This window comes from Gemmatimonadaceae bacterium, from assembly GCA_020851035.1.
Classification (GTDB): Bacteria; Gemmatimonadota; Gemmatimonadetes; order Gemmatimonadales; family Gemmatimonadaceae; genus JACMLX01.
This window is the reverse complement of record JADZDM010000002.1, coordinates 1-57,671: the sequence shown is the minus strand read 5'-3', so window position 1 is coordinate 57,671 and position 57,671 is coordinate 1. Positions and strand designations below refer to the sequence as shown.

Below are 57,671 nucleotides of genomic sequence, written 5' to 3'. Positions count from 1 at the left end.
GATCCTGGTCGGCGAGGCCGGCGCGCTCGGTGGCGCGTGTCTTGATCCAGTCGGCGCCGCGGTCGATGTCGATGTTCACCAGCGCGGCCAGCTGCGCCGGCGTCGTCACGCCGCCGGCGAATGAGGCCAGCCGCGGGTCGGCGAGGATGGTCTCCCCCAGGTCCGGGGTGACGAACACCCCGGCCGCCAGCATCTCCGGCCCGGCGATCGCGCCCTGCCGCACCAGGGCGCGCAGCCCCACGTCCTCGAAGTGCGGGGTGTTCGCGCTCCGCACGGTGGTGACGCCCGATTCGAGCGCGCGCTTCATCCCGGCGGTGGTCGCGATGTGCGTGTGCGCATCGATGAGCCCGGGCACGACCCAGCGCCCGCCGATGTCGATCGTGTCGGCGGCGCCCGCGACACTGACGGGCGCACTCCCGATGCTGGCGATGCGACCGCCCGAGATCACGATCGTGGCATCGCGCAGGGGTGCCGTGCCCGTGCCGTCGATGACGTTCGCGTGGAGCAGGACGAGGCGGCGCGCGGGAGCCGACTGGGCGCCGGCGGTGGCGGCGACAGTGGCCACGCCGCTGGCGAGTGCCGCAACGACGAGGGTGATGCGGGCGGATCGAGACGGCATGCATGGCTCCGGGGAGGGTCGCGCCGGCGGCACGGTGCACCAGCAGCAGGAACTTCCACCACGCACCGGCCTGCGCCAAGTCCCGGCCACCGCGCTTTACGTGCCCCCGCTGGGCGGATACTGTGCGCCGCACCACTTCGCTCCCGTCCCCTCACTCGCCCATCATGCGACTCATCCGATGGGGCGCGCCCGGCGCCGAACGGCCCGGCGTGCTCGTCGACGGCGTCCGCCGCGATTGCTCGGCGCTCATCGCCGACTTCACGCCGCAGTTCTTTCGCGAGGACGGGCCCGGCCGGCTGCGTGACGCCATCGCAGCCGGCGCGGCGCTGCCGGAGGTGCCAGCCGACGCGCGCTGGGCGGCGTGCATCCCCCGGCCCGGCAAGGTGGTCTGCATCGGGTTGAACTACCGCGACCACGCGAGCGAGATCGGCGCGAAGGAGCCGCGGGAGCCGATCATCTTCCTGAAGGCGTCGAATTGCGTGGTGGGACCGTACGACGACGTGCTGATCCCGCGCCTGTCGGTGAAGACCGACTACGAGGTGGAACTCGGCATCGTGATCGGGCGTGACGTGCGCTACCTCGCGTCACCCGCCGATGCGCCGGCCCACATCGCCGGCTGGTGCATCGTGCACGACGTGTCGGAGCGGGAGTTCCAGGTGGAGCGCGGCGGGCAGTGGACGAAGGGCAAGTCGTGCGACACCTTCGCCCCGACTGGTCCCTGGCTCGCCACGCCGGACGAGGTTCCCGACGCGCGAGCCCTCGCGTTGACCTGTGACGTGAACGGGGAGCGGCGGCAGTCCGGCACCACGGCGCAGATGATCTTCGATCCGTTCGTGGTGGTGCACTACCTGTCGCAGTTCATGACGCTCGAGGCGGGCGACCTGGTCGCCACCGGCACACCGGCGGGGGTCGGGATGGCCGCGAAGCCGCCCCGGTTTCTCTCGGCCGGCGACGTGGTCGAACTGAGTGTCGAGGGCCTCGGCACCCAGCGGCAGGTGCTGCGGCCCGCCTGACCGCGAATCGGTGACACCCGCAATTCGGTGCGCAATTCGGTGACAGTGCACCTGCAAATCGGTGACAGTGCACGAATTCCACGCTAATCGGTGCGAAAATCGGTGACAGTGCACGCATTCCACGACATGGGAAATGTGTGCACTGTCACCGATTTTCAGTTCAAGATCTCCGTCCCCTTGAACGGCGGCGGCTGACGGCGCCGAGCACCAGGTGGCAAACCGGTGACAGTGCATGAATTCCACGAAAACCGGTGACAGTGCATGAATTCCACGACATGGGAAATGTGTGCACTGTCACCGATTTTCCCTGGGAAATGTGTGCACTGTCACCGATTTTCCAGTGCACGTATTCCATGACGTGGGAAATGTGTGCACTGTCACCGATTTTCAGTTCAAGATCTCCGTCCCCTTGAACGGCGGCGGCTGACGGCGCCGAGCACCAGCAGCCCCGTGCCCATGAGCACGATGCTCGCCGGCTCGGGGGTGACGAGCGTGGCGGCAAACGCCGCGTCGGTGATCCCGGCCACCGACATGAATGCGCCCGGCGACGCCAGCGCGCCGGCATCGTCGCCATTGCCGGCGATCCAGAACGCGCCGCCGCTGTAGTCGTCGGTGTCGTTCGCGCCGACGAGGTTCGCCGCGTCCATCGGCACCGCGCCCTGGTTCGACGTGGTGATCAGGAAGAGGTACGTCCCGCCCGAGCCGAGCTGCAGGTCGCCGGTGTTGAAGGTGCGCGTGTCGAAGTCGAATTCGTTCGCCGAGCCCGCCACATCGAGCTGGCTCCAGAGCGCCGGGCCGGTGATGCTCTGCGTCGCGGTGCTGAAGCCGTAGACGTAGGCGTCGAACGTGAGGGCGCCGCCGTTGAAGAAGCTGGAGAACGAGAGGCTGAACGACGTCAGTCGTGATGCGAACGTCGGCGCCGTGAACGACTGCCCGAACGACTGGAAGCCCGCTGGGTCGCGGGTCAGTGGCCCGACGCTGGTGGTGAGCGCCGCGCCGATGCTGCCCTGCGCGCCGAGTGGCAGCGCGAGGGTGCATGCGGTGGCCGCGAGACCGAGCGTGCGGCGGAGGAGGGAAGGGGCTGCCTGCATCATGGGGTCACCGTCACGGTCTGGGTACGGGTGGCGATGCCGCCATCCTTGTCGGTCACCGTGACGAGCACGGTGTAGGTGCCGGCCTTCGTCCACATCTTGCCGCGCTGCAGCGGGGTGGTGGCAGGCGGCGTGGTGAGGGTCGCGTTGAACGCCGTGCCGTCGCCCCAGTCGTAGCGGACACGCCACGGCCCGTCACGCAGGCCGGCGTCGGTGAAGCGGAGCTGCGAGAGCCAGCCCGCGTTCACGGCCACGGTGGTGCCGGTGGTCGATCCGAAGGTCGCCACCGGGGCGGCATTCGAGATGCTCACTGTCTGCACCGAGGAGGCCTCGTATCCCATCCGGTCGGTCACCGTGAGCCGCGCGGTCACGCTGCCGTTGTCACCGAAGACCTTCGATACGCTGGCACCGGTGGCGGTGGTGCCGTCGCTGAACGTCCAGCGGTAGGTGAGCACGTCGCCGGCATCGGGATCGGTGGAGCTGAGCCCGTTGAACGCCAGCACCTCACCCTCGACGCCGCTGGTCGGCCCGCTGATGTTCGCGACTGGCGGGCGATCTCCGGCCTCGATGGCGGCCTCGAAGTTGTCCGGGAGCGCCGAGAGGAAGTCGTACCCCGTGAGGCGCTCGAGGCTGTCCACCGTCACCTGGTAGTCGCGCCAGTTCGCGGTCCGGATGCCGGCGATGTTCGGCATGTTCACAACGATCACCTGCATTGCGGCGACGTCGTCCCAGTTCCGCACGTCAGCCACGCCCTTCCCGCGGTCCATCGCGACCACGATCTTCCAGGTGAAGTCGGGGATGCGGATCTTGCCCTCGTCCTTGATGTAGCGCGCCGGCCCGGTGAAGGCGGGGCCGGTGATGATGTAGAGCTCCTTGTTGCTGACGCGTGCGAGGTCGGCGATGAAAATTTCCTGCGTCGCCCACACGCCCTGGTTCAGGTCGGCCTGCTGCGGCACGACGTTCGACAGGTAGAACGTGGTCGCGTTCTCGAAGTTGGTGACCGTGCGGTCCGCCGAGCGCATCATGTGGCCACGATCGAAGCCGCCGTTGGTGTAGTCGGAGGTCTTGATCACCGGGAAGCCGGCGGCGATCACGGCCGGGTCGTTGGTGAAGCAGTTGCAGCGGTCCTCGGCACCGAACTGGCCGTTGTCCAGGTTGTACGACACCCAGTTCGGGCCGCCGTTGTTCCGGTTGTAGCTCACCGTGGACTGCGCGCGCCGGATGAGGAAGTCGTCGGCGCCGCTGGCGTCGGTGGGCGTGCCGAACTCGGTGTTGTTGCCGTAGATCGCCGGGTCTGCGACCACCGGTACGTCGATGGTGACCGTGGCCCCGCCGCTGACGCCGTTGGGGGCCGTCGCGATCACGCGTGCGGTGCCGGCCGCGAGGCCGGTGATCACGCCGTTCGCATCGACCGAGAGCCGCGCCGCGTCCGCCGGGTCGACCGACCAGGTGAACGTGGTGAGCACCGTCGCGCCCGTGCCGTCGCGCGCCGTGCCGAACACCTGCGTCTGGAACCCGACGGGGATCGTGGCCGCGCCGACCGTGACCGTCGCGATCTCACCCGCGGCCGCCACGGTGAGCACGCTGGTCCCGCTCACGCCGTTCGCCGCGGTCGCCGTGATCGTCGTCGTGCCGGCGCGGAGCCCCGTCGCCACGCCGCTCGCGGCGTCGATGGAGGCGACCGCGGGATCGCTGCTCGCCCAGGTGAACGTCGTCGTGACGGTCACGCCGGCGGCATCCTTCGCCGTGCCGGTGAAGGCGCGCGTTGCCCCGATGGCGACGGTGGACGGGTTCGGCGTGACCGCGACACTGGCCACCGGACCGCCCGGCACGCCGCCACCGCCGCAGAGATCGACGCCGGTGTAGCCCGACACGTCGTTCGCTGCGTTCGGTGTGCCGCGGTTGCCGGAGGCGTAGACCGTGGTGGCATTTCCCCACGCCCGCGCATCGTTCATCGGGCTGCAGTCGATCACCATCGCACGCTTGGCCCGTGACGCCGCCGCCGGCGGCGCGGCACCCCAGGCCACGCTGTCCACCGTCGCACCGCCGGCATCCCGCACCAGCAGCCAGTCGTTCAGGTTGTTCGCCAGGTTCATCGCGCCGAGTCCGAACACGGCGTTCAGCCCGCCGTTCACCGCGTTGTTCGTGTTCTTGGCGAGCACCACGTACCCGCCCGCGGGGATGCTCACGTCGCCGGTGATCGTCACGACGAGCGGATCGTTGTTCGACACCACCTGGAAGCCGGTGAGACTGACGGCGGTGGCGCCAGGATTGTGCAGCTCGAACCACTCGCCGTTGGCATCCGAGATCGTCGTCGGATCAGCCATGATCTCCGAGATCACGAGCGTGGTCGCGCTGCCGCTGGCCACGGCGGCACTCGGTGACGCCGGCAGCGGGCTCGGGGCGGATGGAGCGTCGGTGGTGGTGCCACCGCACGCCGTCAGCAGCGCGGCGGCGAGCGCGCCGGTCAGCAGCGACCGGCAGCGGGTGGGAAATCGCATGGTGGTGCCTGGGTGAGGGGTGACGGCGCAGGCCGGCGCGCGCCGGCCGGTGATCCGCGTCGCGAAAAGTACGGACTGCGCCGGGCGCGTGCGTGACAATCCTGCAACGAATGGCGCGACACGCTGCGTGCGAGTGTTGCACCCGTGCACGGCCGGCCCTGTCGCGGCGACGCGACAGCTTGCGCGTGTCGTCGGAGCGACGTCACGGCCGCGCCCGGCGGATGCCGCAGGCGGATGCGGCTGGCCAGGTCGGAACCCGTGAGATCCGATCGTCGGCAGGCGTCGTAGCTGCCCCAGACGGCCGTCCGTGCCGATCCGGTCGCCCCACACCGCTGCGGCCGCGCCCACACCCGTCGATCACCCGCTCAGGGAGCAACACATGTCACACAGGTTCCTCGCCCGTCGCCCGCTGCGCGCCGCGCTCGTGCTCGCGGCCGGCGCCGTCGCGCTGACCATCGCCCGCAACGTGCAGGCCTCCGACCACCAGGACACGCCTGAGGTCGAACTGAATCCACGCATGGACATCAACGATGTCTATGCCTTCCCCGGCGCGACGCCGGAGCGCATTGCGCTCGTGCTCACCACCTCGAGCCCGATTGCCGGCACCGATGCGTCATTCGACCCCAACCTCCTCTATCAGTTGAAGGTCGACAACACCGGCGACGCCATCGAGGACCTGGTGTTCCAGGTCACCTTCGACCGCGGCACCGGCGCCAGCCAGCGCTACACCGTGCGCGGCCCCGTCGCCCCGCCGATGGCCGGCACGAAGACGATGCTCGCGACCACCGGGCCCGTCGTCACCGGCACCGTGGGCGGCACGGCCGGCGCATCCACTGGCCTGCAGGCGTTCGCCGGTGTGCGCGCGGATCCCTTCGTGATCGACCTCGAACAGTTCTTCAGCATCATCCCCGATCGCCGGCCGTCCACCGGCCCGCTGTCGGTGCAGAGCGGTCCCCCCGCCACCGCCTTCCGCACGCCCGGCGTGGACTTCCTGAAGCCGTTCAACACCCTCGCCATCGCGATCGAGCTGCCGAAGTCCGCCCTGCAGTCCAGCACCGCCGCCGACGCGAAGTTCGGTCTCTGGGCCACCATCAGCCGCTGATGACCACGCCGCTCGCGACACCACCCCGCACCGGGACCTCCACCATGTCGACTCGCCTTTTCGCACGCCTCTCCGCCGCAGCCCTCCTGCTGCTCACCGTCGCCGCCTGCTCCGACGACAACGACGGTGGGTCCACCTCACCCGACGTCACGCGCACCTACAACCAGGTGGAGCGCCTCGGCAATCCCCTCGTCAGCGAGGTCTTCTTCGCGAAGCGGGATCACGGACTCCACAACAGCACTGCGCCGGCCACCGACGTCGCCAACGGATTCGGCGACAAGATCAAGGGGTTCACCAATGCGTTCAACCGCGGCCCCACGATCGCCAACACCCTCGCTGCGGTGCTGGTCCCGGATGTGCTGCTGGTCTACCCGAACCGTGACGGTGCCACCGCGGGCTGGTTGAGTTGGGCGCTGGCCAGCGGCTATGGTGGCCGCAAGCTCCAGGACGACGTGGTCGATGCGGGCCTCACCGCCGTCTTCGGCAGGCTGCTCGATCCGTCGGCAGCGGTCGTCACCGGCCTCACCTCTGACAACATCAGCACCAGCACGCGCACCTACGGCACGGCCTTCCCCTACCTCGAGGCGGCGCGCTGATGCGGGCCCGCACGCTGCGTCTCGTCATCGTGTCCGTCCTTGCCGCGGCAGGGGGCGGGACGGTGCTCGTGCGCGCAGCACACGCCACGCGCGCAGCGGGCATCGCTGCGCCCGTGGCGGATGCGGGATTCGCCGAACGCTCCAGCCGTGACCGGCAGATCGCGGTCTGGCACCAGGCGCTGGCCGCGGATACCGGCAGCGCGCTGGTGCTCGGCCAGCTCGCCGCGCTCCACCTGCAACGGTCCCGCGAGGGCGGCGGCTGGGACGATATCGTGCGCGCCGAGGCGTTCGCGCGTGCGTCGCTGGCACGCCGCACCTTTCGCAACGCCTCCACGGCCTCGACGCTCACCGGCATCCTGCTCGCGCAGCACCGGTTCACCGAGGCCCGCGAGGTGGCCCGCGACCTGGTGCGCCACGATCCGGAGGTGCCGGAGTACCGTGCGACGCTCGCCGAGGTGGCGATGGAACTCGGCGACGACACGCAGGCCGACACCCTCTTCGGCGCGCTGTGGCCGCACCGTGGCACGCTCACGATCGCCGCGCGCCTGGCACGCTGGCTCGAGCTGCACGGGCATGTCACCCAGGCACGCCAGCTCCTCACCGCGGCCCGTGACGATGCCGTCAGCCGCCGGGACATCTCGCGCGAGACGCAGGCCTGGTTCAACCTCAGGCTCGGTGATCTCGAGCTGCGCAGCGACCGACGGACCGCAGCCGGGGCCGCGTATCGCTCGGGACTCGCCATCGAGCCTGGTGATCCGCGGCTGCTCGGCGCGATGGCCCGGCTGGCGGATGCAGCCGGCGACCCGCGCGGCGTGATCGAGTGGGGCGAGGCGGCGGTGGGATTGCAGCTCGACCCGGGCACGCTCGGCCTCGTGAGCAGCGCGTTCGCCGCGCTCGGTGACAGTGCGCGTGCCGAGGAATACGGGATCGCGCTGGAGACGGCCGTGTCGTCACAGCCTGGTGCGTATCATCGCGCGTGGAGCCTGCATCTGCTGGATCAGGGACGGCAGGTGCCGCTGGTGCTCACGAAGGCCGCCGAAGAGCTGCGCCAGCGCCGCGACATCTACGGCTGGGATGTCTATGCATGGGCGTTGCACAAGGCCGGCCGGTCCGCCGAGGCGAAGGTCGCTATGGGTCATGCGCTGCGGCTGCACACGCGCGATCCCCTCCTGGCGCGCCACGCCGCTGCCATCGGCCTGCGCGCACCGGTCGCGGGGGCAGGGGAGTGATCTCCGAGTGGCTGGCGTTCCTGGAGCTCGGCTTCCGGCACATCGTCGCCTGGGACGCCGCCGATCACATCCTGTTCCTGCTGGTGCTGGCCGCCATCTACCGGGTGCCTGACTGGCGCGCGGCACTGTGGGTGATCAGCGCCTTCACCGTCGGGCACTCGATCTCGCTGCTGCTGGCCGTCACCGGTGCGCTGGTGCTGCCGTCAGGCGTGGTGGAGTTCCTGATCCCGGTCACGATCGTGGCCACGGGCGTCGAGAACCTCATCCTGCGGGAGCGGGCCGCCAGCGGACGGTCGGCGCGCCACCGACCGCTGTTCGCGGGACTGTTCGGCATCGTGCATGGCGCCGGGTTCGCCGGGTACCTGCAGGGCCTCTTCATGGATCACCTTGCGGTTCCGCTCCTCGGATTCAACCTCGGCATCGAGGCAGGGCAGGTGGTGGTGCTCGCGGTGGCTGCCGTGGGCTTTGCGGCGGCCGATCGCCTGCTGGCGCACGTGCCGGCGGCAGGACGGGGACTGCCCGACGCGTTCCAGCTGCGCGTGGTCGGCGTCTCGGCGCTGGTCACGGTGGTCGCGACCGCGTGGGCCGTCGCGCGGTATCCGGCGTGATGCCGCCGCTGCGACGTGGCGTGCTGCTGGCGGCGCTGGCGCTGGTGGCAGCGCAGCCCGCCGGTGCGCATGCCATCCACACCACGCTGACCGAGTGGACCGTCGATGACGGGGGCGTGACCCTTCGCATCCGCGCCTTCGCCGACGACTTCGCGGTGTCGGTGGCGCGCCATGCCGGTCGCGCGGCGCCACGCGACAGCTCGGCACCGGTGCCGGATGTCGTCCGCTACGTACGCGCCCGGTTCTCCGTGACGATGGGCGGCGCGCCCGTGGTGCTGCAGCCGTGCGGCATGCGACGGGCCGCGGAGCTGTACTGGCTCTGCTTCCGAATCGAGCGTCCGGCTGCACTCCCGCTGGTGATCCGGAACCAGATGCTCACGGAGCTGCATGCCGACCAGGTGAACATCGTGCAGGTCGCCAGCGGTCGGTCACGCCGGACGCTGCTGTTCACCGGCAGCAGCCGGCCGGCGCCGTTGCCCTAGCTCCGGAGCGATTCGGTGACAGAATATTCGGTGGGAATATTCGGTGACAGCGCACTGTCGAAAATCCGGTGACACGAAAATCTGGTGACAGTGCACTGAAAATCCACGAAAATCTGGTGACAGTGCACTGAAAATCCGGTGACAGTGCACTGCACCGAATCTCTGAGTGCACTGTCACCGAATTTCCAGAGTGCACTGTCACCGAATTCCTGAGTGCACTGTCACCGAATTTCGTGTCACCGAATCTCTGCAACGGAATTGCGGGGACTGGCAGTCAGGCCTGCGCCACCGCGGCGACCAGCGGGTGGAAGTCGCGGTACCAGAGGTCGGCGCCGTTGCCGAGCGAGCGGTCATTGCAGTTCGCGTGGATCAGGCGTGCCACGAGGCCAGCCTCCAGCGCGTCGGCGTCAGGCCGGCCCGCGATCGCGAAGGCCGCCATCCGCAGCAGCAGGCGCGTCTCGTGCCCTTCGAACCGGTCGAAGAACCAGCCGCAGCTCGTGAACATCCCGTAGCGCGCCCGCCGCTGCGGCGTGAGGGCCGGGTCGTCACCGTCGGCCGCGTCCAGTGCCTCGGCCAGCCAGCGGAGCGCGGCCCGCAACGGCCCGCGCCATTCCTGGGCACGCCCGGTCTCGTGCGTCGCGCCGCAGCCGCAGTTCGAGCGCCAGCGCTCCACCCCGTGCGCGCAGCTCCAGGCACTGGGCGAGACGAGCGCCCCGTCCGCCCAGTCGTCCCGGCTGTCGATGATGGCGGCGAAGTTCGTCACCGTGGCGCGGTGCGTGCGCCGCAGCGAGCCGACCGCGGTGGCGAGCGCCATCTCGCCATGCCGCTTGTGGTGGCCGAACGTCTCGCCGTCGGTGGCGATGCTCGCGATGCCCTGCGCGCTGCTCACGGCGGCCAGCGCATCCGCCAGCCGTTCGCCCTGCTGCGCCAGGTCGCCGAAGCCGATCGAGCCGCTCAGCTCCCCGTGGTACGGCGCCAGGAACAGCGATCGCCCGTTGGCTCCCCGCCAGCGCCGCGGCTGGCCGTCGCTGCCGCCATGGCGGATCTGGTACGGGGCCACGATCACGAACTGCACGCCGGCCTCGGCCAGCGCCTGTGCGGTGTCGTCGTCGATCGCCGTCTCCGGACACCAGAATCCGCGCGCCTCGCGCCCGAACCGGGTGCGGAAGTCGTGCAGCCCCCACGCTATCTCGCGCTGCCGCTCGTGCGGCGACGCCAGCGGCAGGATCACGTGGTTGTAGGCGCTCGCGATCGCGTTGCCCGCGCCGACGCGCTGCGCCGACCGCGCGTCGCCGTGCCGCATCGACTCGAGCACGGCGGGCGCCTCGCGGTCCAGCCAGCTCGCCAGCGTCGGCCCGACGTTGAAGCTGATCCACTCGAACAGGTTCACGCGGTTCCGCGCCGCGATGTCACGGGCGGTGGTGAGCGGGAGGTACGACTCGTCGGTGATGCGCGCGTTCCAGTCGTGGAACGGCGCCGCAGTGCGCTCCACCGGCACGAGGCCCGTGAACGGGTCCTCGCGCGGTGGCTGGTAGCAGTGCGCGTGGAGTACGACGGAACTCACGCCGTCGGTGGATCGTCGGGGAAGTCGCCGCCGATGATGGCCGGTGCGTAGTACTCGGTGGTGTACTGCTGCACCATGCGGGCGGCGGTGAAGAAGCGCCCCGCCTGCCGGATGCTGTGCTTCATCGTCGCCAGCCACTTGGCCGGGATCGCGTCGCGGTGCGTGCGGTCGTAGAACCGCGGCACCACCTCGCGCTCGAGGAGCTCGTACACGTTGTTCGCGGCAGCCGCGTCCTGCGACGGGTCGTTCGGCGCCGTGACCGACCAGCCGTTGGTGCCGTCGCACCCCTCGGCCCACCAGCCGTCGATCGTGCTGAGCTGGGGCACACCGTTGAGCGCCGCCTTCATGCCGCTGGTGCCGGAGGCCTCGAGAGGGGGGCGGGGAAGGTTCATCCACATGTCCACGCCCTGCACCAGCAGGTGGGCCACGTGCATGTCATAGTCCTCGATGAAGGCCACGCGGCCCTCGAACCGCGGGTCGCGCGTGAACTGGTACACGCGCTGCAGCACGGTCTTGCCCGGCCCGTCGGCAGGGTGCGCCTTGCCGGCGAACACCAGCTGCACCGGCGCGACGGGGTTCGTCAGGATCTTGCGGAGCCGCTCCGGATCGTGGAACAGCAGGTCGGCGCGCTTGTAGGTCGCGAACCGGCGCGCGAAGCCGATCATCAGGCTCGACCGGTCGAGCAGCACGCCGGCGCTCACCGTCTGCGTGGCCTCCTTGTGGCCGCGGGCGAAGCTGCGGCGCGCGCGCTCGATCACGCGGTCCATCAGCACGTTCTTCAGCTCGAGGTGGGCCGCCCAGAGATCGGCGTCCGGCACCTTCATGATGCGGTTCCACGTGTCCGGGTTGTCGAGCTGGAAGCCCCAGCCGCGCCCGAGGTGCTTGTCGAGCGTGCTCATGATCGGGCTGGCCATCCAGGTGGCCAGGTGCACGCCGTTCGTCACGTGCCCCACCGGCACCTGGTTCACGCCGCGGTTCGGCCACATGGGGTGGAGCAGCTCGCGCGACACCTCGCCGTGCAGCTTGGCCACGCCGGTCACCTTCGAGGCGAAGCGGACGGCGCATGCCGTCATGTGGAACTGGTCCTTCCCGTAGTGCGGGTGGAACCCGAAGTTCGCGAAAGCGTCGGCGTCGATGCCCAGGTCCGTCCAGACCGGCCCGAGCACCGTCTCGACGGCCGACCGCTGGAAGACGTCGTGGCCGGCGGGCACGGGGGTGTGGGTGGTGAACACCGAGGCGCGCCGCACGGCCGTGACCGCCGCCGCCATCGCCATGCCGGTCGAACGCAGCTCTCGCAGCCGCTCGATGAACATGAAGCTCGCGTGCCCCTCGTTGGCGTGCCACACATCGGGCTCCATGCCGAGCGCGCGCAGGATCCGCACGCCGCCCACGCCGAGCAGCCACTCCTGGCGGAGGCGCAGGTCCACGCCGCCAGCGTACAGCCGGCTCAGCAATTCCCGGTCCTCGGGACGGTTCGCCGGGAGGTCGGTGTCCAGCAGGATCAGCGGCACGCGGCCCACCATCAGCCGCCACGCCCGCACCAGCACCTCGGCACCCGCCACCATCACCGAGACGGTCAGGTCGCTGCCGTCGGCGTTCAGGACCGGGGTGATCGGCGTGCTGGCCAGGTCGAAGGTGTCATCCATGTTCTCCTGCCAGCCATCCACGTTGATGCGCTGGTCGAAGTAGCCGTTCCGGTAGAGCAGGCCGACGCCGACCAGCGGCACGCCCAGGTCCGAGGCGGTCTTGCAGTGGTCACCCGCCAGGACGCCGAGGCCGCCCGAGTAGATCGGGACCGAGGAATGGAGCCCGAACTCGGCGCAGAAATAGGCGATCTTCGACTTCGTCAGCTCTGGGTAGGTCTTCGCGAACCAGGTCGAGTCCGACTGGGCCTCGGTGCGGGACCAGTGCATGGCCTCGTCGTACATCGCCCGGAAGGCCGGGTTGTCGGCGCAGGCCTGCAGGCGCTCCGGCGCGACCCGCTGGAGGAAGGTGACAGGGTTGTGGCGCGTGGACAGCCAGAGGCGGTCGTCGATGGCGGCGAACAGGGCGCGCGCCTCGCGGTTCCAGCTCCACGAGAGATTACTCGCGAGCTCTTGCAGGCCGGCGATCCGGCTCGGAATGATGTTGGTCACGGTCAGCAAACTAGGGACATCTGGTGGAGTCGGGCAGTTGTCTGCAGACGCGCGGGCCGGAGAACCGTCCCGAACCGGGCGGCGCCTACTGGAAATACGGCTCCGGGCTGCGCACCTTGCGAGTGTCGGTCGGCGGCGCCTGCCAGCGGCGTGCCGCGGCCAGTGGACCGGCGCGTCACCCCTCGCGCCTGCCGAACTCACCAGTACATCCTGCGATGCTCGGCGGGGTGTCGTCTGCCCCTCTCGCAGGAAGCCCTTCATGGCTCCACGGACTCCCCGGCAGGCAGCGAAGCCCGCGGCGAAGCCCGCCGCTGCGCCCGCGCCGAAGCGGACCCCCAAGCGGACCCCCAAGCCCAAGACCGCACCGGCGGTGCGCGGTGCTGATGGCCGCTTCCTCAAGCGGAAGCCCGCCACCCCGCTCGCCGCCAGCGACCAGCGACCGGTCTCGGTGGTCCACTTGTCGGTCGAGCTCGCTCCGATCGCCCGAACCGGGGGCCTCGGCGAGGTCGTCAGCAGCCTGGCCGCGTACCAGGCCGCCGCGGGCATGGATGTGTCGATCGTCATTCCGCTCTACCGACAGGTCCGCGACCAGTTCCCCGACCTGGAGCCGGTGGACGCGCCGTTCATCACCGACGTCGCCTTTCGCGGATACGGCACCCAGCTCTACCGCCTTCCCGCGGACCGGACGGCCGAGGTCGTCGGCATGCGCGGCGCCACCGCACTCCCGACCGTCTGGTTCATCGACAACCGCGAGCTGTTCGACCGCCCGGGGATCTACGGCGACGCCAGCGGCTCCTATGGCGACAGTGCCCGTCGCTACGCCTTCTTCTGCGCCGCCGCCCTCCGCATCCTCCCCCGGATCACGTCGGCCCCGGCCATCCTCCACGCCCACGACTGGCACACCGGCCTGGCCCTCGCCTACCTGCGCACCTGGTACGCCGACAGCCCCTGGCATCGCGAGGTCGCCACGGTCCTCACCGTCCACAACGCGGGCTACCAGGGCCACTACGACGCCGGCACCATGGCCGAGGTCGGGCTCCCGATGTCGCTGTACAACCACCACCAGTTCGAGTGGTACGGCCGGATGAACCTGCTCAAGGGTGGCATGGCCTTCGCCGACGCCGTCACGACGGTGAGCATGACCCACGCCGACGAGCTGCGGACCGCCGAGGGAGGCTTCGGCCTTCACGACACGTTCCTGCTCAAGGGGGCGCAGTTCAGCGGCATCCTCAACGGCATCGACCAGACCCGCTGGGATCCGCAGAACGACCCCGCGATCGCGGCCCCGTTCTCGCGCGAGGACATCGGCGGCAAGGCCGCCTGCCGCCAGGCGCTGCAGCGAGAGCTGGGCCTCGCCGATCGCGCCGATGTCCCGATCTTCGTGATGACCGCCCGCCTCGTCCAGCAGAAGGGGCTGGAGCTGATCCTCGACAACCCGTGGATCTTCAATGCCGATGCGCAATGGGTCTTCCTCGGCAACGGGGATCCGCGCTTCGTCAACGGCCTGCGCGCCCTCGCCGCGCGCCACCGCGATCGCATCGTCGTCGACACGGACTTCTCCGACGACAAGGAGCACCGCCTGATGGCCGGCGGCGACGTGCTCCTCATGCCCTGCCTCTACGAACCGTGCGGCCTCACGCAGATGCGCGCACAGCGCTACGGTACAGTGCCGCTGGTCCGCCGGGTCGGTGGCCTGGCCGACACCGTGCACGACGGCGTCACCGGGTTCGTGTTCGACGAGTTCACGGCCACGGGCTTCGCCGAGGCGGTGGCGCGGGCCGTCATCGCCTACCGGGACCGCGACCAGTGGTTCCGCATGATGCGCGATGGCATGGCCCGTGACTTCGGCTGGGAGCGCTCGGAAGAGCGCTATCGCGATGTCTACCGCTCCGTCCTCTCTGCCCGCTGACCTTCCATGGACTTCGTCCTCCAGCTGCACTCGCACCTGCCGTGGGTGCTGAATCACGGCGACTGGCCACACGGCTCCGACTGGCTCTCCGAGGCCACGATGGAGACGTACCTGCCGCTGATCGAGAAGATGCGCTGGCTGCAGATGGACAACGTGCACGCGCCGGTCACGCTCGGGATCACACCGATCCTGGCCAACCAGCTGGCGCACCCGACCTTCCCGGCGATCTTCGAGAAGTGGGCTGCGAACAAGCTGAAGTGCCTGGAGGAGGAGGGCGCCCGGTTCGCTGCGCGGGGCGACGATGGCCTGAGCCACGTGTGCGGCTGGACCGCCGGCAACATGCGGAAGTACCTCGAGCTCTACCGCGCTCTCGATGGCGACATCCTCGGCGAGTTCCGGCGCTTCGCCGACGACGGACGGATCGAGATCACCGGCTCGGCGGCCACGCATGGCTTCCTTCCCCTGCTGGGTCGCGACGAGAGCATCAAGTTCCAGCTCCAGCTGGGCCGCCGCGAGCATGAGCGCCTGTTCGGGCGCCGGCCGGCGGGGTGCTGGCTGCCGGAGTGTGCGTACCGGCCCGGCGGCTGGTGGGAGCCGCTCAAGCACGCCCCCAATCGCGGCGTGCGGCACGGCATCGAGCACGAGGTGCGCGCCGCGGGCTTCCAGTACGTGACGCTCGATGCGCCGCTGGTGCAGGGCCGGCACAAGGAGCGGACCGCCTACCGCGCCTACCGGATCAAGCAGGAGAATGGCGAGGCGCATGTGTATGCGCTGGCGCGCGACCAGCGCACCGCCGCGCAGATCTGGAGTGCCGACGGCGGCTACCCGGGCGACGGCGCCTACCTGGAGTTCCACAAGACGCACCAGGAAGGGGGGCTGAAGCTCTGGCGCATCACCGGCCGCAAGGTGGATCTCGGCGAGAAGCACCCGTACTGGCCCGAGGTCGCGCAGAACAAGGTCGAGGAGCACGCCCGGCACTTCGCCACCTTGCTGGGCGCGATCGCCCGTGAGCAGCACCCGTTCGGGACCTCGCTCATCATGGCGCCGTTCGACACGGAGCTGTACGGGCACTGGTGGGCGGAGGGGCCGGAGTTCCTGAACAAGCTCTATCGCGAGCTGCAGCACGTGCCGCTGCTGCGGCCGGCCACGGCAGGCGAGCACCTGCGGGACAACCCGAATGCGCCGGGCATCCCGGTGGAGCCGGGGTCGTGGGGCGCACACGCCGACTGGTCCACCTGGGTGGGGCCGAAGGTGGCGTACATGTGGCGGCGGCTCTGGCCGCTGGAGAACGCCTTCTGGGAGATCGCCGGCCGCGCGCTCGGCGAACCGCTCGCGCACACCGCGCTCGAGCAGGCCGCGCGCACGCTGCTGCTGGCACAGAGCAGCGACTGGCCGTTCATCGTCACGATGGGCGAGGCGGCCGACTACGGCGATCACCGCTTCCATTCGCACTGCGCCGACCTGGAGCAGATCCTCGGGCTGATGCACCAGGGCTTCGAGAGCGGGGACTTCACCACGGCGCACAACTATGCGGCGGAGCTGAAGGTGCGCGACGACTGTTTCCCGGACATCTTCCCCGCGTTGCGCGCGGCCCTGGCATGATCCCGGTCATCTTCGTCGCACCGCGTCTGTCCGACAACGCGGCGAGGATGGTCGAGGCGCTCGGGGCGCTGCCCGGCGTGCAGCTTGGCGTGATCACGGAAGACGACGTCGACCAGGCGCCGCGCCAGACGCGGGACGTGATCGTGCAGCACTGGCGCGTGGACGACGTGCTGGACGTGTTGCAGCTCCGGCAGGCGGTGGGCGAGGTGGCGGCCCGGATCGGCGGCGTCGAGCGGCTCTTCGGCGCCTACGAGCAGCTGCAGGTGCCGCTGGCGGTGGTGCGGGAGTCGCTCGGCGTGAGCGGGCTGCCGGTGCGTGCGGCGCTGAACTTCCGGGACAAGTCGCGCATGAAGGACGTGCTGCGCGCCCACCGGCTGCCCTGCGCGCGCCACGCCCTCGTGGAGCGGTACGTCGACGCGATCGCGTTCGCGGAGCGGGTCGGCTTCCCGCTGGTGGTCAAGCCGCAGGCCGGTGCCGGCGCGCTGTCCACCTACCGCGTGGATGACGCGCGCGCGCTTGGCGAGGCGCTCGAGCTCGCGCAGCCGTCGGTGCTGGCGCCGGTGATGCTGGAGGAGTTCATCACCGGCACCGAGCACTCCTTCGAGACCATCTCGATCGACGGCCGTGCGGTCTGGCACTCGCTCACGCACTACCACCCCACGCCGCTGGAGGTCCTGCGCAACCCGTGGATCCAGTGGGTGGTGGTGCTGCCGCGCGAGGTCGACCACCCGAGGTTCGACGACATCCGCGATGCGGCGGTCGAGGCGCTGGATGCCCTTGGCCAGACCACCGGGCTGACCCACATGGAATGGTTCCGGCGCGCCGACGGCACGGTGGCGATCTCCGAGGTGGCGGCGCGGCCGCCGGGTGCGCAGATCACGACGCTGATCAGCCGCGCGAACGACGTGGACTTCGTCGGGGCCTGGGCGAACTTGATGGTGCACGGCGAGTTCACGCCGCCGCAGCGCAAGTACGCCGTGGCCGCCGCATTCCTGCGCGGGCAGGGGAGCGGGGTGGTGCGCCGGGTGCGCGGGCTGGAACAGGTGCAGGCCGAGTTCGGGCACCTGGTGTGTGACGTGAAGCTGCCGGTGGTGGGGCATGCACCGGCCGCCACGTACGAGGGCGACGGCTACGTCATCCTCCGCCATCCCGAGACGGTGGTGGTGGAACGGGCGATCCGCCGCGTGGTGGAGCTGGTGCAGGTGGATCTGGGGTGATCACACGGGACTCGCGGTTGGACGCTCACGCCAGGGGATGCACATGAACGTGTTGATGATCGCGCCGGGCTATCCCGACGAGATGCCGCTGTTCTGCCGCGCGCTCTCGACGTTCGGGGCGAAGGTGTATGGGATCAGTGACGTGCCGGCCGGCAACCTGCCGGAGCTGACGCGCCGCCACCTCTCGGGCTACCTGCAGACGCCGCAGATCAACCAGGAGGACGCGGTGGTCGCGGCGGTGACGGCACAGTGGGTGGGCCGCACCTTCGACCGGGTGGTCTGCCTCTGGGAGCCCGGCGTGGTGCTGGCGGCGAAGCTGCGCGCGGCGCTCGGGGTGCCGGGGATGGGCGTCGAGGACGCGATCGCGTTCCGCAACAAGGACATCATGAAGGCGCGTGTCGCCGCGGCGGGCATCCGCACGCCGCGCCACCGCGGTGCGACATCGGCGGCCGAAGTGCGCGAGGCGGCGGAGTACATCGGCTACCCGCTGATCATCAAGCCGATCGACGGCGCCGGCTCGATGGACACCTTCCGCGTGGATGACGCCCGCGAGCTGGACGCCGCGCTGAAGCGCCTCACGCACATCGAGCACGTGAACGTCGAGGAGTTCATCGAGGCCGAGGAGTTCACGTTCGACACGATCTGCATCGACGGCGCGATGCAGTTCTTCAACATCGGCTACTACCGCCCCCGCCCGCTGGTGGCGCGCAGCGTGGAGTGGATCAGCCCCCAGACCCTCTGCCTGCGTGACGTCGACAGCGACTGGGTGGCCGGCGGCCGGCAGATGGGCGCCGACGTCCTCCGCGCGATGAACCCCGGCAACGCGTTCACGCACATGGAGTGGTACCGGAAGTCGGACGGCGAGGTGGTCTTCGGTGAGATCGCCGCCCGTCCGCCCGGCGCCCGCACGGTGGACCTGATGAACTACGTCTCGGACGTGGACCTCTACATGGGCTACGCCGAGGCCGAGCTGCAGGGCACCTTCTCGCTCGAGGTCACCCGGAAGTACAACGCCGTCAACATCTTCAAGCGGGCGCAGGGCCATGGCGCGATCAGTCGCGTGACGGGGCTCGAGCAGCTCGTGCAGCGCTTCGGTGAGCACATCGTGAACATCGACCTGCTGCCGGTGGGCCAGCCGCGGCGCGACTGGGTGCTGACCCTGCTCTCCGACGGCTACCTCACCATCCGGCACCCGGACTTCGCGCAGGCGTGCCAGATCGCCGATGCGGTCGGAACCGACCTCCAACTCTACGCGTCGTAATACATGCCCCTGCGCCTGCGCCGCTCCCTGCGGCGCCTGTTCCGGACACGCACACAGGCGGGAACGCTCGAGGTGGTCACCGACATCCCGGGACCGACCGAGGGGGAGACGCGCACGGTGGCCGTCTACCTCCCCGGCGAGTACTTCGAGGAGGTGCGCCGGTATCCGGTGATCTACATGCAGGATGGCCAGAACCTGTTCGACGATGGCACCTCGTACGCCGGCTCCTGGGGACTCTCCGAGGAGCTGGTGTCGGCGTCGCGGCTGGGGGCCAACGCGATCATCGTCGGCGTCTATCACGCGTCGCAGCACCGGATCGCGGAGTACAGCCCGTTCATGGACGAGCGGGTGGGCGGTGGGGACGCGGCGCCGTACCTCACCTGGCTGTCCGACGTGCTCCGGCCCGTGATCAACGACCGGTACCGCACCCTGCCGGCGCGCGAGCACACCGGCGTCGGCGGGTCGTCGATGGGCGGACTCTTCTCGCTCTACGCCGTCTTCGCGCGCCGCGACGTCTTCGGCTTCGCGGCCGTCATGAGCCCGTCACTCTGGTTCGCGCAGGGGGCGATCTTCGACTGGGTGAGGCACCAGCCGTTCAGCGACGCCCGCATCTACCTCGATGTCGGGGCCCGCGAGGGCGAGCGCACGCTGGCGAACGCGCGCCGGCTGCGCGACATGCTCGTGAACAAGGGCTACGTGCCGGGCGAGCGCCTCCGCTGGGTGGAGGACGCCATCGGCGTGCACCATGAGAGCGCCTGGGGCCGCCGCTTCCGCAAGGCGCTGCCCGCGCTGCTGTCCGTCACCCGCTCCGACCGGAGACACTGATGCACCATGAATACCAGGCCTGGCGGAGCCCGGCGCTGGACGGCCGCGAGATGGCCATGCACGTCTGGGGACACGCCGGCGCCAAGATGCTGGTCTTCCCGACGTCGCTCGGCAGCCACCGCGAGTGGACCGACCGCCGCATGCACCTCGTGCTGCGGGACCACCTCGAGCGCGGCTGGCTCCAGATGTTCACCGTGGACCACGTGCACCATGAGAGCTGGTACGACCGCGCGCGGCACCCGGGCGCCCGCGCCTGGCGCCACCTCCAGTACCACGACTACATCCGGGACGAGGTGTTGCCGTTCATGCACCACCGGAATGGCACGCCCTTCGTGATCCTCGCCGGCGCCAGCTTCGGGGCCTACCACGCGATGTCGTTCGGGCTGCGCTTCCCGCACCTCGTCAACCGCATCATCGGCCTCAGCGGCCTGTACGACATCAGCCGGCAGGCGTCGGGCCACATGGACGCGAACGTGTACGCCGCCAACCCGATGGCGTTCATGGCGCACGAGGCCGACCACGGCCGCCTCGAGGCCATGCGGCGCATCGACATCATCATGGCCATCGGCCGTGACGACCCGAGCTGCCGGAACAACGAGGAGTTCTCGTCGATGCTGTGGAACAAGGGCGTGGGCAACGCCTTGCGGCTCTGGGACGGCTGGTCGCACGACTGGCCGTACTGGGAGAAGATGATCCGGATGTACGTGGGCGGTCACGACTAACCAGGGGTGCCACCGATGGCGAAAGGTCCTGCGCAGGTGAAGCACGTTGGGCTGGTGGTGGGGCGCGAGTGGTCCTTCCCGCCCGCCTTCATCGAGGCCGTCAACGCCAAGGATGCCGGCGTCACCGCCTCGCTCGCGAAGTTCGGCGGCGAGCACATGGACGCCGACCGGGTGTACGACGTCCTCGTCGACCGCATCTCGCACGAGGTGCCGATGTATCGCACCGTGCTCAAGCAGGCGGTGCTCAACGGCACGTCGGTGATCAACAACCCGTTCATGTGGTCGGCCGACGACAAGTTCTTCGGGGCCGCGCTGATCACGAAGCTCGGCGTGGTCAGCCCGAAGACGGTGGTGCTTCCGAACAAGGAGTACATCCCCGGCATCGTCCCCGACGAGTCGCTGCGGAACCTGAAGTATCCACTCGACTGGGACGAGATCCTGCGCTGGGTCGGCCTGCCCTGCATCCTCAAGGACGCCCACGGCGGCGGCTGGAAGAAGGTCTACGTCTGCGAGAGCAAGGCAGAGCTCATCCACCACTACGACAACTCCGGCCTGCTCACGATGATCGTGCAGGAGTTCATCAAGTGGGACGAATTCGTGCGCTGCATCTGCGTCGGCCAGGAGGAGGTCCTGCCGATCAAGTACGACCCGCGCGAGCGGAAGTACCGCGTCGAGCCGGGCTTCCTCGGCACCCTCGAGCCCCGCATCATCAAGGATGCCCGCACCATCGTGAAGGCGTTCGGCTACGACATGAACTCGATCGAGTTCGCGATCAAGGATGGCGTGCCGTACGCCATCGACTTCATGAACCCGGCGCCCGACTTCGACATCAACTCCCTCACGCCGACCTACTTCAACTGGGCGGTGGAGCAGATGAGCAACCTCGTGATCCGGCTCGCGAAGAACCCGCGGGAGTCGGTGAAGGCCCTCGGCTGGGACGCGATGTTCACCGCCTCACGCACCCGCTGATGCCGTCCGCGCTGCCCGCCATCGACGCCTGGCACGGCCTCCTCACCGACGACGCGCTGGCGCAGGAGTCGGCATCGGCGATGACGTCGCAGCTCGCTGGCCGCGGCCTGGTCTTCGGTGGCCGGCCGCTGTGCACCGTGCTCCGACCGCGCCTGGTCTCGCCGGCACAGTATGACCGGGTGCAGGACCTCACCAGGCGGCTGATGCCGGCCTTCGACGCCGTGCTCGCCGCCGCGCTGGCGGATCCCGAAGTCCGGCACCAGTTCCGCCTCGCCGACTGGGAGGAGTCGCTGGTGGGCGTGGACCCGGGGTTCCGCGCCGGCAGCCCCACGTCGCGACTCGACTACTTCGTGGACGACGACAGCGGCGTCATCTCGCTCACCGAGTACAACGCCGAGACCCCCGCCGGTGCCGGCTACAACGACGCGCTCGCCGACATGTTCAGCGACCTCCCCGTGACGCGGAAGTTCGCGCGCGACTGGGCCCTGCTGCCGGTGCCCACGCGCCACGGCGTGCTCCGCGCCGTGCTCGGCGCCTGGGCGGAATGGCGCGGCGTGCGCGAGGTGCCGCAGGTCGGCATCATCGACTGGAAGGAGGTGCCGACCTTCAGCGAGTTCGAGATCTTCCAGCGCTTCTTCCGCGAGCTGGGCATCCCGTGCTCGATCGTCGACCCCCGCGACGCCGTGTACGACGGCGAGACGCTCCGCTTCAACGGCACGCCGGTCACGCTGCTCTACAAGCGTGTCCTGCTGCACGAGCTGGCCGAGCGCGGTGGCGTTGACCACCCGGTGTTCCGTGCCGTACGCGACCGGAAGGTCTGCATGGTGAACCCGCCGCGCTGCAAGATCCTGCACAAGAAGGCGTCGCTGGCCGCACTCACCGACGAGCGCAACGCGCACCTGCTCACGCCGGCGCAGCACGCCGCCGTGGCCGAGTGCATCCCGTGGACGCGCGTGGTGGAGGAGCGGAACACGATCTTCCACGGCGAGCATGTCGACCTGCTCGCCCACGCCGCCGCCAACCGTGACCGGTTCGTGCTCAAGCCCAACGACGACTACGGCGGCGCCGGCATCGTCCTCGGGTGGACGGTGGATGCCGACGGCTGGTCGGCCGCGCTGCGCACGGCGCTCGAGCACCCCTACGTGATCCAGGAGCGGGTCGGCATCCCCTCGCAGGGCTATCCGTCCCTCGTCGACGGCAGGTCACAGGTGGTGGACCGGATGTACGACACGGCGCCCTTCCTCTGCGACGGCGCCTACGCCGACGGCTGGCTCTGCCGGCTGTCGACCGCCGCCCTGCTCAACGTCTCGGCCGGCGGCGGGTCCACCGTCCCGACCTTCCTCGTGCAGCCCCGCTAGACCCGCTAGACTGCGGGAGCGCCGCCGGCGCGCCGCAGCCCCCCCGATCCCCCAGCCCGCATCGTCCCCATGAAGGCACCGTCACTGACGTTGGGCGTCGAGGAAGAGTACCAGATCATCGATCCGGTCTCGCGCGACCTGGTCTCGTACGTGACGCAGCTCCTCGCCGAGGACCACCGCGTGCTCACGCAGGTGAAGCCGGAGCTGCACCAGTCGATCATCGAGGTGGGGACGAACGTCTGCCAGACGCCGGCGGAGGTGCGCAAGGAGCTCGTCATGCTGCGCAAGGGCGTGATGGAGCTGGCCGCCAAGAAGGGGTATCGCATCGCCGCCGCCGGAACGCACCCGTTCGCGAACTGGCAGACGCAGGAGATCACCCCGTACGACCACTACCTCGGCACGCGCAACGACATGGGCGACCTTGCCCAGCGCCTGCTCATCTTCGGCACGCACGTGCACATCGGCATCGAGGACAAGGACTTCCTCGTCGATGCCTGCAACGTGGCGCGCTACTTCCTGCCGCACATCCTCTGCCTCACCAGCAGCTCGCCGTTCTGGTATGGTCGCGAGACCGGCCTGCGCTCCTACCGGAGCGTGGTTTTCCGCGCCTTCCCGCGCTCGGGCGTGCCGCCGCTGCTCAACTCGTACTACGACTACACGTCGTACATCGACACGCTGGTCGAGACGGGGTCGATCCCGGGGCCGCACAAGATCTGGTGGGACATCCGCCCGCACGGGAAGTATCCCACGCTCGAGTTCCGCGTCTGCGACGTCTGCACCCGCGTCGACGAGGCGGTGTGCATCGCCGCCATCCTGCAGGCCCTGATCGCGAAGCTCTACAAGATGCGCCGCGACAACACCACCTTCCGCGTGTACTCCTCGGCGCTGATCGAGGAGAACAAGTGGCGCGCGGTCCGCTACGGGCTGGGCGGCAAGCTGATCGACTTCGGCAAGCAGGTGGAACTGCCGGCGCCGCAGCTCATCCGCGAGTTCCTCGACTGGTTCCTCGGCGACATCGTCGACGAACTGGGCACGCGCAAGGAGGTCGAGTACGCCTACCGGATCCTGAGCGAGGGTTCGAGCGCCGACCGCCAGCTCGCGACGTTCGCGCGCACCAACGACCTGAACGCCGTGGTCGACCAGCTCATCCAGGAGACGGCGGAAGGTGTCATGGACGTCCCGGCGAGCGACGGGCAGCCGCGACAGGCGTCGGCCTGAGCCAGCGCCGGCATCGCACGCGGCACACGGGGCCCCGCGGCATCGGCTGCGGGGCCCCGTGTGCATGTGCATCGTGTCGTGTGACGCAGGCGCGACGGTGTCAGATCGTGTAGCCCATCGACTCGAACTGCGCCTGGACGAGCAGGAACGCTCCGAGTGCGATGGCCGCGATGACACCGATGTAGAGCCAGCCGCGCGGCGTCTTTCTGCCAGCGGTGTTCGCCTTGAGGTGCTGCACCACCGTGTCGCCGCCGGCAGCAAGGAGCACACCCATCAGTGGCAGCAGGATCGCCAGCCCGATCCCGGTCCGGTTGAGCTGCACGGTCGGGCTGCCGCCAAGCGCCTCCTGGTACGGCCGCCAGATGGAGAGCCAGCCCAGCACACCGCCCATGACGACGAAGAACACGCCTCCCAGCCGCACCCGCTGATCCTGGTCCACGCGCAACCCCTTGTGTCGGACGGACTCCGGTCCCGGCGCCGCGGCTCGATCGCGGACACCGGGTGGCAACGGCGGAGAACCTATGCCCCGTGCACGCGCGCGTGGATCGCCTGTCCGGGTGAGGGGCGATCAGCGCCGCAGCGGCGGGCGCTCGATGAACGCCGTGATGGCGGCGATGAATGCCGGCGCGGTCGCTTCCAGAAGCGCGGCATGGTCGCCGCCGGCGAGGATCACCCACTGCCGGTCCGGCGACCCGAGGCGCGTGAAGGTCTTCGCCTGTGATGCCACCGGCGTGAAGGGGTCCTTCTCCCCGTGCAACAGGAGCACCGGCAGCGTGAGGCGTTCCGGCGACAGGGCGTTCCACTCCTCGAGCCCGCGCCAGTCCGACCGGACCGGATCTGCCTGCAGCGCCGCCGTGACATACGCCTGCACGGCGGCCGGCGTGATCGAACCCGGGATGATGAAGTCACTGGCGGCATTCGCGGCCGTGTTGGCCGCGCGCGGCGGGGTCACCGTGTCACCGGTCGAGGCGAGCCGCATGTCGGGGTCACGCGGGTAGCCGAACAGCACCACGCCCGAAGCCAGCGCCGGTTCCTGCTGCAGCGTCAGGTGGGCGACCATCGAGCCGTACGACCAGCCGACCAGCGTGGGTCTCGGCAGCGCCGGGTGTCGCGCGGCCACCGCGCGCAGCACGGCCGCCACGTCCCGTGCGGCCTGGTTCGGCGTCAGCCATCCGCTGGCATCGCGCGGCGTGCCGCCGTAGCCGCGCGCATCCAGCGCATATACGGTGTAGCCACGCCGCACGAACGCGCGCATCACCGACAGGTCCTCACCGGGGACCGCGAGGTCGAAGTCGGGCAGGGCAGACCAGGTGCGGCCGTGGAGCAGCACCACCACGCCGCGTGCCCGCGGCGCCTGGCGCGCCCAGACGGTGAGCGCGTGCCCGTCGGAGGTGACGGTGATGCGCTGGGGCGGCGCGGCGCGCTGCGCCACGGCGACGGCAGCGGGCGCACCGAGGTGCAATGCGAGGAGCACGGTCGCGATGATCGCGACGCGGCGTGTCGAGGGCAGTGCCGGGACGATCACGGAAGGGCCGGAACGGGGCGGGTGTAGGGTGAGACGATCACGTCCCACGGCTTGGTGCTGCGGGCGCGGCTCGTGCCGAGGGCCTCGAGCTGCGCCATGAACGATGCATTGAACAGTGTGCTCGCGAGCGGGTCGATCGCCACCTCGGAGGGGATCGCCGTGAAGCGCATCTGCATCGACAGCCCCGGCACCGCCGCCGATGCCGCGCGCGCGAGGTTGTCCAGCCCCTCGATGGCCTGCGGCTGGTGCGTGAAGAACATCACGCCACCCCACCGGCCGTTGATCTGCCTGCGGCTGGCCGGGTTCATCACCACCGGCGCAGCATGCGTCCAGCCGTTCACGATCACCCAGAGCCGGACCGACACCGGCGCGGCCACGCCGGCCGCGCGCACGCGCGCCACCATCGCGGCGTAGTCATCGAGCGTGAGCAGCTGGAGGATGTTGGTCACGATCCCGCCGTCGGAGTGCACGTGCCCGTCGTGCACCACCGGCGGGAAGATTCCCGGGATGGCCGATGCGGCCTTCAGCAGCGCCCGGGTGCGCACCAGCCCCGTGTCGGCATCACCGGCCAGCGCGCCCGACAGGTCCCACGCGCGCCCGATGCCGAGGTCCAGGTCCGTCGTGCCGAACACCACCTGCCGGTCCTCGGCGAAGGCCGCGCGCAACGAGTCACGGAACGCCCCGTCGATGATGGTGCGCAGGCTGGCATCGTAGCGCTTCGTGTTCACCACGCCCCCGGTCCTGCGGAGCCAGAACAGCCAGTCGAGGGACGGGGCGATGCGGTCGGCGGAGCGGCGGTACAACATCGTGATCGTGTCCAGTGCCGCCGGCGTGCCCATCAACACGAACGGCGCCTGCAGGGCACCGGTGCTGATCGCCGTGATCAGGTCGAACTTCGGCATCGGCGTGTCGGTGCGCTCACGCCACCCGCGGAGGAAGCCGATGCCGTACGCGCCGTTCTGCCCGCCGCCCGACAGCAGCAGGATGTCGAGGGAGTGGTCCGGGCTCGCGACCGCGCGCCGCGCCAGCCGCGCGACCACCGTGTCGCGCAGCGTGTGCTCGGCGGTGCGGGCGACGTCCGCATCGCGCAGCAGCGCCGGGACCGTGGTGGCGGGGCGGTGCACGGCGGCGCATCCGCTCAGGACGGCACCCAGCGCGAGGATCCGGGGCCACGCCGGGCGCGGGCGCGGGGCGGCGGGAGTGGATCGTGGCAGGTGCGGTGAGCGGGAAGTCATCGGCGGTCGGGAAAGGGCAGGTGCAACGGGCCGGGGGAATGTCGCGGGTCGGATCGCTGATGACTATCGCGCGCTGCGGAACGCCGGTTTCCGACGGGTCCGATGGTGGCGGAACACGGCCTGAACCGTGAGTATTGATCGTGTCTCCAGCGCGTCACGACGGTGACGATTGCTGACGTGTTGACCCTGCAGCGTGCTTGAACGCGATGACCCCAGATGCAGTCCCGGATGCCATGGCAGGGCCCGCATGGCGCACGCGGACGTCGATACTGTTGCGCACGCTACTCTTCTGGCTGGTCTGGTTCACGCTGGCGCGGGCGCTCTTCGTGGCATGGCACTGGCAGCTGGTGCCCGCGTCGGAGCAGGGTCAGGTGACGGCGAGCTTCCTGCACGGGGCGCGCATGGACCTCTCTGCGGCCGCATACCTCACCGCGCTGCACTGGCTGGTGCTCTCGTTGACGGTCGCGGCACCTGCGGCGGTCACGCGGTGGCTGCTGGCTGCGGTCACGACGCTCTCGACCGCGTTCGTGACGATCATCACGCTGAGTGACATCGGGACCTTCGGTGCCTGGCGTCACCGCATCGATGCCAGCCTGTGGACCTTCCTCGGTTCACCTCGCGAGGCCTATGCCTCGGCATCGAGCACCGCCGTCGGCCCACTGGCGTGGCTGCTCGCCATGCTGCTTCCGCTCACGCTCTGGCTGCACCTGCGGGTCACGCGTGGCGCCGTGCGCCGGCTGGCGCCTGTGCGCGGCCTGCGGGTCGTGCCGGTGACCCTGGGGGTGATCGTGACCGGCCTGCTGCTCGTCCTGCCCATCCGTGGCGGGTGGCAGTGGACGCCGCTGAACGAGAGCACCGTGGCGTTCTCTCACTCCGAGATCGCGAACATGGCGGCGCAGAACGCCGGCTGGACGCTGCTGTCGACCACGATCGCCGACAGCAAGGTTCCGACCACGAATCCGTACGCCGCGCTCCCGGAGGCCGATGCGCGGTGGGTCGTGGACAGCCTGTACCCGCCGCCGGTGGCGGGCATGGGCACGGCACTGCTGCGCGTCCCCCGCCCGAACGTCATCCTGATCGTGTGGGAGAGCTTCACCGCCAAGGTCGTGGGCCGGCTCGGGGGGCGCGCCGACGTCACGCCGCAGTTCGATCGGTGGAGTCACGCCGGCATCCTCTTCGACTCGGTGTTCGCCTCCGGTGACCGCAGTGCGCAGGGCCTGGTGTCGATCCTCAGCGGCTTTCCCTCGGTGCCGAACGAGGCGATCATGACGCGGCCGCAGAAGGCGGCGGCGCTGCCGCAGCTCGGGCGGACCCTGCGCGGCGCCGGCTATCGAACGTCGTACTACTACGGCGGGGAGCTCGCCTTCGCCAACATGAAGGCCTACCTGCTGCATGGCGGGTTCGACCGGCTCACCGGCATCGACGCCTTCACCGCGCAGGAGCGGAACTCCAAGTGGGGGGCGCACGACCACGTGGTACTCGGGCGCGCACTGCGCGAGCTGGCGTCCGAACCGCGACCCTTCTTCTCCACGGTCTTCACGCTGAGCAGCCATGAGCCGTTCGAGACCCCGGTGCCACCGGTCTTCCCCGGGGATGATGAGTCCACCCAGTTCCGCAACGCGCACCACTACACCGACGCCAGCGTGGGCGCCTTCCTCGACAGCGCATCGCGCCGGCCTTGGTGGGACAGCACGCTGGTCGTGCTCATCGCCGATCACGGCAGCCCCCTGCCACAGCAGCCCGGCGCGGAGCAGGAATCCCTGGTGGCGCGCCACCACATCCCGATGCTCTGGCTTGGCGGCGCGCTGCGCGTCCGCGACACCGTCGTGCACCGCATCGGCTCGTCGGTGGATCTCGCGCCCACGCTGCTCGGCGCGCTGGGTGTGGCGCCGGTTGGCTTCCGCTGGGGCCAGTCCCTGTTCCGGCCGGGCGACGATGGCTTCGCATGGTTCTCACATGGCGACGGCTTCTCGTATGTCGACCGGCGCGGCTGGGTGGTCTACGACGAGCGTGCGCGTCGCATGACCGACCGTTCGCCCCGCAGCGCCGCCGTGCACCAGCGGAACGGCAGTGCGCTGCTCCAGGCGTCGTTCGCCGACTACCTGACACGCTGACGCCGGCGCCGCGCGACGGGGGAGGGACACGCCCGGCGCACCGGCCTGCCCCCGGTGGCCCTCAACGGTCCTCACCGGTCCTCACCGGCCTGTCAGGTCGCTTTATTTCCGCTGTCGCACCGCGGCCGCTGCGTGGCCGTGCTGCTCCTGACCTTCCCCCCGCCCGGATCAGTGATGCACCGCCGACTTTTCTCCCCAGGCCTCGCGGCAGTGATGCTCGCGGCGACGACCCTGCCCGTCGGGGCCCAGCGCCGGCCCGCCGCCATGCCGGCCGCCGCCACCGTCGCCGCGCCGGACACGGCCGCCTTCCGCGCCCTGCAGTGGCGCAACGTCGGCCCGTTCCGCGGCGGGCGAGCCAATGCGGCGGCCGGCATCCCGGCGCAGCCCCTGACCTACTTCGCCGGCTACACCGGCGGTGGGCTCTGGCGCACCGACGATGCGGGGCTCAACTGGCGCAACATCTCCGACGGCTGGTTCCGGACGGGCTCCATCGGTGCCATTGCCGTGGCACCGTCGGATGCGAACGTGCTCTACGTCGGCACCGGCGAGGAGGCGATCCGCGGACAGTCGTCGAGCTATGGCGACGGCGTGTACCGCAGCACCGACCAGGGACGCACCTGGAGCAACATCGGCCTGCGCAGCACGCGACAGATCTCCGCCGTGCGGGTCCACCCGACCGACCCGAACGTGGTGTACGTCGCGGCGCAGGGGGATCGCTGGAAGGCGTCCGCTGATCGCGGCATCTACCGCTCGAGGGACGGCGGCGTCACCTGGACGCAGGTGCTCAAGGGTGTCAACGCCTTCAGCGGCGCCAGCGACCTCTCGATGGATGCGACCAACCCGCGCATCCTCTACGCCACGTTCTGGGATCACCAGCGCACGCCGTGGATGGTGCGCAGCGGCGGGGAGGGCAGCGGCATCTGGAAGTCGGTCGACGGCGGCGACACCTGGACGCGCCTCACCGAGGGGCTGCCGTCGCTGATGGGCAAGATCGGCATCAGCGTCTCGCCGGCCAATCCCGATCGCGTGTTCGCGATCGTCGAGGCCGAACGCGGCGGGCTCTATCGCTCCGATGACGCCGGTCGGACCTGGTCGCGGCAGTCCGAGGATCGCCTCATCCAGACGCGCAGCTGGTACTACATGAAGGTCACCGCCGACCCGAAGAACCCCGACATCGTCTGGGTCACCAACGCGCCGGTGCTCAAGTCGATCGACGGCGGCCGCACCTTCCGCGTGGTCGAGGCGACCCATGGCGACAACCACCACCTCTGGATCAACCCGACCGACAGCCGCTACATGGCGAACGCCAACGATGGCGGCGTGTCCGTGTCGCTCGATGGCGGCACCAGCTGGAGCACCCAGGACAACCAGCCCACCGCCCAGTTCTACCACGTCACCACCGACCACGACTACCCGTACAAGCTGTACTCCGGCCAGCAGGACAACTCCAGCGTGATCATCCGCAGCCGCAGCGACGGCTTCGCGATCGATGTGCGCGACTGGTGGAACGGCCCGGGGTGCGAGAGCGCCAACATCGGTGTCGGGCCGAAGGACTCGCGCTACGTCTATGGCGGCTGCTACCAGGGGCTCATCGACGAGCTCGATCAGGAGACCGGCCTGTCGCGTGACATCATGCCGTGGCCGGCGATGAACCTCACCGAGCCCACCGACCGGACGCGGTACCGCTTCAACTGGACCGCCCCGATCCGCGTCTCGCAGCACGACGGGAACGTGGTCTACCACGGTGGGAACGTGCTGTTCAAGTCCTCCGACCGCGGCCAGAGCTGGACCCCGCTCGGCGGCGACCTGACGAAGAACGACAAGTCGCGCCAGGGGAAGGGCGGTGGCCCGATCACGAACGAGGGCGCCGGTGGTGAGGTCTACGGGACCATCGTCGTCATCCACGAGTCGCCGCACGACGCGAAGGTGGTGTACGTCGGCACCGACGACGGCCTGGTGCAGCTCACGCGCGACGGCGGTGCCACCTGGACGAACGTCACGCCGAAGGGCCTGGCCGACGGGCTCACCAACGAGATCGAGGTCTCCCCGCACGACCCGGCCACCGTCTACGTGGCGTTCCGCACCGACCGCATCGGCGACAACACGCCGCACGTCTTCAAGTCCACCGACTACGGCGCCACCTGGACGCGACTGGTGTCCGGCCTCCGCGACGGCGAGCCGGTGCGCGTGGTGCGCGAGGACCCGGCGCGGAGGGGGCTGCTCTACGCCGGCACCGAGACGGGGCTCTACCTGTCGTATGACGGCGGCGCGCAGTGGACGCCGTTCCCGGTGAAGTTCCCGGTGGTGCCGGTCACCGATCTCGAGGTGCACGACGGCGACCTCGTCGCAGCCACCGAGGGCCGCGCCTTCTGGATCCTGGACGACCTCTCGCCACTTCGCCAGCACGGCGCCGACGTCGTGGCCGCCGCGGCGCACCTGTATGCACCGCGCGCTGCGGTGCTCGCCGGTGGCCCTCCCGCACCGGCGCGCAACGCCGGCCGCAACCCGGTGCCCGGTGCCGCGGTCTACTACCGCCTGGCCAGCGCGCCGGACAGCGCCACCGCCATCACGTTCGAGTTCCTCGATGCGAAGGGCACCGTGCTGCGCACTTACTCATCGAAGGACTCGGTGGTCCCTGCGCGCCTCCGGCCACGCGCCGGCCTGAACGTCGTCAACTGGGACCTGCGGCGCACCGCGCCGACGCGCCTGGCGGGCGTGGTCCTCTTCGGCGCACCGGGCAGCGGGGGCGCGCGTGTCTCGCCGGGCACCTACAGCGTGCGGATGACCATGGGCGCCACCGTCAGGACACAGCCGCTCACCGTCCTGCAGGACCCCCGACTGACCGTGCCGGTGGCGCAGGTCGCCGAGCGTGACTCGGTGTCGGCCGTCATCGCCGAGCGCATCCGCGAGATCCACGACGCCGTGCTGCGCCTCCGCGACACGCGCGGCCAGGTGCAGGGCGCTCTGGTGCGCGGCCGTGATGCCTCCAACGCCGCTGCCATCGCCGCCGCCGGCAAGGGGCTCGTGACGAAGCTCGAGACGATGGATCCGCGCCTCACCACGCGCGCGGCCAACGGCCAGGACATCATCAACTACGCCAACGGCATCAACGGCCAGTTCGGCTTCCTCATGGGCCAGGTCGAGGGCAACCCGGTGCTCACCCGCGCCGCGCGCGAACGTCTCGCGGAACTCGACCAGCAATGGGCCGCGATCCGTGGCGAGATCGACACCATCGAGCAGGTGGACGTCCCCGCCTTCAACAAGCTGCTGCAGGACGGCCAGGTGCCCGGCGTGACGGTGCGCAAGGTCGTGAAGACGGCGCCGCCGATCAGCTGACCGGCGGCCCGTGCCTGCTTCCCTCTTTCCGACATTCCGCATGACGACGCAGTCCTTCGCACGTGTGGCACCGCTCCTCGCCGCGGTCCTCGCCTTCACCGGATGCACCGGTACCCGCGCCGGCGGTGCGGCGACGAACATCGCGCCGGTGCCGGCCGGTGCGGGGGCGGCCGCCCCGCGCGTGGTGGAGGCGGGTGGCGGACAGACCATTCCCTTCAGCCGCCTCGCCGACGAGGTGTCCAGGGCTGACGTGGTGTTCTTCGGTGAGCAGCATGACGACGAGGAGACGCACCGCGCCGAGCTCGCACTGCTCACCGCCATCGGTGAGCGGCGCCGTGCCGTGGTGCTCTCGCTGGAGATGTTCGAGCGCGACGTGCAGTCCCTGGTGGACGCGTACCTCGCCGGCACGCTCAGCGAGGCGGACTTCCGGGCGCAGTCGCGCCCCTGGCCCAACTACGGCGCCGACTACCGCCCGCTCGTCGAGCTGGCGAAGGCGCGCGGCTGGCCGGTGGTTGCGTCCAATGTGCCACGACGGCTGGCGAGCACCGTCAGCCGGCGCGGGCTGCCGGCGGTGGACTCGCTGCCGGCAGCGGATCGTGGGCTCGTGGCGCGTGACCTCGCCTGCCCGAAGGACAAGTACTACGCGAACTTCGTGGAGGTGATGGGGGCCGGCCATGGCGGCCCGCCTCCCGCAGCGGGCGCGCGCCCGATGGCCGACCTGTTCTACGAATCGCAGTGCGTGAAGGACGAGACGATGGCGGAGGCGATTGCGACGGCCTTCACGAAGGCCGGTGGTACCGCGATCGTCGTGCACTTCAACGGCGCGTTCCACAGCGACTTCGGCCTCGGCACGGCGGCGCGGGTGCGCCGCCGACTGCCGTCAGTGCGGACGGTCGTGGTCAGTGCGGTGCCGGTGCCGGCACCCGCCACCGCCAACGCGGCGGAGTACCTCGACCGCGGACAGTTCATCATCCTGCCGCAGCGCATCAAGCCCTGATCCGCAGGTCGCGTGGCGCACGATCGTCGCGCCACGCGGCCGGCGTCAGGGATCGAGGTGTCGGACCATCACCGCGTCGGTCTGGTCATCGCTGCCGACCGTGAAGACCTGCGTGCCGACCTGCGCGAAGCCCTGCGCCGCATAGAAGCGGATCGCACGCGCGTTGCGCTCCCACACGCCGAGGAAGAGCGTGCGTGCACCGGCGCGGCGCGCCTCGGCCACCGTGGCATCCATCAGGCGCTGCGCCAGGCCCGTGCCGTGGCAGGTCGCGTCCACGTAGAAGCGCTGGATCTCCAGCGCTGCCGGGTCAGCCACGAACGAACAGGGCTTGCCGCGGCGCAGCAGGGAGAAGCCCACCAGCGACGCATCCCGCTCCGCGACGAGGTACTGCAGCGTCGGCTCCCGCAGTTCCCGCTCCTGGATCGCCTCGGTGTAGGCGGCGTCGAGGAACGCCGACAGGTCCTCGGCGGTATTGTCGGCACCGAACGTCTCGGTGAAGGTGCGCCGTCCCAGCTCGGTGAGGGCGGCGGCATCACCGGGGTGCGCGGCGCGGATCGTGACGGGGGGCGGGGGAGCGGAGGGAGACATCCCGGGAATATCACCCCGTCCGCCCGTCCGAGAGCCGTCGGGGTCTGCCTTGCGGCGTCAGGAGTGGCCGGGTGGCATCGTGGACCCTCTGCGGCGCCCCGCGCATTGAGCCCCGGGATGCGCTGCTGCGGTCCGACCTCCGACTTTCGAGACAGGTGTCCGGCATGCGATTCTTCCTCGGTCTCGCCCTCCTGGGCCTTTCCGCAACCCAGCCACACCCGGTTCGGGTCACCGTGCGGCTGGTCGGAATCCGCGCTGACCGTGGCGGCGTGATGCACGTGGCGCTGCACCAGGCCCCTGGCACCGGCTTCCCCGGACCGGCTCCCTCGGCCAACCAGGACGTGCCCGTGCGGGAGCCGGAGGCCACCCTGACCTTCGAGACCACGGCCGGCACCTACGCCATCGCCGTGCACCACGACGCCAACGCCAACGGCAAGCTCGACGCGAACTTTCTTGGCATCCCGAAGGAAGGGTATGGGGTGAGCCGGGATGTCCGGGCGCGGTTTCGCGCACCCCGCTTCACCGAGGCCCAGGTGACCGTGCAGCGCGACACGACGCTGGTCGTGCGGCTCGCGTATTGACCTGCCCGGCAGGGCTTGCGCATCCGGTCGAAGGCAGGTGATATATAGATTGAGTTTTTCCAATCTTGGCGTGGGGCGCCTCAGGCGCCTCCCGTTCATGCCAGCGGCTCGCGCGGCGACGCCGCCGGTCCGCTGGGAAGCGGGAGCGGCTCCACGTCCGTTGCGACTCGATCGGCACCGAGCCCAGCCGCGGAGCAGGACCGCGCGTCAGGCAGGCGGGGACGGAGGGGGTCGGTGAGTGCCGCCTGGGACGAGGTGCGAGCCGATGGGGAATGGTGGCAGGCTCTGCAGTACTTGGAGTGCAGGTGGTGGAGAGTCATTTCGCGCGCAACGAGCCGTGATGCACGAAATATGTCAGCACGGTGTCCGATCGATGCAGAAAAGGACGATTTCAGGTGTGACGCTGCGCTGACGCTGAGGGCGGCACTGGCTTTCCCGCCGGCATTCGTTCTGGTATGATACTGTATCGATCAGCTCCGCGCCGGGAGACTGCGCGTGCCGCTGACACCGGCAGGACAGGCACGAGACGGGAGACGGGACGCGGCTCGGCGTCCCCCCGGCAGTGATGATGTCGACGGGTTCACCCGCCGGCGTCTGCTCGACCGGTCCCACGCTGTCCTGCCCCGCCCGCATCCCGCCCTGCGACGTCGCAGCTGGCTCACGTATTCGTCTCCACTTTCGCTCAGACCTGCGTGCTATTCAGTAAGACACAGGAGTACGCCCTCCAGGCACTCATTCACCTCGCCATGACGCCGGATGAGTTCCGGCTCAACCGCGACGTGGCGGAGCAGCTCGAAGTGCCGGGGCCGTACCTCGCGAAGGTGCTGAAGCGTTTCGCCCAGCTCGGCTACCTCGACAGCGCCAAGGGACGGGGGGGTGGGTACCGCATCCGCAAGCGCGCGATCGAGGCGCCGGTGCGCGAGGTGGTCACCGTCGCCGATGGCAACGATCCGTTCGTGGGCTGCATCATCGGCATGCCGAAGTGCACCGACCACCACGCCTGCCCGCTGCACGAGAAGTGGATGCCGCTGCGCGCCAAGGTGGCCACCCTGCTCGAGAACCAGACGATCGGGGAACTCGCCACGAAGGCCCGGAAGGGGCGCACGCGCCTCGTGCCGCCGCGCAAGGCCGCTACCCGCAAGCGCTAGACGGTCGCCATTTCCCCGGTACTGCGCGGCGGTCGGGTCGCTGGACGTCTGATCGCCGCTGCTGCGGGCCCGTGGTGCTCGCCGCCGGTCACGAGCGTCGTGAGGCCCAGCGTCCGGGTCAGCCAGTCCGGGACCTCGCACGCCGTCATCGGCCGCGCGTACAGGTAGCCCTGCCCGAACTCGCACCCCAGTTCCCGCAGGATCGCGCGCTGGGCGTCGACCTCGATCCCCTCCGCCACGGTCCGGAGGTGCAGCGAGGCGCCGAGGGCGATGATGGTGCGCGCGAGCGCTGCGTCGGCGCCGTTCGTGCGGCCGAGCCCCTCCACGAAGCTGCGGTCGATTTTCAGCACGTCGGCCGGGAACTGCTGGATGTAGCTCAGCGAGCTGTAGCCGGTGCCGAAGTCGTCGATCGCCAGCGAGATCCCCAGCGCCTTGAGCTGCAGCAGCCGCTCGCGCATCGTCTCGCTGTTGTGCACCAGCGCACTCTCGGTGATCTCGAGGGTCAGGCAGGCGGGATCCAGGCCGCTGTCGCGCAGCGCATCGCGCACGTGGCCCACCACGCCCGGCACCTCGAGCTGGCGCCCGGAGAGGTTCACCGACACGCCGATCGGGGCATGCAGCCCGTCCAGCGCGTTCCATGCGCTGGCGTCGCGGCAGGCGCGCCGGAGGATGGTGCACCCCAGCGGCACGATCATCCCGGTCTCCTCGGCCAGGGGCACGAAGGTCGCCGGCGAGACGGTGCCGAACTCCGGGTGCGTCCAGCGCGCGAGCGCCTCGAAGCCACACGGACGCCCGTCGGCCAGCGTCACGATCGGCTGGTAGGCGAGCGTGATCTCGTCGTTCTCGACGGCCGTGCGCAGGTCGTTCTGCAGCCGCAGCCGCTCCACCGCCTTGTCGTGCATGCCCGGCTCGAACAGCGAGTGCCGGCCCTTGCCGCGCTGCTTGGCGTTGTACATCGCCACGTCGGCGTTGCGCAGGATGTCGTCGGCGCTCTCGTCGCCGGCGTCACGGACGATGCCGATGCTGGTGCTCACGATCACGTCCGTGCCATCGAGCCGCACCGGCGCGCGCATCGACTCCAGCACGCGGTCGGCGACGCGGATGCAATCCTGCGCCACGCGCACGTGGTCGAGCAGGATCGCGAACTCGTCGCCGCCAAGCCGCGCCACGGTGTCGCAACCGCGGGTGGCATTCAGCAGGCGCCGCCCCACCTCGAACAGCAGCTGGTCGCCGGCGGCATGGCCCATCGAGTCGTTGATGGTCTTGAAGTTGTCGAGGTCGAGGAAGAGCACGGCCACGCTGCCGCTGACCTCCTGCCGCTCAGCCAGGCGCTTCTCGACCCGCTCCCGGAACAGGGCGCGGTTGGCGAGGTTCGTGAGCGGGTCGTGGAACGCCTGCCAGGTGAGCTGCGCCTCGAGCGCCCGCCGCTCCGTCACGTCCTGCAGCATCGCGATCAGGCCGGCCGAGCCGGCCGGGTTGTCCACCCGCGAGATGGTCATGTGGGTCCAGAGCACGCGCCCGTCGTCACGCACGAACCGCTGCTCGAGGGTCACGCTCTCCCGCTCGTTCCGTTGCAGCGTGCCGATCACCCGCTGCGTCTCCTCCTGGTCCTCCGGCGGCGCGAAGGCGTTCCAGCGCCGTCCCACGAGACCCACGCTGTCGTACCCCAGCAGCCGCTCCACCGCCGGGTTCACCTCGGTGAAGTAGCCGTCGAGGTCCAGCAGCGCGATCGCGATCGCGGCCTGGTTGAACACCGCGCGCAGGCGGGCCTCGCTGTGCCGCACGCTGTCGGCGGCAAGCCGGTCGTCGGTCACGTCACGCAGGATCGCGAGCACGCTGGTCGTCGCCAGGCCCGGCACCATCGGTGCCAGCGTGCAGGACAGCCAGCGGATGCCGTGGTACGCATTCGCGCGCAGCATCATCACCTGCTGCTCGCCGCCCAGCGCGCGCGCGAAGCGGGCGCGGAAGAACGCCACGTCCTCGGGCACCAGCAACCGCGCGATGCCGTCCTGCAGGATCTCGCGCCGCGCGCACTGGGCCATGGCCAGCGTCGCGCGGTTCACGTGGGTCACGCCACCGTCGTGCGCCAGCACCACGAACAGGTCCGACGCCGTGTCCATCAGCGCGCGATACCGCGTGGCCCGCTCGCGGAGCATGATCGTGAGGCGGAACTGGGTCCAGCCCAGCACGGCCATCTCGGAGACGATCACGAACACCCCCGTGCCCCATGCGCGCCACTCGCCACGCACCGGGGGGACACCCAGGAAGTGACTCTCCGGGACGATGCCGGCCACCTGCAGGCCGAGCACCAGCGCGAGGGTGACCGCGCTCACGAGTCCGACCCGGATCACCTTCTGCGGCGGCAGCATCGATGCCGTGGCGACGGTGATCATCGCGAAGGTCACGGCACCGCACCACCACACACCGCCGGTGGCCGCGACCAGTCCCGAGACGGCGAGCGAGTCGAGCGGCAGCGAGCAGTAGACGAGCCGCTCGAGCCGCACCGGGTCGCGTGTCGGGCCGAGCATCCGGTGGTGGACGACCGCCACCAGGAGCCAGCCGGACGTCACGCCGATGGCGATCACCGGCAGCCGGAGCCACGCCGCAGCGGCCACGCACAGCACGAGGATCACCGAGACGCAGATCAGTCGCACGCGACTGAGCGTGAGCACGGAGCCTCGGTCGAGCCGCGGGGCGGGGGAGGAGTGGAGCATCGCCCTCGGTGGTATCGACCGTTGCGGAGGGCAGGTCAAGCAGCCGGGGCGGAACTCGATGCCGCACGACGAGTTGCGCCGTGCCGCCGCCCCCGGTCAGCGCGTCAGAATTCGCGCCGCTTCATCTCCTTGAAGATCTCCTCCGCCTCGCCCGACCCTTCCTCCCCGCCGGGCTTCTTGGTCGCCTCGAGCGTGGCGTCGAACGACGGCCGCGGCTTGGAGGCCTTCTCCGTCGCCTTCGCCTGCGTCTTCTTGAGCAGCTTCTGCAACTGGCTGTCCTTCACGGTTCCTGCCTCCGGATGGGGTCGTGCCATAATCTGCACGATCGTGGCAGCTTTCTGTCAATGCGCGCCGGCCCGGCGCCGCGGCCGACCCGCCCCCGCCTCCCCCTCGCATGCCTGCTGAACGCACCCGCCGCTTCCATCATTGCCCGCCGGCCTGCACGCGCCTGCTCGTCGCGACCCTCGTCCTGACCGGCTGCGGCGCCCGTGCCGACGACCGCGCCGCGGGGGACAGCGTCGCCGGCGACTCGGCCAGAGCCGCCGCGATCGAGCGGCCCGCACCGGTGCCGGTGCTGCCGCAGGACCTGGGCGCGCTCCGGCCGCAGCCGGGTGCGGTCGCCACCCGCATCGACGTCCGGCGCGACACCACCACCTTCGGCATCGGACCGGCGGTCGTCACCCTGTCCACCGGCGACACGCTGGTCGTTGCCGACAGCGCGGTCAGGGTCTGGAAACTCGGCACTGGCCGGCTCGTGGCCGTCTCGGGCCTGGACGGCGCCGGCGGCTTCGAGAACGAGGGCCAGTCGCTCACCGTCATCGACGTGCAGGCCGGCACGCGGCGACGCGTCGTGGCCGACTACTTCCCCATCCTCGGCGTGGAGCTGCTCAGCGCCGCGGGACGGGACGCCCTCCTCGTGCGGATGCGCGACGGCGGGCAGGGGAGCCTGCATGTCACGGTGGTGGACCCGAAGCGGGGGCAGGTGTTTCGCGCGCTGAACGCGCTGGGCCGCGTGCAGGGCGACCGGATCCTCGTGGCCGGCTATGGCGACGGCGAGGAGCCGGTGGTGGTGGGAGACCGTCGCACGCCGCTGCGCGTCGACACGCTCAGCATCGCCTCGATCGACACGCTGTCGCTGCTGGTGGTGCCGCGCGGCCCGCGCTGACGCGCCGCTGTCAGCCGCCGAGCATGCGCTCGATGTATGCCGGCGCTCCGGCCAGCAGGGCGGGGCCCCAGTCACGCTGGCTGGGGTCCGGCCAGCTCAGCACCCAGCCCGCGTAGTCGAAGCGGCGAAACGCGAGCATGACGCGCAGGTCCCGGTGATGCGACGGTGGCAGGGGCCGCACACGGTCGTAGCCCTCGAGGATCGCATCCAGCATCCGCGCGCTGCCGGTCCGCTCCTGCACGCGACCCCAGAGGCACGCCACGTCCAGCATGTATCGCCCGCTGGCGAAGTCCTCGAAGTCCACCAGGCCCACGCGTTCGCGCGTGAAGCGCAGGTTCTGCCAGTGGGCATCGGTGTGCACGAGTCCCTCGTGGTGCGCCCCCCGTGGCAGCGCCGCCGCCGCCTGGACGAGCGCCGCATGGGCGCGGCGATACGCCTGCGCGAGTGCCGGTGAGACGGACGGAGGCAGCGGGGCCATCTCGTCCAGCACGATGTGCCGCAGCGATGTCGCCAGCTCGAAGAGGCGCGGGATCCACCAGGTCGGTCGTGCCGCGGCGATGCCCGCCGGTGCGTCCGCATTGGCGCGGTGGAGCCGTGCCAGCAGTGCGCCGGCACGCGCAAAGTCCGCCGGCCTGAAGCCGCGGTCCAGGTGGCGACCTGTCACCCACGCGCACTGCACGGCGTGCCACGTTCCTCCGTGGCGATCGGTGAGCAGTGGAGACACCAGCGCGCCGTCCCGCCATGAATGCGGCGCCGGCACGGCAATGCCGTGTGTGCGGGCGAGGTGCTGCAGCCACTGCATCTCCGAGTGCAGCCGTGGCAGCGTGTCGGCCCCCGCCTGCACCAGCCGCAGCTGCGAGCGACCGCCGTCAGCCGTGCGATGCGCGAGGCAGGTCTTCGCGAACCGGGTGCTGAGCACGCGCACGTGCCCCCGCGGCAGACCGAACCCCGCGCGCGCCGCGCGCAGCACGTCCGTGGGAATCACGCGCCGGTCACGGCAGCACGGGGAGTTCGATGCGTGAGGCCTGGGCCGCCGTGTGGAACAGTGTCATCTCCGCCCGTCGGAAATCGCCCGGCCGTGCCGTGAAGATGTTCGGCACGAACACCTGCGGATTGCGATCGACCAGCGGGAACCAGCTGCTGCTCACCTGCACCATGACGCGATTCCCCGCGCGAAACGTGTGCAGCACGTCGGGGAGCGTGAACCGGAGCGAGTCGGGGCGGTTGGCGACGAAGGGAATCGCGCGGTCGAAGCCCCGACGGTAGCGTGCCCGGAATGGCTCGCCGCGCACCAGTCGCTGGAACCCCGCCATGCGCACCGAGGCGGTGTCGCCCGGCGTGCCGTCGGGGTATTCGTCGATGAGCCGCACGACGAAGTCGGCGTCGGTGCCGGTGGTGGCGACATGCAGCACCACGTTCACGCCCCCGCCGACGGTGAGGTCGCCCGTGAGTGGCGCGGAGCGGTAGGTGAGCACGTCCGGCCGGCGCGACGCGAATCGCTGGTCGTCGGTGATGTAGTCGCGCGCCATGCCCGCGACGATGCGCTCCGTGTACGGCACCGGCCTGGCCGGATCGCTAGGGTAGCGGTCCGCCGCCGCCGCACTGCCCGCCGCGGGCGCCAGCGTGTCGAGCGACGCGTTCGCCTGGAGGAACCAGGGCTGCACCCGCTGGTCGACGGCCGGCCATCGCGCGAACGTCCGCCAGGCATCACGCCCGGTGTCGTACAACGTCGCTGCCGCCAGCTCCGCCGGAGCGGCACCCTTCAGGTGCTGCATGAAGAAGGGGAACTCGATCGAGTCGCGGTAGAACACGCCGGTGGCCGATCCGAACCGCAGCGGTCCGAGAGCGGTGCCGCTGTCGCGGGCGAACTGGCCATGCGCCCACGGACCCATCACGAGGTGGTGGGACACGACCGTCGTGCCACGGGGATCGCCCACCCCGAGCGCGCCGGCGATGGCACGGTACGTCAGCAGCGGCCCGTTGGGGTCCTCTGCGTCATACCAGCCGCCGACCGTGAGCGAGGCCGGCGGGAATTGCACGCCGGCGATGATCTGGCGCTGGATCGCGCGGGCGCGCCAGTGGTCGTCGTAGGTGGGATGCTGGAGGATCTCGGCCCAGTAGGGATTGGCGCCGAGCGGCGTGTCGGCGGCGCGCTGCAGCTGGCCCGCGCCGAGGAACCAGGCATAGCCGTCGCGCGCGGCGGGATCGATGGACGGACGCGGTTCGCTGTCCGGGAGCACTGGCGCACGGTGCGGGCGGAACGACCGGTAGAAACCGGCATTCGCGGCGAGCATGAATGCGCCGTTGTGGAACAGGTCGTCGCCGTCGTAGAGATCGGTGGCCGGTGCCTGCGGTGACACGGCGACGAGCGCCGGATGCGCGTCGAGGCTGCTGGCGGTGACGTAGAAGCCCGGGTAGCTGATGCCCCAAAGCCCGACCTTGCCGTTGTGGCGCGGCACATGCTCCAGCAGCCAGGTGATGGTGTCGTACGTGTCGGTGCTTTCGTTGACGTCGGCCGCACCCGACCCGGCAGGCTGGTGCGGCGTCATCTCGCGCCAGGTGCCGGTGCTCTGGTACCGCCCGCGCACGTCCTGGTGGACGAAGATGAACCCTTCACGCTGGAATGCAGCGGACGGGCCGAGCCGGGTTGGAAGCTTCTCAGCTCCGTAGGGCGCCACCGAATACGGCGTGCGCTGCATCAGGAACGGAAACGTGCGTGATGTATCTGTCGGGACGTAGATGTGCGTGAAGAGCAGGGCGCCGTCACGCATCGGGATCCGCGCTTCGAGCTTCCGGTAGCCCGTGGCTGCGGTGGAGGGCTGGGCGGGTACCCTGCCGGCAAGCACCAGCGACAGGAGGCAGAGCCGGAACGTCAGTCGGGCTGTCACAAGTTGCGCGTTGAAGTGTACGAACGGTGTGGCATGAGGATGGCCCGCCGGACGGTGCGGCGCCACCCTCCGCCTGCCCGATCGGCCGGTCGCCCACCGCGCCTGACTCCCTTAGAATTCTCAGGGCGGAGTTTTCCTCCGCCATGACGCCTCAGCCATGTCGAATCCCAACACATCGTACGCCCCCGCGCAGCGCCCACTCCCGGTGCAGCCTTCGGGGTGCGAGCCGTTTGAACTGTCGGTGGTCGTGCCGGTCCACAACGAGCGGGAGAACATCGGCCCGCTCGTGGCCGAGATCGTCGCCTCGCTGTCAGGTGTCGTGCCATTCGAGATCGTGTACGTGGACGACGGCAGCTCCGATGGCACCGCCCAGGCGCTCCAGCTCGCCCAGCAGGGCGCACCCATGCTGCGGGTGGTGCGCCATGCACGGAGCGCCGGCCAGAGCACCGCGATCCGCACCGGCGTGCTGGCCGCACGGGGGCGGTGGATTGCGACCCTCGATGGCGACGGCCAGAACGATCCGGCCGACATCCCGGCACTGCTCACGCAGGCCTGCTCGCTGGCGGCGCAGCGTGGCGATGACCGGCTGCTCGTGGCCGGCTGGCGCACGGCGCGACGCGACACGGCCTTCACGCGCTGGCAGTCAAAGGTTGCGAACGCCGTCCGTTCGCGGCTGCTGCGCGACGGCACCCCCGACACCGGCTGCGGGCTCAAGGTGTACGCCCGCGCCACTTTCCTTGCCCTGCCGTACTTCGACCACATGCACCGCTTCATGCCCGCCCTCGTGCGCCGGGAAGGTGGCGAAGTCCTCTCGGTGCCGGTGAACCATCGACCGCGCACGCGCGGGGCGTCTCACTACGGCGTGATGAACCGACTCTGGACGGGGGTGGTCGACATGGCGGGTGTGATGTGGCTGGCGCGGCGGGCGCGCGTCGTGCAGCGCCTCGAGCATGGGCCACTCCGTGAGCGGGTGTCATGATGGAGAGCTCGAGCATCTGGCTCGCCGTCGGCTTCCTCGGGCAGTCGCTGTTCTCGGCCCGGTTCATCGTCCAGTGGCTGGTCAGCGAGAAGCGTCGGAAGAGCGTCACCCCGGTGGCCTTCTGGTACTTCAGCCTCGCCGGCGGCATCATCCTGCTCGCGTACGCCGTGCACAAGCGCGACACCGTGTTCATGGTGGGACAGGCCACCGGCCTGCTGGTGTACGCGCGGAACCTGATGCTGATCCTGCGCCCGCGGTCCGACGCTTCCGCCGACGCCTCCGCCGTGCCGACCCCGACGTCCGACAGCGCCGACCGTTGAGCACGCGATGAGCGTGTACGAATCCACGGCGCCACGCGGTGGCGGCGTGACCGTGGCGGCTGTGCTGGTCGCCGTCGTGACCGTGACGGGCCTCTTCACGCGACCGCTGCTCGCCATCGACGAGACCCGGTACGCCGCCGTGGCGCTCGAGATGCTGCAGCGCAACGACTGGCTGGTGCCGCACCTGAACGGGGCGACGTACAGCCACAAGCCGCCGCTGCTCTTCTGGCTGGTGGCCGCAGGGTGGAAGGTGTTCGGGGTGAGCGAAGCCTGGGCCCGCCTGGTGGGCCCGCTGGCCGGCGTGGTGGCGCTCGCGCTGCTCACGGCACTCGCCCGCGCACTCTGGCCGCACGACGCGCGCACCCGCGGCTGGGCGCCGGTGATCACGGTCGGGGCGCTGCTCTGGGCCGCCTTCGGCACGCTCTTCATGTTCGACACGCTGCTTGCGTGTTGTGCGCTGCTGGCGCTGCTGGGCATCGTGCACGCCGTCGAACATGGGAATCGCCGCGGCGTGTTCTACCTCGCCGCCGGCATCACACTCGGCGTGCTCTCGAAGGGCCCGGTGATCCTGCTCCACGTGCTGCCGGTGGCCCTCGCGGCACCGTGGTGGGCCACCCCGCGCGCGGACCGGCGCTGGGCCACCTGGTACGTCTCGCTGCTCGGCGGCCTGCTGCTCGGGGTGTGCGGTGCGCTGCTCTGGGCCATCCCGGCCGGCGTTGCCGGAGGGGCGGAGTACCAGCGCGCGATCTTCCTCGGGCAGACGACCGGGCGGATCGCCAACAGCTTCGCGCACCGGCGCGGCATCTGGTGGTACCTGCCGCTCCTCCCCGCGCTCCTGTTCCCCTGGTTTCTCTGGCCCGAGTCGTGGCGCGCGCTGTCGGCACTTCGCCAGGCACCACGGGATGCCGGTGTCCGTTTCTGCGTCGCCTGGGCGGGGGCCGCACTGGTGCTCTTCTCGCTCGTCAGCGGGAAGCAGGTGCACTACCTGGTGCCGATCGTGCCCGCGGTGGCACTGCTCCTTGCGCGCGGGCTGAGCCAGCGTGAGGCGGCCAGCTTCGGCCGGCCCTGGCTGGTGGCGCTGGTGCTGCTGCTCCTCGGGGCAGCCGTCATCGCCGTCGGCGTGACGCCTCTTGGCGATCGGGTGCTCTGGTGGCCGCACGCCACGGTGGCCTGGGGTTGGGCGCTGGTGCCGATGGCGGCCGCCGTGATGCTGGTGCTCTGGGTCCGCGGGCGCATCACGCGCAATGCGGCGGTGCACACCCTGGCCGTCAGCACCACGGTGCTGCTCGCTGCGCTGCAGCTCGCGATCGCGCGGCAGGCGACGGTGCCGTACGACACGGCGCCGATGGCAGCCGCGGTGCGCACCGCACTGCGAGCAGGGCGTCCCGTCGCGATGCTCGGCAGCTATCACGGCGAGTATCATTTCCCGGCGCGGCTGCGTGACGTCCGCATCGAGGTGCTGCCGCCGCCAGCCGCGGCGACGTGGCTGGCCGCACATCGCGACGGCCTGCTGCTACGCTACGACCGCGGGCGCGATGCGCCGGTGCCGGAGGGCAGTGTCGAACGACACCCGTTCCGGAACGGGTGGGTGTCGCTCTCGCGTGGGCTGCCGGCCGGCGGAACCGTCGCGGAGCCCGCCGGCGGGGAGTGACGCGTCAGCGGAGCGCGGTCGATTCCGCGGCGTCGAGCGTGGCCCGCTCGAACGCCGACGCGATGATGCTGCGCACCTGCGCGCGCTCCAGCAGGAACGCGTCGTGCCCGTGGATGGATGTCACCGTGTGGAACGCCACCCCCGTCGCACGCGCCCACGCCTCGACGATCTCCGCACTGTACAGCGCATCGCCGGCCACGCCCGCCGCAGCGATGCGGTGGGCGAGTGGTGCCAGCACGTCGCGCCAGCCGCCGCGGCCCCTGCCCACATCGTGCGTGTCCATCGCGCGCACGCGCTGCTCGTACTCGACCGGGTCGAATCGTGCCACGAGCTTGCGGCCCTGGTGCTCGAGGTAGGTGGCCATGGTGCGGCCTTCGGCCGACGGTGCATCGCCGCCGAAGCGCGCCTCGAACTCGCGCTCGGTGCGATAGGTCATCATCCCCACGGCTCGCGCCAGCTCGAACCCCGCCGCGCCATCGCCGATGGCCAGTGCCTTCAGCTGCACCATGTTCCAGCCGGCGCCCCAGGCAGTCTGCACGGCGGGTGCGGCGAGCACGAGCGCATGCGTGGGCGCGCCACTCTCGATCGCCGTCTCGAGTGCAATCATGCCGCCGAGTGAGCCGCCCGTCACGAAGGTCGCCTGCGGCAGGCCGAGGGCGCGGACGAGTGCGACGATGCCGCGTGCGAAGTCGCGGATCGTGGGCGGACGCTCGCGCGGAAAGGCCGCGAGGGTGCCCGGCGTGAACGCGTGTGGATACAGGGTGGCATAGCGCTCGCGCGCCACCGCCGGACCGACCTCGCCCCACCATTCCTGCAGGATCGCCGGCGTGCCGGTGAGCGAGGGGCAGATCACGACGATCCCGTCGCTGGGACCGTCCGGCGGCACGAGGGCGTAGCGCATCGCGGCATCCGCGACCGTCGTGCCGTCCTCGAAGGTGAAGGCGCCGATGGACTGCTGCGGGAGGGCCGGCGTGTGGCGGGCGTGCGGCAAGGATGGCATGAACACAGCGCGCCTGTGCGAACGTGGGAGCCGCCAGGCGCGTCCATTTTAGCGAGTTGTTTAACGTGGCTGCAATAAGGCGGCAAATCACCACGTGTACGGTTGTGCTGAGAGGCTACGGAGCCCCGGCCGGGGTGTCAAGTCGGGGGATCGGAGTGGCTCACTTCCGCGTGCCGCGCACGCTGGGGCGGCGCGAGCGGGTCTTGCCGGGCTTCTTCGGCGGACGGGGCGGCAGGTCACGCACGAACAGGAACTTCTTCCCGATCGAGAGCTCCGAGCGCGAGATCGCCCGGTAGCGCCAGATCTTCTCCGGGAACTCGTCGATCGACGATTGCATGAAGCCGGCGCCCAGGAAGAGCGTGTCGGCGAGCGAGACGGCGAAGAGCTGGGGAAAGCCGCGTCGGTTGGCGAGGTCCACCGCCGCGGTGATGAGGTGCCGGCCGAGGCCCTTGCCCTGCGCCGCTGGCGCGACCGCCAGCGAGACCAGCTCGCAGAGCGACGGGGAATACTCGTCCAGCGCCACCTGCCCCCAGAGCCCCCCATCGGGGCTGCGCACGACGCGGTAGTCGCTGAGGTGCTGGGCGACGAAATCCTCGGTGCGGGGCAGGGTGAGGCCGTCGGCCGAGAACTGGTTGTTGAGGGCGACGATGGCCTGCACGTCGGCCTCGGTGGCCGGCACGGCGGGCGGCAGCGGGATCCGCTCCTTCACGGGCCTGACGGGCGGGGTCATGGGGCGCTCGCGGCGAGATCGCTGATGGCGTTGCCGGTCAGCCGGAACGTCGTCCATTCGGTGAGGCCCTGCGCCCCGAGCGACTGGTAGAAGCCGATCGATGGCTCGTTCCAGTCGAGCACCGACCACTCCACGCGTCCGCAGCCCCGCTCCACGGCCAGCTTCGCGAGGTGGGCGAGGAGCGCGCGGCCGATGCCCTGGCCACGGAACCCGGGACGCACGAACAGGTCCTCGAGCCAGAGTCCCGGCTGCGCGAGGAAGGTGGAGTAGTTCCCGCAGAAGAGGGCGAATCCGGCGACCTCTCCCTGCGACACGGCCAGCACGACCTCGGCCTTCGGCGCGGCACCGAACAGCGTGTCACGCAGGCGTGCCTCGGTGGCCACGCAGTCGTCGCGCATGCGTTCGTACTCCGCCAGCCCCTGGATCAGCTCCAGGATCGCGGGAACGTCGGTCTCGGTGGCGGTGCGGAGCACCACTGTCGGGTTGGACATGCCGAAAGATGTGGAGCCGGCAGGAAAACAGAAGTTGCCGGACGGCGCGCCTCCGGCGCCGCCCCGGAAACCCGCCCTTTCGCAGGATCCGTGCGATGTCCGCCACCCAGGTCCATGAACTGCACGCCGCTGACGGCCGGGTGGCCGTGCGTCGTGTTTCCCTGGACAGCGGTGCCCGCCTCTCTCGCGCGCTGCTGAGCTACCTGGTAGTGCTGATCGCCTCGCTCCTGCTCCTGCCCTTCGGGTTCGTCGTGCCCGAGCGCCTGGCGCCGGCGTATGCCTTCACGCCGCTCGGCACGCTCGCCACGCTGGCGATGTTCGTGCCCTATGGTTTCCTCTCGCGGCGTGCGAGGACCGGGCGGGCCGGACAACATGTCCTCTCGATCGTGGCGTCGGGTGGCCTGCTGGCGCTGGCGCTCGAGACGGCCCAGCTCTTCGAGCCGTCGTGCGAGGCGTCGCCGTGGCACCTGCTGGCGGCGATGGCCGGCGCCGGACTGGGGGCCTGGCTCTGCGCGCGCGCCCACGAGGATGAATACGGGACCAGCAACGCCGTACACGCCATGCTCCTACAGCTGCCGCTGATGGGGCTCACGTACCTGCTGCTGCCGTTGCTGTGGGCCAGTGGGGCTGCCGCGCAGGGCGATCCGGCGCGGCTCGCCCTCACGGTGAGCATCGGGTTGATGGGCGCCTCGATCCTGGGATCCGTGGCCCGCGCGATCCGCGGCTACACCCCGGATCGCGCCCCATGGATGGTGCCCGCCGTGGCCCTGCTCTGGAGCGCGATCGGGATGCTCCCGTCGCTGCTGGTGGACTGGCGCATCACCCTTGGCGGCATGGCCCTCATCACAGCCTTCGCGTCGTGGCGCGGGCGCTGGTCGGCACCGCCGTTCCAGGAGCGGCGCTACGAGACCCCCGCGCTGCTGTCGGCGGCACCGTTCATGGCGCTCTACTTCGTGGGTGCCGGCATCTGGCCGGGCCACAGCTTCCGCAGCAACCCGCTCGTCCACCTGGGCATGCCGGTGAGTGAGGCCGGCCTCGCGCTGGCATTGCCGCTGCTCGAGATGGGCATCGCGGCCACCGTCCTGGGCTACGTGGTCGCCGAGTTCAATGGGCGGTCGGAATCGGCGCTGCGCGACATCCTCGCACGGGTGCTCGCGCAGGCGTGCGTGGCGCTGGTGCTGGTGGAGGTCGCGCGCAGCTTCTTCGGCTTCGAAGGCGCGAGCCTCCTGCGCGTGGTGCTGGCACTCGGCGCCGCGGCCTACGGTGCGATGTTGTACCACCTGCAGCGCGCCCACGTGAAGGTCATGGCGCGGCGCATCGCACCGTCACGTTAGCGCGTCCGGCGCGCGACAGACAGCAGCACGGAAACACCGCACACGATCACCGCCGGAAGCCGCAGCGGCGGCACGCCTGCCATCACCAGCAGCGAGCAGGCGATGGCCATGCCGTGCCACGACGGGAGCGCGATCGGTGCCAGCGGTGGCGACACCGGCGCAGCGTACTGCCCGGCGCGTGCCGTGACGGCCTCCAGGCTTCCGGAGACGCGGGTGGCGGAGCGTGCACTCTGCAGCGGCGAGGCCAGCAACGAGAGCCCGAGACGCAGTGCACCCTCGAGCGCCGTGAACGCAGGCGGCAGCATGTCGGCTCCGTCGGGTGCCACCGTCGCAGGCAGCACCGGCGTGCGGCGCATGCCCGGCGCAGCGCCTGTCCCCGGAAGAGATGCACCTCCACCGATCCCGGTGAGCGTGTGCAGCCACTGCGCGGCCGGACAGCCCGGATCGTGTGCGGCCACCTGCTGCAGCAGTGACGAGGCGAGCGCCATGTCGCCGCTCCGCTCCGCCAGCGCCGCGCGCTGCAGCAGCAGCAGGGGCTCGGCGGGATGCAGCGCCAGCGCATGCTCACTCGCGATGCGGGCTGCCTCGAACTCGCCGCGGTCCGCGGTGTGGAGGCCGAGCAGGTACAGCACGGCGGCGGAACGGGGCAGGCGCGCGACGGCATCGCGCAGCACCTGCTCGGCATCCGAGGTGCGGCCGAGGAGCTGCAGCGCGGCGGCGCGCAGGTACCACGGTGAGTCGGTCCCGAGCTGCGGCGACCAGATCGCATCGAGCGCCGCGAGCACGAGGTCGGCGCGCCCGGTCTGCAGGGCGCGGGTCGCGGATTCGAGGGCGACGGCGAGCGACGTCGTGTCGGGGAGCTGGCCGCCCTCGTCCAGCCGGCCGGCCAGCGAGATGGGTGGATCGGCGCGCTGCGGGCCGCCGCTGCCGTCCGGCGGCAGGGAGCGAGGCTCCCGGTGCGGCAGCAGTGCCGGATCGCCCACCGTCGGCGGAATGCCCGTCAGCACCGGAGCCGTGAGCAGCGGCAACCGGACCGGCGGCATGCCGCCGCCCGCCGCATGGACCGGCGGGATCGTCATCGGACGTGCAGTGCGAGGGGAGGGCAGGACATCCTCCCTGAGGATCGGCAGCCCGGCGGGCCGGGTTGACCGGCGCGCTTACCAGGAGCGTGGCGTGCCGCGCCAGTCGACGAAGGCCGGTTCGCCGCTGCCGTCGGCGGCGTCGAGGGCGGCGAGGAGGCCGCGTGCGACGTCGTCGATGTCGGCGTGGAAGCCGGGGCCAGCCAGGTCCAGCCGGTAGCGCCCGGCGTTCCCGACGACGGTGCAGATGCCCGCGCGCTGCAGGTCCATCGCGGCGGTGCGGACGAGCATCAGGTGTGCCGCATACGCGGTGGCCACGGCGTAGCCGCCGCCACGGATCTTCTCGCCGATGCTGCCCAGCCAGCTCGCCTGGATCAGCGCGCGGGCCGGCTGGAGCGCAGCGACGAGTTGCAGCGCGGCCAGCGTTGCCGGAAGGAGCTGGGCGAGCTCCTGTTGCAGCGCGGCGGACGTGACTGCGACGAGGTCGGACACCGCGTCATCCGGCTCGTCGGACTGCGCCGGCGGGATCGGCAGCTCGGCGATGATCGCGCGACGCACCGCAGCGGCATGCGCCCAGCTACCCGGCTGCCACGCCACGGGGGTGAGCAGCCCGGGGAACTCGTCCCGCAGGTCATGCAGGGCAGGGGGGAGGCGCGCCGGTGCCTGCACCGCAGCGACGACGGGTGCACCCATGTCGAGCACGGCGCGCACGAGGGCCAGGCCCAGCGGCCGCTGCGCGCCGAGCACCAGTGTCGTCATGCGGCACCGTCCCGCACGGCGAGGTGCAACGCAATGCCGCCGAAGAGCATGCGTCGCTGCTCGACCACCGTGAAGCCGTGCGCGCGCAGCATCGCCGCGAACTCCTCCGCCGTCACGAACGAGGCGATCGAGCGCGCGATGTACCCGTAGATCGCCGGCGTGCGGTGCCACCACCATCCCACGACGTCGCCCGCGAGTCGGAGGTACCCGAGGAACAGCACACGCCAGATGGCGTTGCGCGGGACGAAGAAGTCCAGCGACCCGAGCACGCCGCCGGGACGCAGGGCGCGGGCACACTCGCGCACCGCGGCCTCGAGATCGGGAACGTTCCGGAAGCCGTAGCCGGCCGTCACGATGTCCAGCGTGGCGCCAGCGACCGGCAGGTGCGCCAGCTCGCCGGACTCGAACGTGACACGTGTGCGCCGTTCCGCCGGGACGCGCGTGCGCGCGATCGCGAGCATCTCCGCCGAGGGGTCGACGCCGGTCACGTGCAGGGCGGGCAGCCTTTCGGCCAGCGAGAAGCCGATGTCACCGGTGCCGCAGGCGGCGTCGACGGCGCGCGTCGCGCCGGCCGCGCGCTGCGTGACGGCATCGACGAGGTCGCGTTTCCACCCCGCATCCATGCCGAAGGAGAAGAGCCGCGTGAAGGCATCGTAGCGTGGGGCGATGACGTCGAACATCGGTGTCACCACGCCCTGCTTGCGCGCGGCATCGGCCATCGCTGCGTCCAGGTCCTGGGCGCGGAAACGGGCCAGCGCGTCGTCGGTGTGCGGTCGGTCCATGCGGCGATGCTACGCGGCTGCCACCGCGGCGGCAACGCTTCGCACCGCCGCCGCTCAGAACCCGATCGTCAGCCGGCGGCGGGCGAGGGTCACCTGCGGAGCGAGCGCCGGCGCCTTGTCGAGCACGCGGGCGAGGGCACGATCCACGTCCCGGTGCCGCTGGGCCACGTACCCGATCGCCTCCACCATGGCCCTGGTGCGCGCCGTGTCGAGTGCCGGATCGATGCGGCGCAGCGAGTCGAGCACGGCAGGCAGTGCACGCCGCCGCGACCGCTCGGCCACGAAGCCACGGAGCGCCGCCTCACGCACGCTCGCATCGCCGGCCGCCATGGCCATGCCGAGCGCACGGTCGCCGTCGCCCGGAATCCGCCCGAGCACCTGCGCGGCATGCGCGCGGAGCGGTGCAGGGCCATCCCAGAGGATGAGTTGCAGCGTCGGGGTGGTCTGCTTTGCGTCGCGCGCGGCGCGGGCGAGGATCGTCAGCGCGGTGCGTGCACGGACGATCGCGTCAGGCGCATCGAGCTGTGGTGAGTCGCCCAGGTCGCGTGCCAGGCTGCGCGCCACCAGCGTGGCGGTCGTCCGTCCGGGCTTCTCGTCGAGCGCGGCGATGGCGGCGAGGCTCGCGCCACGCACGCGGGCATCGTCATCGCCGAGCTGGTCGCGCAGGGCATGGATCGCACCCCTCGCGGCCGGGCCGGCGTTGGCGAGCGCCGCAGCGGCGCGTGCGCGATCGCGTGGCTCACCGGTCGGGAGCCGCTCGCGGAACAGGCGGATGTTCGGCTCGCCGATCTGTACCAGCGCGATGCCGGCATCGGCGGCAACGAGGGGATCGTCATCGCGCCAGGCACGCCAGAGCGCGGATGAGGCACGGCGCGCGGCGCGTCCGCCATGCCCGATCGCACGGATCGCCGTCCGCCGCACGGCAACGTCGGGATCGCCGATCAGCGGCGTCAGGTGGAGGATCGTCGATTCGGTGACGTCGGCGAACTGCGCGAGTGCCTCGAGTGCCGCCTGCCGGACGATCGGTTGCGGGTTGCGCAGGTCCTCGCGCCAGTCGGCCTCGGGTCGACCACCGACGAGCGGGGCGCGATCCTGCGCGGCCGCGGTGACGGGCCGTGCCAGCAGCAGGCTGAGGCAGAGAAGTGGCGCGAGGGGACGCATATGGCGCGAGTTTCGGATGCGTCGCGCGCGCGCTTGACCAACCGTCACGGCCGGGATCGGCAGGAGGGCTGCGGTTGCCGTCTCGCGATCCGGGTGTGGGCATCGACCTCGTCCGCGCAGCCAGAGGGCTGACGTGCACGCAGGCGCCCGTGCCACTGTCCGCCTCCAGAATCCGAACGTACCACGCCGCGGAAATCGAAGTCAAACGAGCGCAAGTGTGGATGCGTGCCGAGATGAGACGAGATGATTCCAATCTTCTCCCGGTCATCGCCGTGACGCTTCCACTGCATTCCTGTGACGCACATGTTGGAATCGTCGGCGCCGTCAGCCGCCATGCGACACTCGCTTCCACACGGGGGAGTCATGCGAAAGCGGGTTGGTACGGACGGGACGGGTCCTGGTGCGCGCGTGGTGATGGTGCTGGCCATCATCTTCGGCGCGGCGATGCCGCTGCAGGCGCAGAGCGGGTCCATCCAGGGCAGGATCAGGGACGTGCAGGGCGGACTGGTCGTCGGTGCGCAGGTCACGGTGGACCAGAGTGGTGCGCGCACGACGTCGTCGGTGCGCGGCCTGTACTCCCTCAGTGGCATCGCCGCCGGACGCCGGACGCTGCGGGTGCGCGCCCTCGGGTTCGCGCCTGAGACGTTGCAGGTCACGGTCACCGCGTCGCAGGTGACGGTGGCGGACGTGGTGCTGAAGCAATCCGCGCAGCAGCTCGCGCCGGTGCGCACCGTGGTCGGCTCACGCGCGAAGCACACTGCGGCCGAGGAGCTGGCGGTGCCGGTGGACGTGTTCACGGTGGAGGAGCTGAAGCGCTCGGGGTCCACGGAGACGACGCAGATCCTCGCGAACCTCTCCCCCTCGGTGAACTTCCCGAAGCAGGCGGTCACCGATGCCACGGAGATCGTGCGGCCGTTCACGCTGCGCGGCCTGTCACCCGACCATTCGCTGGTGCTCATCAATGGCCAGCGTCGGCACACCACCGCGATCCTCAACGTCTTCTCGAACGGGTCGGCGCCGGGGTCCAGCGGTGTCGACCTGAACGCGTTCCCGTCGAGTGCCGTGGACCGGATCGAGGTCCTGCGTGATGGCGCGTCCACGCAGTACGGCTCGGATGCCATCGCTGGTGTCGTGAACCTGGTGCTCAAGGAGGGGCAGTTCGCGCCGTTCGTGAACACCAGCGTGGGCCAGTACCGTCCCGGGCGCGGCTACCAGAATGACGGCACCACCACCGATGTCGCCGGCGGCGTGGGTTTCCGCATCGGGCGCGGGTCGCTCGGGTTGTTCGCGCAGTACATGAACCGCAACGCCACCAACCGTGCCTGCCCGGACGGGAGCTTCAGTGACATCAACGGAATCGCCGACTCGGTGGCCGACTGCCGCGTGGTGATCAAGCGCAGCGGGGTGCCGCAGCCGAACGTGCACTGGGGCGACGGCCTCGAGCGCGACCTGCACAGCTTCGCGAACCTGCGGCTGCCGCTGAATGCCGACGGCACCACCGAATTCTACGCGTTCGGCGGCTACTCCGACCGCGACGGCACCGGGAACGGCTTCTTCCGCAAGCCGCAGAACTCGCGCAACTGGGCGCAGATCTACCCGCTGGGCTTCCTGCCGGAGTTCCGGCCTTCCGTGATCGACTATTCTGCCGCCACCGGCATCCGGACGGCGCTCGGTGGCTGGGCGACCGACGTGGGCGTGAACTACGGCTACAACGGCTTCGACTTCAACCTGCGGAACACGCTCAACTCGTCACTCGGCCCCAGCCTGACCGTGCCCACGGCACCGGGACCGGATGGTGTGCTCGGCACGCGGGACGATCCGGGCATCGCGAACCAGACGTCGTTCTTCGCCGGTGCGGTGCGTCGCGGGGAGTTCAACGCCACGTTCAACACCTCGCGGCAGTTCGCGATGGGCATGCCCGCCCCGGTGAACGTGGCGCTCGGCGCCGCGTTCCGTCGCGAGGCGTACGACGTGATCGCCGGTGAGCGCGCCTCGTGGATCAACGGCTACCACAAGACGGCCGACAGCTCCGGGATCGCGCAGGGGGGCTCGTCGGTGTTCCAGGGCTTCGCGCCGAGTGACGCGAGCTCCAACACCCGCACGAACTTCGGCGTCTACGCGGACCTCGAGTCGAACCTGTCCACGAACCTGCTGGCGAACGTCGCCGGCCGCTTCGAAAACTACAGCGACTTCGGCAGCCGGATGACGGGGAAGGCCGCGCTCCGGTACCAGCCGTCGAAGAAGCTGGTGCTCCGCGGTGCGGCGAGCACCGGGTTCCGCGCCCCGGGGCTGCAGCAGAGCTGGTACAGCCACACCACCACGGCCATCCAGGGTGGCGTGCTGGTGGAGATCGGCAACTTCCCGGTGACGAACCGGGCGTCGCGCATCTTCGGGGCGTCGGCGCTGAAGGAGGAGACCTCGGTCAACCTGAGCACCGGCGCGGCGTGGTCGCCCACGAACGACTTCAACCTCGCCGTCGACTACTACCACATCACCATCGCGGACCGCATCCTCCTCGGGGCGACCTTCGACGGGACCTCGGATGCGGCGGTGGCGAAGATCCTGGCCGACTCGGGGCTGACGACGATCGCCGGCGTGCAGTTCCCCACCAACGCGCTCGACACGAAGACCGACGGCGTGGACATCACGGCCAACTACCGGCTGGTGGCGCTCCGCGGGACCTTCGACGTCACTGGGGCGCTGAACTACACGACCACCGACATCACGCGCATCGCACCGCTGCCCGCCATCCTCGCCGGCACCGGCACCAGCTACACCAGTGCGCTGGACGCCGTCACGATCAACGCGATCAAGCGGAACCGGCCCAACCGGCGCTCGTCACTGGCCGTGAAATATGCCAGCGGGCGCTTCCACGCACTCGGCCGCGCCTCGGACTACGGCAGCTTCATCGAGGGCAGCCTCGATGGCCTGGAGTCGTTCAAGGCCAAGACCATCTTCGACACCGAGGTGGGGTACCGGTTCGAGGGCATCAACGTGAACCTCGGCGCACGCAACCTCTTCAACACCTATCCCGACGAGGTGCAGATCGAGGCGAACACGAACAACGGCACCTTCATCTACCCCGGCTCGTCGCCGTTCGGCTACAACGGGCGGTTCGTGTACGTGCGGGCGGAGATGCTGCTCAACCGGTGAGGGTCGGGGGGAGCGGTGCACCGTGCGCGGGCGATGTGCGCGTGCGGTGCGCGCGTGCGGTGTGCGTGTACCGTGTTCTGGTGGCAGCTTCCGCATCGCGGGTTCCCACGGAGCCACGGAGTCCACGGAGGGCACGGAGAACTGCAAAGGCTGGGGGGAACTGCGTTCGCGATCGCGGACGCTGCCTCGCGCGAGCAGTTCCCCACCAGCTCTTCTCCGGGCCCTCCGTGCCCTCCGTGGCTCCGTGGGAACCCGCGGACTTCCACAAACACCAGCCCCGCGAATCCGCGGGAGTTTTCAGCCCGCCGCCGGCCGCCAGCGTGAGGGACCTCTGGCCTGGAACGCTGCGATGGACGCCTACTGATCGTCGCGAATCACGCGGATGCCGGGCGTCTCGAGGTCGTCCATCTGGCCATCCTTCACGGCCCAGAGGTACCCGCCAACCGACACGGCGACGATGACCAGCGCCAGCGGCACCACGAGATACAGGATGCTCATCGTCCGTCCTTGGTGAATGTGCGTCCCAGCCAGCTTGCCAGCACGACCGTGAGGGAACTGGTCGGCATCATGATCGCCGCCACGAGCGGGGTGATGTGGCCGGTCATCGCCAGCCCCACACCCACCACATTGTACGCCAGCGCCCACGCGATGTTGCGGCGGATCATCGTCATCGACCGGCGCGCGCCGGTGTCGAGCGCCACCAGGGCGGTCAGCCCGTCCCGCGTCATCGCGACGTCGGCGGTCGCCAGCGACGCCTCGGCACCGCCGTGCACCCCGATTCCGACCGTCGCCGCCGCGATCGCCGCGGCATCGTTCACGCCGTCGCCGACCATTGCCACGCAGGGCGGGGTCCGGCCACCACCGACCGCCTGCACCAGCGCGGTGACGCGCGCCGCCTTCTCCTCCGGCGTCGCCTCGGCCACGATCTCGTCGGGCGCGAATCCGAGCTCGGCACCGACCCGTGCCGACACGGACTGCGAATCGCCGGAGAGCAGCAGGGTCCTCCAGCCGCGTGCGCGCAGTGTCGCGAGGGCGGCAGCCGCATCGGGACGGATCGCGTCGCCGAACGAAGCCCGTCCCACGATGCGGCCATCGACCGCGACCAGCACCGGCGTGTAGCCGTCCGACGCGACCGACACCGACGCCGGCGCGTGTGGCAGCTCCGTTGCCAGGAACCTGGGTGAGCCGAGCACCACGTGGTGCCCGCCCACCGTGCCCACGATGCCGCCACCGATCGTGTGTTGCACCTCGGCCGACGCGGCGGGCGTGAGGCCGGACCACGCACGGCGGAACCCGGCCGCGATCGGATGCGTCGACGTCGCCTCGAGCGCCAGGATCATCGGACGCAGGCCCTCGTCCCCCGACCACGACACCAGCGTCGTCTCACCGACGGTGAGCGTGCCCGTCTTGTCGAGCACGAGCCACCCCGGCCGGCTCAGCGACTCGAGCGTGTCGCCGCCCTTCACGTAGATGCCCGTGCGGGCAGCGCGTCCGACCGCTGCCGTCATCGCCAGCGGCGTGGCCAGCGCCAGGGCACACGGGCAGGTCGAGATCAGCAGCGCGATCGTGTTGTCCCACGCCGCTGCACTGTCACCGCGGCGGATCCAGAGGAAGAACGTCGCGGCGGCAAGCGACAGCACCACCAGCACCAGCTTCGAGGCCAGACGGTCGGCGAGCAGGACAACCGGCGCCCGCCGCTGTGCGCTCTCGTCCACCTGCGCGAGGATGCGCGCCAGGCGGCTGTCATCCCCGGTGGCCCGCACGCTGATGCGGAGCTCTGCGGACCGGTTCAGGGTGCCGGCATACACCGTGTCGCCCACGTCGACCTCCACCTCCTCGGACTCGCCGGTGAGGATGGCGCGGTTCAGGCGGCTCGAGCCCTCGATCACCTCACCGTCCACCGGGATCGTCTCGCCGGCG

At 70.4% G+C, this 57,671-nt stretch carries 49 protein-coding genes and 1 riboswitch (1 of these 50 running past the window's edge); of the genes, 27 read left to right on the top strand and 22 right to left on the bottom strand.

The genetic code is table 11. The features are described from left to right. Positions 1 to 619, bottom strand: partial view of an amidohydrolase family protein gene (locus IT355_01175; protein MCC7051845.1) — the start only. It extends 638 nt beyond the left edge of the window; 619 of the gene's 1,257 nt are visible here — the first part of the coding sequence; the start codon lies at positions 617 to 619; the stop codon falls past the left edge of the window. Between the two features lie 164 nt (positions 620 to 783). On the opposite strand from IT355_01175, the gene IT355_01170 reads away from it, so the two are divergent. Then, the gene (locus IT355_01170) at positions 784 to 1,632 is read left to right on the top strand and encodes a fumarylacetoacetate hydrolase family protein (protein MCC7051844.1); all 849 of its coding nucleotides are present in this window, start codon (positions 784 to 786) and stop codon (positions 1,630 to 1,632) included. 392 nt (positions 1,633 to 2,024) lie between these two features. On the opposite strand, the gene IT355_01165 is transcribed toward IT355_01170, so the two are convergent. Beyond that, entirely contained in the window at positions 2,025 to 2,726 is a 702-nt protein-coding gene (locus IT355_01165; GenBank protein ID MCC7051843.1) for a PEP-CTERM sorting domain-containing protein, read from the bottom strand. Beyond that, the gene (locus IT355_01160) at positions 2,723 to 5,050 is read right to left on the bottom strand and encodes a DNA/RNA non-specific endonuclease (GenBank protein MCC7051842.1); all 2,328 of its coding nucleotides are present in this window, start codon (positions 5,048 to 5,050) and stop codon (positions 2,723 to 2,725) included. The genes IT355_01165 and IT355_01160 overlap by 4 nt, the downstream gene beginning before the upstream one ends. Between IT355_01160 and IT355_01155 the strand changes: the two genes are divergently transcribed. The 6 genes from IT355_01155 (at position 5,049) to IT355_01130 (ending at position 9,241) form a co-directional block, all read left to right on the top strand. After that, a complete protein-coding gene (locus IT355_01155; GenBank protein ID MCC7051841.1) occupies positions 5,049 to 5,240 on the top strand; it encodes a hypothetical protein in 192 nt (63 codons plus the stop codon). The two genes, IT355_01160 and IT355_01155, sit on opposite strands and share 2 nt — an antisense overlap. Before the next feature lie 363 nt (positions 5,241 to 5,603). Next, complete coding sequence (locus IT355_01150) at positions 5,604 to 6,326, top strand: DUF4331 family protein (GenBank protein ID MCC7051840.1); 723 nt, start codon at positions 5,604 to 5,606, stop codon at positions 6,324 to 6,326. Between the two features lie 44 nt (positions 6,327 to 6,370). After that, the gene (locus IT355_01145) at positions 6,371 to 6,922 is read left to right on the top strand and encodes a DUF4331 family protein (protein ID MCC7051839.1); all 552 of its coding nucleotides are present in this window, start codon (positions 6,371 to 6,373) and stop codon (positions 6,920 to 6,922) included. Then, on the top strand, positions 6,922 to 8,151 hold the full coding sequence (locus IT355_01140) for a hypothetical protein (protein ID MCC7051838.1): 1,230 nt from the start codon (positions 6,922 to 6,924) through the stop codon (positions 8,149 to 8,151). Before IT355_01145 ends, IT355_01140 begins: the two co-directional genes overlap by 1 nt. Next, complete coding sequence (locus tag IT355_01135) at positions 8,148 to 8,759, top strand: HupE/UreJ family protein (GenBank protein ID MCC7051837.1); 612 nt, start codon at positions 8,148 to 8,150, stop codon at positions 8,757 to 8,759. The genes IT355_01140 and IT355_01135 overlap by 4 nt, the downstream gene beginning before the upstream one ends. Continuing rightward, positions 8,759 to 9,241 carry a hypothetical protein gene (locus tag IT355_01130; GenBank protein ID MCC7051836.1) on the top strand — a complete coding sequence of 161 codons (483 nt, stop codon included), beginning with the start codon at positions 8,759 to 8,761 and terminating at the stop codon, positions 9,239 to 9,241. Before IT355_01135 ends, IT355_01130 begins: the two co-directional genes overlap by 1 nt. 274 nt (positions 9,242 to 9,515) lie before the next feature. Here the strand turns inward: IT355_01130 and IT355_01125 are convergent, their stop codons facing one another. Both IT355_01125 and glgP read right to left on the bottom strand, forming a co-directional pair. Next, positions 9,516 to 10,805 (bottom strand): DUF3536 domain-containing protein, encoded by a 1,290-nt coding sequence (locus tag IT355_01125; protein ID MCC7051835.1) that lies wholly within the window; start codon positions 10,803 to 10,805, stop codon positions 9,516 to 9,518. Further along, positions 10,802 to 12,940 (bottom strand): alpha-glucan family phosphorylase, encoded by a 2,139-nt coding sequence (gene glgP / locus IT355_01120; protein MCC7051834.1) that lies wholly within the window; start codon positions 12,938 to 12,940, stop codon positions 10,802 to 10,804. The genes IT355_01125 and glgP overlap by 4 nt, the downstream gene beginning before the upstream one ends. Before the next feature lie 259 nt (positions 12,941 to 13,199). On the opposite strand from glgP, the gene IT355_01115 reads away from it, so the two are divergent. From IT355_01115 to IT355_01075, 9 genes are all read left to right on the top strand, one after another. Continuing rightward, positions 13,200 to 14,849, top strand: a complete 1,650-nt coding sequence (locus IT355_01115; protein MCC7051833.1) for a glycogen synthase — start codon at positions 13,200 to 13,202, stop codon at positions 14,847 to 14,849. A gap of 6 nt (positions 14,850 to 14,855) precedes the next feature. Continuing rightward, positions 14,856 to 16,451: a DUF1957 domain-containing protein gene (locus tag IT355_01110; protein MCC7051832.1), complete on the top strand. Its 1,596-nt coding sequence runs from the start codon at positions 14,856 to 14,858 to the stop codon at positions 16,449 to 16,451. Then, complete coding sequence (locus IT355_01105; GenBank protein ID MCC7051831.1) at positions 16,451 to 17,668, top strand: ATP-grasp domain-containing protein; 1,218 nt, start codon at positions 16,451 to 16,453, stop codon at positions 17,666 to 17,668. Before IT355_01110 ends, IT355_01105 begins: the two co-directional genes overlap by 1 nt. Positions 17,669 to 17,705: 37 nt before the next feature. Continuing rightward, complete coding sequence (locus IT355_01100; GenBank protein ID MCC7051830.1) at positions 17,706 to 18,929, top strand: ATP-grasp domain-containing protein; 1,224 nt, start codon at positions 17,706 to 17,708, stop codon at positions 18,927 to 18,929. A gap of 3 nt (positions 18,930 to 18,932) precedes the next feature. Next, the gene (locus tag IT355_01095) at positions 18,933 to 19,754 is read left to right on the top strand and encodes an alpha/beta hydrolase (protein MCC7051829.1); all 822 of its coding nucleotides are present in this window, start codon (positions 18,933 to 18,935) and stop codon (positions 19,752 to 19,754) included. Beyond that, a complete protein-coding gene (locus tag IT355_01090) occupies positions 19,754 to 20,476 on the top strand; it encodes a hypothetical protein (GenBank protein ID MCC7051828.1) in 723 nt (240 codons plus the stop codon). The genes IT355_01095 and IT355_01090 overlap by 1 nt, the downstream gene beginning before the upstream one ends. A 15-nt stretch (positions 20,477 to 20,491) precedes the next feature. After that, positions 20,492 to 21,445: a hypothetical protein gene (locus tag IT355_01085; protein ID MCC7051827.1), complete on the top strand. Its 954-nt coding sequence runs from the start codon at positions 20,492 to 20,494 to the stop codon at positions 21,443 to 21,445. Next, a complete protein-coding gene (locus IT355_01080) occupies positions 21,442 to 22,803 on the top strand; it encodes a hypothetical protein (protein ID MCC7051826.1) in 1,362 nt (453 codons plus the stop codon). Before IT355_01085 ends, IT355_01080 begins: the two co-directional genes overlap by 4 nt. A gap of 69 nt (positions 22,804 to 22,872) precedes the next feature. After that, positions 22,873 to 24,021 carry a carboxylate-amine ligase gene (locus IT355_01075; protein MCC7051825.1) on the top strand — a complete coding sequence of 383 codons (1,149 nt, stop codon included), beginning with the start codon at positions 22,873 to 22,875 and terminating at the stop codon, positions 24,019 to 24,021. 100 nt (positions 24,022 to 24,121) lie between these two features. On the opposite strand, the gene IT355_01070 is transcribed toward IT355_01075, so the two are convergent. The 3 genes from IT355_01070 to IT355_01060 all read right to left on the bottom strand — a co-directional run bounded on the left by IT355_01070 (position 24,122) and on the right by IT355_01060 (position 26,670). Beyond that, on the bottom strand, positions 24,122 to 24,460 hold the full coding sequence (locus tag IT355_01070) for a hypothetical protein (protein ID MCC7051824.1): 339 nt from the start codon (positions 24,458 to 24,460) through the stop codon (positions 24,122 to 24,124). Between the two features lie 129 nt (positions 24,461 to 24,589). Then, positions 24,590 to 25,546 carry an alpha/beta fold hydrolase gene (locus IT355_01065; protein MCC7051823.1) on the bottom strand — a complete coding sequence of 319 codons (957 nt, stop codon included), beginning with the start codon at positions 25,544 to 25,546 and terminating at the stop codon, positions 24,590 to 24,592. Beyond that, positions 25,543 to 26,670: a patatin-like phospholipase family protein gene (locus tag IT355_01060; GenBank protein ID MCC7051822.1), complete on the bottom strand. Its 1,128-nt coding sequence runs from the start codon at positions 26,668 to 26,670 to the stop codon at positions 25,543 to 25,545. Before IT355_01060 ends, IT355_01065 begins: the two co-directional genes overlap by 4 nt. A gap of 383 nt (positions 26,671 to 27,053) precedes the next feature. Here IT355_01060 and IT355_01055 point away from each other — a divergent pair, with 383 nt between their 5' ends. The 3 genes from IT355_01055 (at position 27,054) to IT355_01045 (ending at position 33,228) form a co-directional block, all read left to right on the top strand. Then, positions 27,054 to 28,895, top strand: coding sequence for an LTA synthase family protein (locus IT355_01055; protein MCC7051821.1), 1,842 nt, complete (start codon positions 27,054 to 27,056; stop codon positions 28,893 to 28,895). A 174-nt stretch (positions 28,896 to 29,069) separates the two neighbouring features. Then, positions 29,070 to 32,231 (top strand): glycosyl hydrolase, encoded by a 3,162-nt coding sequence (locus IT355_01050; protein ID MCC7051820.1) that lies wholly within the window; start codon positions 29,070 to 29,072, stop codon positions 32,229 to 32,231. Between the two features lie 40 nt (positions 32,232 to 32,271). Continuing rightward, entirely contained in the window at positions 32,272 to 33,228 is a 957-nt protein-coding gene (locus tag IT355_01045; GenBank protein ID MCC7051819.1) for a ChaN family lipoprotein, read from the top strand. 45 nt (positions 33,229 to 33,273) lie between these two features. Here IT355_01045 and IT355_01040 read toward each other — a convergent pair whose 3' ends face one another. Beyond that, positions 33,274 to 33,816, bottom strand: coding sequence for a GNAT family N-acetyltransferase (locus IT355_01040; GenBank protein ID MCC7051818.1), 543 nt, complete (start codon positions 33,814 to 33,816; stop codon positions 33,274 to 33,276). 164 nt (positions 33,817 to 33,980) lie between these two features. Between IT355_01040 and IT355_01035 the strand changes: the two genes are divergently transcribed. Together IT355_01035 and IT355_01030 are read left to right on the top strand one after the other, a co-directional pair. Next, positions 33,981 to 34,397 (top strand): DUF2141 domain-containing protein, encoded by a 417-nt coding sequence (locus IT355_01035; protein MCC7051817.1) that lies wholly within the window; start codon positions 33,981 to 33,983, stop codon positions 34,395 to 34,397. A gap of 692 nt (positions 34,398 to 35,089) precedes the next feature. Further along, positions 35,090 to 35,545, top strand: coding sequence for an Rrf2 family transcriptional regulator (locus IT355_01030; GenBank protein ID MCC7051816.1), 456 nt, complete (start codon positions 35,090 to 35,092; stop codon positions 35,543 to 35,545). Here the strand turns inward: IT355_01030 and IT355_01025 are convergent. Together IT355_01025 and IT355_01020 are read right to left on the bottom strand one after the other, a co-directional pair. Then, complete coding sequence (locus IT355_01025) at positions 35,542 to 38,259, bottom strand: EAL domain-containing protein (GenBank protein ID MCC7051815.1); 2,718 nt, start codon at positions 38,257 to 38,259, stop codon at positions 35,542 to 35,544. The two genes, IT355_01030 and IT355_01025, sit on opposite strands and share 4 nt — an antisense overlap. A 104-nt stretch (positions 38,260 to 38,363) precedes the next feature. Next, positions 38,364 to 38,543 carry a hypothetical protein gene (locus tag IT355_01020; protein MCC7051814.1) on the bottom strand — a complete coding sequence of 60 codons (180 nt, stop codon included), beginning with the start codon at positions 38,541 to 38,543 and terminating at the stop codon, positions 38,364 to 38,366. 110 nt (positions 38,544 to 38,653) lie between these two features. On the opposite strand from IT355_01020, the gene IT355_01015 reads away from it, so the two are divergent. Then, positions 38,654 to 39,424, top strand: coding sequence for a hypothetical protein (locus IT355_01015; protein ID MCC7051813.1), 771 nt, complete (start codon positions 38,654 to 38,656; stop codon positions 39,422 to 39,424). A gap of 10 nt (positions 39,425 to 39,434) precedes the next feature. Here the strand turns inward: IT355_01015 and IT355_01010 are convergent, their stop codons facing one another. Further along, complete coding sequence (locus tag IT355_01010) at positions 39,435 to 40,409, bottom strand: phosphotransferase (protein MCC7051812.1); 975 nt, start codon at positions 40,407 to 40,409, stop codon at positions 39,435 to 39,437. Positions 40,410 to 40,416: 7 nt separating this feature from the next. Beyond that, entirely contained in the window at positions 40,417 to 42,312 is a 1,896-nt protein-coding gene (locus IT355_01005) for a CocE/NonD family hydrolase (GenBank protein MCC7051811.1), read from the bottom strand. 157 nt (positions 42,313 to 42,469) lie between these two features. Here IT355_01005 and IT355_01000 point away from each other — a divergent pair, with 157 nt between their 5' ends. Genes IT355_01000 through IT355_00990 form a run of 3 tightly spaced genes read left to right on the top strand, consistent with a single transcriptional unit; the run spans position 42,470 to position 45,262 of the window. Continuing rightward, positions 42,470 to 43,291, top strand: coding sequence for a glycosyltransferase family 2 protein (locus IT355_01000; protein MCC7051810.1), 822 nt, complete (start codon positions 42,470 to 42,472; stop codon positions 43,289 to 43,291). Further along, entirely contained in the window at positions 43,288 to 43,611 is a 324-nt protein-coding gene (locus IT355_00995; GenBank protein MCC7051809.1) for a lipid-A-disaccharide synthase N-terminal domain-containing protein, read from the top strand. Before IT355_01000 ends, IT355_00995 begins: the two co-directional genes overlap by 4 nt. 7 nt (positions 43,612 to 43,618) lie before the next feature. After that, positions 43,619 to 45,262 (top strand): glycosyltransferase family 39 protein, encoded by a 1,644-nt coding sequence (locus IT355_00990; protein MCC7051808.1) that lies wholly within the window; start codon positions 43,619 to 43,621, stop codon positions 45,260 to 45,262. A gap of 4 nt (positions 45,263 to 45,266) precedes the next feature. Here the strand turns inward: IT355_00990 and IT355_00985 are convergent, their stop codons facing one another. The 3 genes from IT355_00985 to IT355_00975 form a co-directional block, all read right to left on the bottom strand. After that, entirely contained in the window at positions 45,267 to 46,262 is a 996-nt protein-coding gene (locus IT355_00985; GenBank protein ID MCC7051807.1) for an alpha/beta fold hydrolase, read from the bottom strand. Positions 46,263 to 46,289: 27 nt separating this feature from the next. Beyond that, positions 46,290 to 46,366: riboswitch (SAM riboswitch) on the bottom strand. A 56-nt stretch (positions 46,367 to 46,422) separates the two neighbouring features. After that, a complete protein-coding gene (locus IT355_00980; GenBank protein ID MCC7051806.1) occupies positions 46,423 to 46,992 on the bottom strand; it encodes a GNAT family N-acetyltransferase in 570 nt (189 codons plus the stop codon). Further along, positions 46,989 to 47,465, bottom strand: a complete 477-nt coding sequence (locus IT355_00975) for a GNAT family N-acetyltransferase (protein MCC7051805.1) — start codon at positions 47,463 to 47,465, stop codon at positions 46,989 to 46,991. The genes IT355_00980 and IT355_00975 overlap by 4 nt, the downstream gene beginning before the upstream one ends. A gap of 113 nt (positions 47,466 to 47,578) precedes the next feature. On the opposite strand from IT355_00975, the gene IT355_00970 reads away from it, so the two are divergent. Next, positions 47,579 to 48,817 (top strand): hypothetical protein, encoded by a 1,239-nt coding sequence (locus tag IT355_00970; protein MCC7051804.1) that lies wholly within the window; start codon positions 47,579 to 47,581, stop codon positions 48,815 to 48,817. On the opposite strand, the gene IT355_00965 is transcribed toward IT355_00970, so the two are convergent. From IT355_00965 to IT355_00950, 4 genes are all read right to left on the bottom strand, one after another. Further along, positions 48,814 to 49,896 carry a hypothetical protein gene (locus IT355_00965; protein ID MCC7051803.1) on the bottom strand — a complete coding sequence of 361 codons (1,083 nt, stop codon included), beginning with the start codon at positions 49,894 to 49,896 and terminating at the stop codon, positions 48,814 to 48,816. The two genes, IT355_00970 and IT355_00965, sit on opposite strands and share 4 nt — an antisense overlap. Positions 49,897 to 49,974: 78 nt before the next feature. After that, on the bottom strand, positions 49,975 to 50,655 hold the full coding sequence (locus tag IT355_00960; GenBank protein MCC7051802.1) for a hypothetical protein: 681 nt from the start codon (positions 50,653 to 50,655) through the stop codon (positions 49,975 to 49,977). After that, a complete protein-coding gene (locus IT355_00955) occupies positions 50,652 to 51,437 on the bottom strand; it encodes a ubiquinone/menaquinone biosynthesis methyltransferase (protein ID MCC7051801.1) in 786 nt (261 codons plus the stop codon). The genes IT355_00960 and IT355_00955 overlap by 4 nt, the downstream gene beginning before the upstream one ends. 54 nt (positions 51,438 to 51,491) lie before the next feature. Further along, positions 51,492 to 52,598 (bottom strand): HEAT repeat domain-containing protein, encoded by a 1,107-nt coding sequence (locus IT355_00950; protein ID MCC7051800.1) that lies wholly within the window; start codon positions 52,596 to 52,598, stop codon positions 51,492 to 51,494. A gap of 408 nt (positions 52,599 to 53,006) precedes the next feature. Between IT355_00950 and IT355_00945 the strand changes: the two genes are divergently transcribed. Continuing rightward, positions 53,007 to 55,751, top strand: coding sequence for a TonB-dependent receptor (locus IT355_00945; GenBank protein ID MCC7051799.1), 2,745 nt, complete (start codon positions 53,007 to 53,009; stop codon positions 55,749 to 55,751). Positions 55,752 to 56,108: 357 nt separating this feature from the next. Here the strand turns inward: IT355_00945 and ccoS are convergent, their stop codons facing one another. Further along, positions 56,109 to 56,249 (bottom strand): cbb3-type cytochrome oxidase assembly protein CcoS, encoded by a 141-nt coding sequence (gene ccoS / locus IT355_00940; GenBank protein MCC7051798.1) that lies wholly within the window; start codon positions 56,247 to 56,249, stop codon positions 56,109 to 56,111. After that, positions 56,246 to 57,671: cation-translocating P-type ATPase (locus IT355_00935; protein MCC7051797.1), on the bottom strand; the 1,426-nt coding region annotated here is incomplete at its 5' end. The genes IT355_00935 and ccoS, both read right to left, overlap by 4 nt.

Coding starts and splice junctions, on each gene's coding strand:
- IT355_01025 (MCC7051815.1), bottom strand. CDS start 38,259: ATGCTCCACTCCTCCCCCGCCCCGCGGCTCGACCGAGGCTCCGTGCTC.
- IT355_01140 (MCC7051838.1), top strand. CDS start 6,922: ATGCGGGCCCGCACGCTGCGTCTCGTCATCGTGTCCGTCCTTGCCGCG.
- IT355_01155 (MCC7051841.1), top strand. CDS start 5,049: ATGATCTCCGAGATCACGAGCGTGGTCGCGCTGCCGCTGGCCACGGCG.
- IT355_01165 (MCC7051843.1), bottom strand. CDS start 2,726: ATGATGCAGGCAGCCCCTTCCCTCCTCCGCCGCACGCTCGGTCTCGCG.
- IT355_01045 (MCC7051819.1), top strand. CDS start 32,272: ATGACGACGCAGTCCTTCGCACGTGTGGCACCGCTCCTCGCCGCGGTC.
- IT355_01090 (MCC7051828.1), top strand. CDS start 19,754: ATGCACCATGAATACCAGGCCTGGCGGAGCCCGGCGCTGGACGGCCGC.
- IT355_01075 (MCC7051825.1), top strand. CDS start 22,873: ATGAAGGCACCGTCACTGACGTTGGGCGTCGAGGAAGAGTACCAGATC.
- IT355_01050 (MCC7051820.1), top strand. CDS start 29,070: ATGCACCGCCGACTTTTCTCCCCAGGCCTCGCGGCAGTGATGCTCGCG.
- IT355_01000 (MCC7051810.1), top strand. CDS start 42,470: ATGTCGAATCCCAACACATCGTACGCCCCCGCGCAGCGCCCACTCCCG.
- IT355_01115 (MCC7051833.1), top strand. CDS start 13,200: ATGGCTCCACGGACTCCCCGGCAGGCAGCGAAGCCCGCGGCGAAGCCC.
- IT355_01035 (MCC7051817.1), top strand. CDS start 33,981: ATGCGATTCTTCCTCGGTCTCGCCCTCCTGGGCCTTTCCGCAACCCAG.
- IT355_01145 (MCC7051839.1), top strand. CDS start 6,371: ATGTCGACTCGCCTTTTCGCACGCCTCTCCGCCGCAGCCCTCCTGCTG.
- IT355_00955 (MCC7051801.1), bottom strand. CDS start 51,437: ATGGACCGACCGCACACCGACGACGCGCTGGCCCGTTTCCGCGCCCAG.
- IT355_01130 (MCC7051836.1), top strand. CDS start 8,759: ATGCCGCCGCTGCGACGTGGCGTGCTGCTGGCGGCGCTGGCGCTGGTG.
- IT355_00950 (MCC7051800.1), bottom strand. CDS start 52,598: ATGCGTCCCCTCGCGCCACTTCTCTGCCTCAGCCTGCTGCTGGCACGG.
- IT355_00970 (MCC7051804.1), top strand. CDS start 47,579: ATGTCCGCCACCCAGGTCCATGAACTGCACGCCGCTGACGGCCGGGTG.
- IT355_00960 (MCC7051802.1), bottom strand. CDS start 50,655: ATGACGACACTGGTGCTCGGCGCGCAGCGGCCGCTGGGCCTGGCCCTC.
- IT355_00990 (MCC7051808.1), top strand. CDS start 43,619: ATGAGCGTGTACGAATCCACGGCGCCACGCGGTGGCGGCGTGACCGTG.
- IT355_00985 (MCC7051807.1), bottom strand. CDS start 46,262: ATGCCATCCTTGCCGCACGCCCGCCACACGCCGGCCCTCCCGCAGCAG.
- IT355_01095 (MCC7051829.1), top strand. CDS start 18,933: ATGCCCCTGCGCCTGCGCCGCTCCCTGCGGCGCCTGTTCCGGACACGC.
- ccoS (MCC7051798.1), bottom strand. CDS start 56,249: ATGAGCATCCTGTATCTCGTGGTGCCGCTGGCGCTGGTCATCGTCGCC.
- IT355_01015 (MCC7051813.1), top strand. CDS start 38,654: ATGCCTGCTGAACGCACCCGCCGCTTCCATCATTGCCCGCCGGCCTGC.
- IT355_01110 (MCC7051832.1), top strand. CDS start 14,856: ATGGACTTCGTCCTCCAGCTGCACTCGCACCTGCCGTGGGTGCTGAAT.
- IT355_01085 (MCC7051827.1), top strand. CDS start 20,492: ATGGCGAAAGGTCCTGCGCAGGTGAAGCACGTTGGGCTGGTGGTGGGG.
- IT355_01160 (MCC7051842.1), bottom strand. CDS start 5,050: ATGGCTGATCCGACGACGATCTCGGATGCCAACGGCGAGTGGTTCGAG.
- IT355_01040 (MCC7051818.1), bottom strand. CDS start 33,816: ATGTCTCCCTCCGCTCCCCCGCCCCCCGTCACGATCCGCGCCGCGCAC.
- IT355_00980 (MCC7051806.1), bottom strand. CDS start 46,992: ATGACCCCGCCCGTCAGGCCCGTGAAGGAGCGGATCCCGCTGCCGCCC.
- IT355_01100 (MCC7051830.1), top strand. CDS start 17,706: ATGCACATGAACGTGTTGATGATCGCGCCGGGCTATCCCGACGAGATG.
- IT355_01170 (MCC7051844.1), top strand. CDS start 784: ATGCGACTCATCCGATGGGGCGCGCCCGGCGCCGAACGGCCCGGCGTG.
- IT355_01150 (MCC7051840.1), top strand. CDS start 5,604: ATGTCACACAGGTTCCTCGCCCGTCGCCCGCTGCGCGCCGCGCTCGTG.
- IT355_00995 (MCC7051809.1), top strand. CDS start 43,288: ATGATGGAGAGCTCGAGCATCTGGCTCGCCGTCGGCTTCCTCGGGCAG.
- IT355_00965 (MCC7051803.1), bottom strand. CDS start 49,896: ATGACGATCCCGCCGGTCCATGCGGCGGGCGGCGGCATGCCGCCGGTC.